This window comes from Reichenbachiella sp. MALMAid0571, from assembly GCF_040151475.1.
In the GTDB taxonomy this organism is placed as follows: Bacteria; Bacteroidota; Bacteroidia; order Cytophagales; family Cyclobacteriaceae; genus CAXBNB01.
The window spans coordinates 1-57,671 of the sequence record NZ_JBDKWG010000146.1; the positions used below are offsets into that span (position 1 = coordinate 1).

Below are 57,671 nucleotides of genomic sequence, written 5' to 3' on the forward strand. Positions count from 1 at the left end.
CCCGGCATTTACCTCGTATTTTCCTGTTTTATTAAAATGAAATTTCAAATTGTTGATGACCATGTTGCTCCCATCTACCTCAAAAGGCCCAACGTTAAAAAATTTCCTTAGTGCTTCTACTTTCCCAAAAGGATGGTTGTGTTCCAGCGTATGTACTTTCCCCCATTTCCAATTGTCTATGTCATTTCCAAGTTGATTTTCGAGTTCTACCATGCCTTCATTGATAGCAGCGATAAAGATATCCGTTCTGGATTCTTGCACCTCTTTCGTGGTTTTATTATCCCACCAGGCAGTGCTGTCATTGGCAAACAAAGGCTGAAAACTGCGCTGAATCATATGAGTGCTAAACAGTTCGTTAAAATCCTTTTCCCCCAATTCATCTTCCATTGCTGCTGCCAGTATTTTATAAATCCATTTATTATAAATTACGGGCGCATTGTCTATGGCATAGAAGCTGCCACCCCAGCCGTTCAATATTTTTAAAGCCTTTTTAGAAAAATCAGAAAGCCTTTTATCCTCTCCTATTCCATCCATAATGGAAGCAACTACTTCAGGCACATTTTCAGATGTCACGTCAAGTGCCATTTGTTTCATTTCTCCGGCATCAAATTTTTCTTTCTTCTCCAACAAAGACACGATTCTTCTGGCCCGGTTTTCCGGAGCATAATGTCCCGGATACAATTGACCGGAGGTCAGCCTGGTTTGATTGTTGGCACTATATACATAGTTCCAGGGTGGGTTTTCGGTTTGTGGGTTTTCAGAAAAATCATAAAACCCCATAGGGTCGTATTTTCCGGAAGCCCCATTGTTGAACAGAGCACTATGGGCACTATCGGCTCTGTGAATTATTTTGGCAGAAGCCCACCAACCAATATTCCCCTCTGCATCGCCATACATTACATTGAGGCCGGGTGCGTGAATAGTACTGGCAACTTCTCTTGCCTGGTCAATATTTTTTAAGTGATTTGTTTTGTATAAAATTTCCAAAATAGTGCCTGCAGTTTGGGTAAATGTCCAATACATGCTGACCGGATCATGCTTTAAGTCCAGCACATCATTGACAATCGGTCCGTGCACGGTGCTCCTCACAGTCATGGTGACATCAGAGCTGTCTTTTACCATAATGGTCTCCTCTCTGGTTTCAATATTTTTGAGTTCCCCTTTGTGTTCATATTGATCAGGATTGTTTGGTGAGATTTTTTCCTGAAAAAAATCTATGTCGTCATTGGTAAACATGGTAAGACCGATTGCATATTGGCGAGAATGCCCAAATACCCCAAAGGGCACTCCTGCGATATGATAACCGTAGAATGAAAACCCGGGTGCTTCTAAATGTGCCTCATACCAAACAGCAGGTTGTGAAAAACCTACATGAGGATCATTTTCAAGAATTACTTTACCTGATTTTGTTTTTTCCGGACCAAGTACCCAGCTGTTGCTTCCCATCCATATTGCAGCCGGAAGATTATTCATTACCTCACTGGCATACTCAGACAATGCTGTTTCAGCATTTATTTTCGGATAGTTTTTTATGGGCAATGTCTTTTCACTCAACCCCAAATCAAGGGCATTTAAATAATCTACTCCCAGTTCCTGCTGGATTTTAGTAAGGATGGGTTCTACCCGTTGGGCAGAAGCAAAACTGAAACCCATGTAGCCAATGGCATTGTTGATGTCGATCAAAGTAAAAGGCGCTTTTTCTATGCCAAGTATGGTAAACTCAATTGGAGTTTGTCCTGAGGTCACAAAATGATTAACCCCTTTCAGGTAAGCATTAGCTGTCCTTTTTATTTTTTCATCAGCTTCAGCATTAAACTTTTCTACAGACTCTTTGGAGTATTCATTGATCCCTAATGTCCTGAAAAACTTATCGGTTTTCACCATGTCTTTTCCAAATATCTCAGACAGTCTGCCAGGAGCTATTCTCCTGACTATTTCCATTTGAAACAGCCTGTCCTGAGCATGCACATAACCCAAAGCCATATAAGCATCTTCCTCCGATTGGGCATAGATGTGCGGAATGCCATAGTCATCAAAAAATATTTCCACTTCACCGGACAGGCCTTTGAGTGTTAACTCTCCTGAATAAGTTGGCTTGAGTTGTTGAATGTACAAGTAACCACCTGCTGCAACCAGCAACAGAATAACCAGTAAGGTCACTATTATTTTTTTGAGCATTTGTATGTTGTTTTTGGGAATGAAAAGTTAACGACAACAAACTGCTATGGCAAATAAAGAGGTTGATTTTGGGGTTTTTACCATGAGGAAGGGCAGTCAATACTCTTTATCAAGTTTTGATTTGTTCATTGGATATGTGGCACTTGGTAATATATATGGCTTAAGGGGTTGGTTTTTTCTGAGTTGCGTTCACAAATCTTACAAATTGTTCGAGAGTTAGTATGTCACCACGATGTTCCGCTGAAAAACTGGTCAAATAAGCTCTGGGAACTACTAGTTGAACTCCATATTCGTTCATCTCTTGAAGCTGATTCTTCGAAATTCCTTGTTGCAGTGTGAACAGATGCTTTGTTCTGATTCGATCTGCTTCGTTAAGAATTTGCCTCCATCTATCCTTGCATGTTGTTTTTGAAGCGAGGAGAATTAGTTTGTTTTCATCAAATTCTGGGTTGTTATAAAGTTCTATGTTGGGAAATAGAAAATCTGGTTTTTTGTTGTTTTCAGTTGTTACTTGAGTTTGGAATATCAGTTCGAAAACTCTGAAAACTTCCTCTAAATGATGTTCAAGAGATTTTCCTGCTCTACTTTTCCTTCTGTTTAGTATTGTGTTTGCGGTTTTAACCAAGTCTTCAACTGTTTGAAAAGGAGTTTGGATGATTTCCGAATATCTATCATTTTCAATGGTTTTGAAAAGATCATATTCGGCTTCTAACCAGTTCAAAAGTTCTTTATCAGGATGAGTCTTGATTTGGTTTGGTGTTACATTGTATGATGAGATGTAACAGGTTCTGGCGTTGGTTGCTAAATCAATAGTTGGAGGAAAGTCAATATCTAACGTGTGGACGTAGGCAATAAAACATTGAAGGAGCCGATCTTCCGAGGTTTGTTCTTGCTGCTTCGGAATTATGGCATTTGTTTCCGTCGATGAGATATTTAGAGCGGCGAAGAAATCCTCAATATCCTCATCGCTACTTAAAACATAGCCTTCGAAAAAATCAGCAGACTTTTTTACCAAGACGAGTAGATCACCTACGTTATCGTCCGTCAAAAAAGGAAATCCTTTGCCAAATCTCGTTGACGATATTCATCTCTAGCGCCTACACCTCCCTACGAGTCGGTCTATCCACTATATTTTGTGCCGCTTCTATCCCTCTCGCAAAGCAATCTAGAAAATTTTGTGCGCTAATTACCTCTGTTGGCTTTTCATTAGTTAATGAGAATTTTTCGAATTCATACCAATCGTGATCCATTTCAGGATCAAATTCATAATTTTCCAAACGAGGCACTTTTACTTTGTCAGGATAAAAAAACTCACCATCTATTAAGCAAGGCTTGATTTTTTCTGTGGCAACATCTGGTTCTATTAGTGTTGGATTTTTAAATACAGCACTACCAAACTGTTTGTAGTTACCTGCATCACGATACAAATACTCAAACTTTAGGTTATTTTCTAAATCGTTCATTGTTATGATATTTAAGAAATTCCGGATCGGGTAAGAATTTGGAAGGTAGTATTATTTCTTTCTGGTCATATTGTAGAAAGTATTCACCTATTGCTTTGTCTTTACTTTTCTTTAGCTCTTTTGATACTATAATCCTGTAGTCAGGAGAAATCGTGAACAATCCGTTTTCAAAAGCCTTATCATGCAAATTATTCATCGCAAAACCGTTTCTTGGATTCAGTCTGTTTTTTTCATCAAGACTCCATGGTTTGATGTGTCCTGCAACAAGTAATTCTGGTTGATCAATTCCGGTAATACAGCATTTATAGTTATAGGATGCAAGTATTGTCTTTCTGAAAAACGATTGGTTAACTCTTACCTTAATCCGGCTTTCTCTTTCTTTTCCCTCTGTTTGTGATAAGAGTATCTCCGTTTCTAAGTCATCAAAACTCTTTTTTTCAAAGTAAGCCAAAAGCCTTTCACTTTCATATGCAGCTTCATCCCAATTTAAATAAAATTCGTCCCAGATTTCTTTATCGAGCTTACTTGAATTTGAAGCACCTTTGATTCCCCGAACTTGGAGACTCGGATCAAGACTGGCAAAATTTACTAACTTATATGCCACAGAACTTGGGGTTCTTTCAATAAGATTAGATAGATGAATAATCTCAAGATTTCCTTTATGGAGTTTGCCAAAAGGCAGCTTACAATAAAGGTTTATTGCAAGAATTAATTCCTCTCTCGTCCAAAGTCTTTGACCTTTTTGCATATCAACTAAAATCGACATTTTTTTGACTTCACCAGACCAGAACCGCAGAACTTTCCAACCGGATTATTCTAATTTCAGATTAACTGTTTTGCCTCTATTGATATTGGATTCAACCTTATTCCACTAGAATTCACGATTGGTTTTGATTCTGTGTTTTTCTGTTTGCCAGTCCTTTCCATGAAAGTCTTCACTATCTACAAAAATAGCAATTTTGTGTTTCTTGAGGCTGAAATCAGGCTTACCAAACACAAATTTTGAATTACTTCTAAACCTGTAAACTCGTGTCCATAATTCCTTTGCAAGTTTCACCTCCATTTTGGTGTTCTTGCTTTTTATGGCTTTCATGTTTTTCGTTCTCTGTTCAGGTGTTAGAACGTCCATGTACAAATTTAAAAACCGCAAAGGCGAATAGCAAAACTTAAGCCCTTCAGATTTTTTTGAGTTGAATTATTTTGCAAAAAACCAAATGCGCTGAAATGTGCGGTTAGTTTTTCTGCATAATAAACATAGTTTACTAAAGCCACTCCTTAAGGCAACTGCTCCTTGTTCATCATCTCTGCCCAGCCGTCAATCACGATTTTTCCTCTTTCCAATTCGAATACCTGAGTGGAAACCACAGCGGTGTGTTTGCCTTCACGTGTTTCTGTGATCTCGAAACGGGCTTCATATTCTTTGCCTGGAAAAACCGGACGCTTGAATTCCAGCTTCTGACCCAGATAGATCGACCCATGTCCGGGAAATTCCGTGCCCAGCACTTTTGAAAATACGGAAGCTGAAAAGATTCCATGAACAATGGTTTGTTTGAACGGCGTATTGGCAGCAAACTCCTGATCAATATGGATGGGATTGTCGTCACCACTCAATTGGGCAAATGCATTTACCTGCTCCTGAGTAATGGTAAATTTGGATGTGTAAGTATCTCCTAGTTTTAGCATATGCCAAAAATACGGACAGAAAAGCAAAATTAAAACGATGACTTGGTGAAATCACCACTATGTCGAGGGATGAGATAGAGCCATTGGCCTCTTCATATTATGATTTTTTCGAGCGGTTTTTCTTACTATTTCTTAAGTAACCAACGACTAAATACTTATTTTTACTCCATGAGTAAACCAGAGAAAAAACTATTCTTACTAGATGCTATGGCTCTAATTTACAGAGCTCACTTTGCATTTTCAAAAAATCCAAGAATCAATTCCAAAGGAATGAATACCAGTGCAGTGTTTGGTTTCGTCAATTCTTTATTGGAAATATTAAAAAAAGAAAAACCTACGCATATAGCAGTAGCCTTTGATACCAGTGCTCCGACTTTCCGACACATTGAGTTTCCGGCATACAAGGCACAACGGGAAGAAACACCTGAAGACATCAGGATAGCGATTCCCATTATCAAAGATGTGGTTAAAGCGTTCAACATTCCGGTACTCCAACTGGATGGGTTTGAAGCGGATGATATCATTGGAACTTTTGCAAAAATTGCGGCAAAAAAGGATTTTGAGGTTTTTATGATGACTCCCGATAAAGATTATGCCCAGCTAGTGGAGGAGCATATTTATCTGTACAAACCTGCCTTCATGGGCAATGGTGTTGACATACTCGGCATACCGGAAGTACTGGAAAAATTTGAGATTGAAAATGTAGATCAGGTCAGAGACATTCTTGGACTTCAGGGTGATGCAGTGGACAATATTCCGGGGATTCCGGGAGTGGGTGCAAAAACGGCAATCAAATTTTTGCAGGCATATGGCACTGTAGAAGGTCTTCTGGAAAATACCCATGAACTAAAGGGTAAAATGAAAGAAAAGGTAGAGGAGTTTGGTCAACAGGGAATTTTATCTAAACAACTGGCTACAATAAAAATAGATGTTCCTATAGAATTTGAAGAAGAAAAATTAGTGTTGGTTGATCCTGATGAACCAAAAGTCAGGCAAATCTTCGATGAACTGGAATTTAAAACCACACTGAAAAGAGTATTCGGAGATGGAAATGATGAACCTGCTCCTACCGCAAAACCTTCAAAAAAAACGAAGACTCCCGATTCTCAGTTGGGACTTTTCGGATCACCTGAGGAAGCCCCTGCTCCTGTAGTTGTAACAGAAAAAAAGTCAATCCTAAATACTGAACATGACTATTACCTCGTAGATACTGCCGAATCAAGAAAATCCTTAGCTAAGTATTTGTCTTTACAAAAGGAGTTTTGCTTTGATACAGAAACTACCAGCGTAAATCCGGAAGAAGCCGAACTGGTAGGAATTGCATTTTCTTATGTACCGGGAGAAGCCTATTATGTGTCCGTTCCGGAGGATCAGGCTGAGGCACAAAAAATAGCTGACGAATTCAGGGGGGTTTTAGAAAACAAAGACATCATCAAAATCGCACACAACCTGAAGTACGACATTCAGGTGATGAGAAACTATAGTATTGAGGTGCAGGGAAAAATGTTTGACACCATGCTTGCCCATTATATTTTGGATCCTGAGACCAAACACAAAATGGATGCACTGGCTGAAAACATGTTGTATTACACACCAGTACCCATTGAGGATTTAATAGGTAGTGGAAAAAACCAGAAAAACATGCGGGATATAGATGTGCAAACCGTCACAGAATATGCCGCCGAAGATGCTGATATTACGCTCCAGTTGAAACATCTGCTGGCACCACAAATAGAAGAGCAGGGGTTTTCAAAATTACTGCATGACGTGGAAGAACCTTTGTCAGTGGTGCTTGCTGACATGGAGTATAATGGAGTAAAAATCGATACTGCCGTTTTGGAAGTGATGTCCAAAGAACTCAATGAGCTGAGCATAACCGCTCAGAGCAAAGTTTTTGAATTAGCTGGTCAGGAATTCAACTTGAGTTCGCCAAAGCAGTTGGGTGAGATTTTATTCGACAAAATGAAGCTGGTGGACAAACCCAAAAAAACCAAAACAGGCCAATACGCTACCGGAGAAGATATTTTAACAAGACTAGCCAAGGAACACGAGATAGCCGACAGTATTTTGGAATTCAGAGAATATCAAAAACTGAAGTCCACCTATGTTGATGCTCTGCCCAAACTGATCAGCAAAAAGGATGGGTTGATTCACACAGATTACCGTCAGGCGGTAGCTGCTACCGGGCGCTTGAGCTCCAACAATCCCAACCTTCAGAATATTCCTATTAGGACTCCCAAAGGTAGGGAGATTCGAAAAGCATTTATTTCCAGAGGAGATGATTACAAAATATTTTCTGCCGATTATTCTCAAATAGAATTGAGAATAATTGCAGCATTGGCAGGAGATGAAAGCATGATCGATGCTTTTAAAAATGGCAGAGACATCCATGCTACCACAGCGTCAAAAGTTTTCAAAGTACCCATGGAGGAGATGACCCCAGACATAAGGCGTAAAGCCAAAGAAGTTAATTTTGGTTTGATTTATGGGATCTCCGCTTTCGGGCTGTCTCAAAATATAGGTATCTCCAGGACAGAGGCTGCTGAAATTATTGAAGCGTACTTTACTGAATTTCCAGCCATTAAAAAATACATGGATGATTCTATCAACAAAGCCAAGGAATTGGAATATGTAGAAACTATTCTTGGAAGAAGAAGGTATTTGAGAGACATCAATTCAAGGAATGCAACCGTTAGGGGCTATGCCGAAAGAAATGCGATCAATGCACCTATCCAGGGAAGTGCTGCCGATATGATCAAAGTAGCCATGATCAACATTCATCAATGGATGAAAAAAGAAAAGCTGCGGTCTAAAATGATCATGCAAGTACATGATGAATTGGTATTTGATGCTCATGTGGATGAATTGAGTTTGTTGAAATCCAAAGTGGAGGAACTGATGAAAGCCGCAATCCCTTTTGATGTGCCTATGGAAGTGGGCATGGGAGAAGGCAACAACTGGCTGGAAGCCCATTGATAATTGAACTTTTGGAAATGATTGTGACAAACGGTATCCGTAAAATCATCCTATATTTAAACGCCGTGAAATGATCTGGCTTAATTGTTGTTCACAATTTTTTTATAAGAAAAATGGCTAAAAAGAGCGTGTTCTCGTGGACACAAAAATCATTTTCCATTTAGGAATTAGCTAAAAAAACGAATTTCCAAAGCAGAAAGAGTTGAAGGAAAGCGATGGATTTATAAGATTAGTTTACTTTTATGAAAATTAACCAAACCAAACCTTTTATGAATTCAATATTAAATGCTGCCAAAGCGTTAATAACCCTTCTTTTATTCGCTATTATATACGGTTGTACCTCTACCACTCAGAATGCTGATGCAGCAAAAGAAGAATGGATTCAACTGTACAACGGAAAAGACATGGCAGGCTGGACTCCCAAGATTGCGGGATATCCGGTAGGTGAAAATTTCAATAATACTTTTCGGATTCAGGATGGTTATTTGTCTTCCTCTTACGATGATTACACAGAATTTACCAATGAATATGGCCATCTGTTTTATAAGGATAAATTCTCTCATTACCGAATAAAAGCCCGATATCGATTTGTAGGCGAACAGGTAAAAGGAGGAGCAGGGTGGGCTTACCGGAATAATGGATTAATGCTTCATGCACAATCTGTTGAAAGCATGGGACTGAAACAATCCTTTCCTATTTCATTGGAAATGCAATTGCTGGCTGGAAGTGGCGAAGGAGAAAGATCTACCGGAAACTTATGTACCCCAGGAACGAATGTAATATTAGATGGTGAATTTTTCACTCCTCACTGTGTCAACTCAACCTCTAAAACCTATCATGGTGAACAATGGGTAAATGTTGAAGCTATAGTTTTGGGTGATTCTATTGTTCATCATGTAGTAGAAGGTGACACTGTATTAACTTTCACAAACCCTACAATGGGAGGGACACTCGACTTTGCTGATCCGGCAATACTTATCGAAGGAAAATCGATCGGTGAAGGCTATATTACCATTCAGGCAGAAAGCCATCCCACACAATTTGCGAGCATAGAGCTACTTGATCTCTGCGGGTGCAAAGACCCCAAAGCCAAAAACTATAAATCATACTATATCAAAGACGATAGAAGCAAGTGCAAGTATTAATTTTTGATAACTAAATTTTTAAGATGAAACAAATTATTAACCCCCAACGCCTTTATTCACTGGATGCCCTTCGTGGATTTGATATGTTCTGGATCATGGGAGCAGAGGAGATTTTTCACAAGATGGCAGAAATTACTGAAGCTCCTTTTTGGCATGTACTGGCCGTACAATTTATACATCCTGATTGGCATGGGTTTGCCGCCTATGACATAATCTTCCCACTGTTTTTGTTTTTGGCCGGAGTTGCCACACCATATTCTCTTGGCAAACAAATAGAAAAAGGAGAAACTACAAACAGCCTGTTATTCAGGGTAATCAAAAGGGGGTTGATATTGGTACTTCTGGGAGTTGTATATAACAATGGGCTGAAAATCATGCCTATTGAAGAAATCCGATTTGGAAGTGTGCTGGGCCGTATCGGTTTGGGGTATATGTTTGCCAACATTATCTTCTTATACACCAAGCAAAGAGGACAGATTATTTGGTTTTTCTCCATTCTTATTGGCTATTGGTTGTTATTAACCTTGGGTTCTGCTCCGGGATTTCCTATGGGAGATATGACTATGGAAGGAAACATTGTGTCTTATCTGGATAGAATTCTGATGCCAGGTAGGTTATACCTTGGTATTCACGATCCTGAAGGATTGGTTTCTACCATTCCTGCTGTTGCTACCGCACTACTTGGTATATACACAGGGAACCTGTTGAAAAATACTACTGAAGCCGACAAAACAAAAACTGCCTTGCGTTTGGTGATTATAGGAGCCAGCCTGATTGTAGTAGCTCAAATCTGGAACTTGTTTTTCCCTATCAATAAAAACCTTTGGACTAGTTCTTTTGCACTACAGTGTGGAGGAATCAGCATGATCCTGATGGCTACATTTTATTATATCATCGATATATTAGGGTATGTGAAATGGGCATTCTTCTTCAAGATAATTGGGATGAACTCCATACTTATCTATATGGCAGGAGATTTTATCAAATGGTCTTATACTGCATCTGCCATGTTTGGTTGGTTGGGACAACTTGTAGGAGAACCGTACAATGCCGTAGTGATGGTATTTGCTTTCCTTGCCGTACAATGGGGATTTTTGTACATAATGTACAAACAAAAGCTCTTTTTACGGGTTTGATTTATTGACCTGATTTTAGGCTACAAAAAAGAGGCTGTTTCTGATGAAACAGTCTCTTTTTTTGTGGTTGATTATTGTTCAGAAAATAATGCTTACATCTCCAATTTCAAGAATGTTGCAGTAAACCCTTTATCTGTTTTGATCATTTCCTCTGGAGTACCACTAAACACAATGTTTCCACCACCATGACCTCCTTCCAGTCCCAAGTCAACAATATGATCTGCCACCTTTATCACGTCCATGTTGTGCTCTATCACCAAAACAGTATTACCTTTTTCCACCAGCTTGTTGAGTACTACGAGTAAATGTTGGATGTCCTGAAAATGCAGGCCTGTAGTAGGCTCATCTAATACATAGAAGGTTTTACCTGTATCTTTTTTGGATAGTTCCGTTGCTAGTTTTACCCGCTGTGCCTCACCTCCAGAAAGTGTAGTGGCATGTTGCCCAAGGGTAATGTATCCCAGCCCTACGTCATTCAGCGTTTTTATTTTCCGTACAATTTTGGGTTGGTTTTCGAAAAACTCAACAGCTTGCTCTACAGTCATTTCCAGCACATCTGAAATTGATTTGCCTTTGAACCTGATTTCCAACGTTTCCCGATTATATCTTTTACTCTTGCATGTTTCGCAAGGCACATGTACATCTGGTAGAAAATCCATTTCTACGAGTTTCATTCCAGCCCCTTCGCATGTTTCGCACCGACCTCCTTTTACATTGAAAGAGAACCTGCCTGGTTTGTATCCACGGATTTTTGCCTCCGGCAATTGGCAAAACAATGTCCTGATTTCAGAAAACACACCTGTGTAAGTGGCAGGGTTAGACCGTGGTGTTCTTCCAATAGGAGATTGATCTACTTCTATGGTTTTGTCCAAATATTCAATCCCCTTGATTTCATTATAAGGCAGAGGTTCTTTTCTCGACCTGTAAAATTTTCTATTAAGGATTGGCACCAACGTTTCATGAATCAACGATGATTTCCCGCTACCGGAAACCCCCGTGATGCAAATCATTTTTCCCAAAGGAAGCTCTAAGGTTACCTCTTTGAGGTTGTGGCCTGTTGCACCCTTTAGGATTAGAGCATTGCCATTACCTGGCCTTCTTGAGGCTGGTACTTCAATACTTTTGACACCATTCAAATAGGCGGCTGTCATGGTATCTGATTTCACAAAATCCTGAGGGCTGGCTGCAGATACAATTTGTCCACCATGCCTTCCTGCTCCCGGCCCTATATCTATCACAAAATCAGCATTGAGCATCATGTCCTTGTCATGCTCCACCACAATGACAGTATTTCCCAAATCACGCAAATCCTGCAGTGCCTTGATCAATTTCATATTGTCTCGCTGATGAAGCCCGATACTTGGTTCATCCAGGATGTATAAAACGCCTACCAACTGGGTACCAATTTGTGTTGCCAGACGAATACGTTGAGCTTCTCCACCTGAGAGGGTTTTCAATGGCCTGTTCAATTCCAGATAGTTTAACCCGACATCAAGTAAAAAGCCCAAACGCTTTCTTATTTCTTTTAATATCTCTGTAGCAATAATGTTTTGACGTTCGGTCAACCTCTGTTCCAGATTTTCAAACCACTCTGTCAAAGCTTCAATATTTAGAGAAGCAAGTTCCGATATATTCTTATTATCAATCTTAAAATGCAGCGACTCTTTTTTTAATCTTTGGCCATTACATTCAGGACAAGTGGTAACATTAGTGAAATCCTTGATCCATTTTTGTATTTTTTCTGATCCGGTATCTTTTTGTTTTTCAAGGAACAAGACAATGCCCTCAAACTTGGTTTGCCAATCCGTACCCGGATATTTTACAGATTTTACCGCTACAGGCTCACTGTCTCCATAAAGCAAAACCTGCATCACCTCCTCCGGAATGTCCTTGATAGGAGTAGTCAGGTTTACCTTGTGGCGCTTCAGGAGGGCTTCTATTTTCTTAAAAATCCAAATATCCCGAAATTCACCAAGCGGCAGAATGCCTCCACGACTGATACTTATAGATTCATCCGGAATGATAGATTTCCTGCTTATTTCTTCAATCTGCCCCAATCCATTGCATTCCGGACAAGCACCATAAGGTGAGTTAAAAGAAAATGTATTGGGAGCTGGTTCGTCATAGGCCAGACCAGTTTTAGGATCCATCAGGTACTTGGAAAAATGATGCTCCTGATTGTTCTCATCCAGAATCATAATGATTCCTTTACTGTGTTGTAGGGCAGTTTTTAAGGATTGATTGATTCTCGTCTTGTCTTTGTCCCGTACGAGGACTCTATCAACTACTATTTCAATATCATGAGTTTTGTACCGATCAACCTGCATTTTGGGAACCAAATCCATCATTTCTCCATTCACCCGTACTTTGCCAAACCCAAGTTTACTCACCTGAACAAAAAGCTCACGATAATGCCCTTTTCTTCCTTTTACCACTGGAGCTAAAATCGCTATTTTCTTCCCATCAAAATAAGAAAGGATATGCAATAAAATTTGCTCTTCGGTTTGTTTCTGCATTCGCTCTCCCGTAAGATAAGAAAATGCCTCTCCTGCCCGAGCAAATAAAAGTCGCATAAAATCATATACTTCGGTAACAGTACCCACCGTTGATCTGGGATTTCGGCTGGTAGTTTTTTGTTCGATAGAAATAACCGGACTCAATCCATTGATTTTGTCCACATCGGGACGTTCCATATCTCCAATAAAAGACCGGGCATAGGCGGAGAAGCTTTCCATATACCTCCTTTGGCCTTCAGCATACAGTGTGTCAAAAGCAAGAGAAGACTTACCACTACCACTTATTCCTGTAATAACCACCAATTGGTTCCTCTTAAACTTAAGGTCTATATTTTTCAGGTTGTGCTCACGTGCACCATATATTTCAATATACTCTGTGGCTTCATCCTCAACTATTGGGCTGCTTTTTGATGTGATCTCCTCTACTTCCATGTATTATTTATATTGGTTGATCCAATAGTTACTATGATCAATTGTAAAATTAAAAATTTGGTGAAAGCAGGAATTTACTGTAAAATTCGTCTATCACTCCAACTGCATCAGCAGCATTGTCCACTATACTAAAAAGCTTCAAATCCTCTTCACTCACGTTTTTTTCCTTGAGCATGACATCTCTGACCCAATCAAACAACCCACTCCAATATTCTTTCCCTACCAAAACAATAGGAAACTTTCCGATTTTCAAAGTTTGAATCAATGTGATCGCTTCAAATAGTTCATCCAAAGTACCAAAACCTCCGGGCATCACAATAAACCCCTGAGAATACCTTACGAACATTACTTTTCTTACAAAGAAATAATCGAAATTCATCAACTTGTCCTGATCTATGTAAGGATTATTTTTTTGCTCAAAAGGGAGGTCAATATTCAAGCCTACAGACTTGCCGTGTTTGCTATTAGCTCCTTTATTAGCTGCTTCCATTATTCCAGGTCCTCCGCCAGTTATCACACCATAACCATGCTTTACCAGTTCCGCTCCGATCTCCACGGCCATGTGGTAATACTTATGATCAGGCTTGGTACGAGCTGAACCAAAAACCGACACACAAGGGCCAATTTTAGCCAGCTTTTCAAAGCCTTCTACCATTTCGGCCATTACTTTGAATATCACCCACGAATCAGTACTTTTAATCTGATTCCAGTCTTTGTCTTTAAAGGCCTCTATAATTTTGCCCTTTTCTTCGTCGTTTAATTGATGATCTTTCATAAGTATATTTGAATTTAGTGGGTCAACTCAAAAAATTTAGCTGGCAAAGTTATCGAATTAACATCCAACACTCAATTGTCATTTAATATTTGACTTAAGGTTTCATCGAGGTTTTCATTTTGAAAATTAAACCCAGTAGATTTTATTTTTCTATTGGACACTTTATTGCCCCCTGTAACTATCACTGACATTTCGCCTAGCAGCAGTTTCAATACAAATGAAGGGACATTTGGCATAAAGAGGGGCTTACCCAGAGCGTTGGCAATTGAACGGGTCATCTCGCTATTTGTTACCGGATCGGATGACACAGCATTATATACTCCCTCAATATCTTTATTGTAAACTGCATAATTGATCAACTCAACCAAGTCGTTAATGTGAATCCAGCTGATCTGCTGCTTGCCTGTGCCTAACGGTGAACCGATAAAAAACTTAACAGGCAGAGCCATTTTTGGTAATGCACCTCCATTTTTTGCGAGAACTAAACCAATTCGAAGCTTAACAGTACGAATTCCCAATGCTGAAAATTTATCCACACTTTTTTCCCATTCCTCCACTACATCAGATAAGAACCCATCTCCCTTTTCACTTTCTTCCGTCATCAACTCCTCTTTGGTATCAATTCCATAATAACCCACTCCCGAGGCTGAAATAAAAACGGATGGTTTTTTTTTTAATTTTGAAACCGCATCAAAAAGCAATCTGGCTGAGTCCGTTCGGCTTGAGATGATTTTTGCTTTTTGCTTAGCTGACCATTTTTTGTCAGCAACACTCTCACCGGCAAGATGAATAATCGCATCCAAATTTTCAACAGCGGATTGATCCATTTTTCCTTTCTCAATATCCCACTCAAACACTTCAATATTGTCAATCGCTCTTTTGGATCTACTCAGATGTCGTACCTTATGATCTCCATTCAACAGGTTTTGTGTCAAATCAGAGCCAACCAACCCTCTTCCTCCTGTTATCAATATATTCATATTATTAAGACCTCTATGTTAAAAATTTCAAGCTAATTTATTATTAAGTCATTATGCTCAGTTGAAGATATTCATTATTTTACAAATTAATCTAATGGTCACTCTATAAAGTCTGCTATTGAATGGAATTGTTTTCCCCTGATAATAAAGAGTTATTAATATTGGTATTGGGCTTTGTAATTATTACTGTCGCTTCCAGCAGAATAGCTCTACTATTTAAAAAAATCAGGCTTCCATTTATTACAGGTTTTTTATTCACAGGGATCATCTGTGGTGCATATTTTTTGGGTTTAATACCGGAGGCTTCCAGGGTTAAGCTCAATTTTATTAATGAAATGGCTTTGGCATTTATTGCGTTTGCAGCAGGATCTGAATTGTATCTGCGAGAGTTGAGGTCTCGTTTCAACAGTATCAAGTGGAATACCATTGGACAACTTACTTCAACCTTCGTCATTGGTAGTGTAGCTGTTTTTTTTATGTCGGATTATATTCCTTTTATGACAGAAATGAATACAGAATCCAAGGTAGCCATATCTATGCTTTCAGGAATCATTTTTGTAGCCAGATCTCCTGCCTCTGCCATTGCCATTATCAACGAACTTCGGGCGAAAGGTCCTTTTACCCAAACAGTGATGGGCGTTACGGTGCTAAAAGATTTTATAGTAATCGTCTTGTTTGCTGTTTGTCTTTCGCTAGCGAAAACCATGACTGTAGGCGAAGCATTCAACATACTCAGTATTGTATTTTTAATTGGCGAAATATTTATTTCTCTGCTGATAGGAAGACTTCTTGGACATTTCTTAAAACTCGCTTTGTCCTTAAAAATCAAAGTAAGAGTCAAAGCCGGGATCATCATATTATTAGGATATTCAATTTATGAGATGTCCTATTTTGTTCATCATTTTACAGAAACTCATTTTATAAGAGAAATAGCATTGGAACCCCTTCTTATTTGTATTGTTGGGAGTCTGTATGTCACAAATTACACCAAATTCAGACCTGAATTTTTGAGAATATTAAGTGAAACAGGCCCGATGGTATATGCTGCATTTTTCACTTTAACCGGAGCATCATTGTCTATTGAAACATTGCTAGACGTATGGCCGGTTGCACTGGTATTGTTTGCGGTAAGGCTTGTGTCATTGATCGGTGGATCCTACTTTGGAGGCATGATGGCTGGCGATCCAATGCGGTTTTGTCATTTGGGATGGATGCCCTACATCACTCAGGCTGGTGTAGCACTGGGATTGTCCACAGTCATTGCCAATGAATTTCCTGAATGGGGAGGAGACTTTTATACCGTAGTGATCGCTATCATTGTGATCAATCAGGTAGTGGGGCCACCTCTTTTTAAATGGGCATTGGGGAAAGTAGGAGAAGACCGTAGCAGGGGAGATTTTGGAGCAGATGGATCCCGTGATGCCATTATTTATGGATATGAAAGTCAGTCTGTAGCACTGGCCAACCAACTGATGAGCAAAGGATGGAGTGTAATTATAGCTTCCAGGCAGAAAAAAGGTGCTTTTGAAGAGCCTGAAGGATTAGACATCAGATACATCAAAGACCTTTCTTTAGAAAGTTTGAATAGCCTGGATGCCGATAAAGCAGAGGCAATAGTTTGCATGCTTTCTGACAAAAAGAATTATGAAATATGCGAATTGTCTTACCATCACTTTGGCACTCCGGATATGATAGTACGCCTAACCGACCGCTATTATACCGATCGTTTTCTTGCTCTCGGTGTAAAAGTGGTAGATCCATCTATGGCGATTGTCAACTTACTCGATCATTTTGTGCGTTCTCCTCAGGCTACCTCACTTCTATTAGGAATGGAAACAGGTCAGGACACCAGAGATCTTGAATTGCTAAATAAAGACTTGCACGGCATTGCACTAAGGAATTTACGCCTGCCTCCTGATGTCATTATTTTATCAATAAAAAGAGGCGGGCACATGATTATTTCTCATGGATATACTCGTCTCAGATCAGGAGATGTTGTTACTTTTGTAGGTTCTAATGAAAGCCTCGAACAGCTGAGCTCAAAGTTTAGCAATTAATTATATGCATAAATGATCAAATATTTTTTATCCTCTCTTACCTTTTTATTCCTTTCCTTAATAATCAAAACATCAACAACCGCTCAGGTAAATAGTGTTGATGAATTAGAATCAGGGTTTTTAAACTGGTACAATCAAGACCCTGAACTTGATCGTGTACCCGGAATCAGTACCGAAAGGGCTTATAGTGAATTGATCAAAAATTCTAAAGCTAAAAAAACTATTGTTGTTGCCATTATAGATAGCGGAGTGGACATCAATCATGAAGATTTGCAAGGGAAAATATGGGAAAATGAGGGTGAGATAGCGGACAATAACATCGACGATGATGGAAACGGTTATATAGATGACATCCATGGCTGGAATTTCATTGGAAACAAACATGGAGAGAACATCGACCTGGAGAATTTTGAATACACCCGCATGTACAAAAAATTCAATTCAAAATTTGAAAATGTCTCATCCCTTTCGGATGTCTCTAAAAGTGAAGAAAGAGATTTTGTAGTCTATAAAAAAAGCAAGGCACTTTATGAAGAGAACCTCTCAAAGTACCAAAAGGAAAAAGAGGGAATATCCATGTTTGAAGAAATCTTTGAAACAGCCAAAGAGATCATTAAAAACGAAACGGGTGTTAGTCCCAACTCTTTAAAGGAATTAAAATCTATTCGCACCAAATCAAAACGAACTTCAAAAGCCATCTCATTTTTGATTGACAAATACAAAATGGGGCTGACAGAAGACAAATTGAATGAGTACAAAAGCCACAATGAAGAGTGTCTGAATATGCACTTGAATGTGGACTTCAACCCAAGAGACATCATTGGTGACAACCCAACTGATATAGAAGATGTCAACTATGGCAACAACGATGTGAAAGGTCAAAGATCGGATCATGGTACTTCAGTTGCTGGTGTGATTGCTGCCAACAGGAATAATGGCCTGGGCATAAATGGGATCGCCGAAAATGTAAAGCTGATGGTGTTGAGAACCATTCCTCAAGGAGATGAATATGACAAAGATGTGGCTTTGGCCATCAGGTATGCTGCTGACAATGGAGCAAACATTATCAATATGAGCTTTGGTAAAGAAATGTCTCCCAACAAGGAATTTGTAGATGCTGCCATCAAATATGCTGAAAGTAAGAATATATTGATGGTGCATGCATCCGGTAATAGCGGTATCAACGTGGATGTTGAGCCTCGTTTTCCAAATGCTACCTGTCTGGATGGAACGACCGTACGGTCGTGGTTAGATGTAGGAGCTTCCACAAAATACAAAACTTCTTCTATTGCTGCAGAGTTTTCCAACTATGGCAAGAAGGGTGTTGATGTATTTGCTCCCGGAAAGGATATAATATCTCTTGAGCCTGAAGACCTCTACAACATGAGTGATGGTACCAGCCTTGCCAGCCCGATTGTGACAGGAGTGGCAGCCTTGGTATGGTCTCACCATCCACAATTGAGTGCACTTCAACTCAAAGAAGTATTGACTGAATCCTCTTTTAAGATTAAAAAAGGAAAAGTGCAGATTCCTGATCTGGAGTCTGAAAAAAGGCCTAAAGGAAAGTTCAATCAGCTTTCCAGTAGCGGAGGAATTGTTAATGCTTATACGGCAATGAAATTGGCTGAAGAAATGTCAAAATAAATATTGAAACAGGGAATTCTATATCAAAGTAAGCTTTTTCATAAGTTTTCCATCTATCAGCTAGTTCTAGTTTCACCCATTCTACTTTTTGATTTATACCTTATATTCTTACTGATAGAACCGTATTTGGACATTCCATATTCAGGGATGAAGTTTCATTGGGAAAATTTGCGGTCTCCTGTTGCAGTTATTAGTCTTGTCCTAGCGTTCATCTTTGCAACCATTTTATTTCCATTGATGATACTCAATACTCCTATTGAAGTGACCATCTCCAAAAGGGAAATTATCGTCAAAAGACCTTTTGTGTTTCAGACAAGAAAATATCCACTTAGAGGGATAAGGGGATATTCTTTTGGTTCCACTACAATGTATAAAAAGTTAGCGGGTATTGTTAAAATTTATCACGAAAATGAAAATTTCATGCTGCGTTCTGTTCAAGTGGATAACCTGAAAAATATTGTTGAGCAACTGGATTATTTAGGAATCAAATTTTTGGGACATGAAGAGCGAGTCTTCAATTGGAATTTGAAAGGGTGGGGTCAATACAAATATTTATATGACACTCAAGGATATTTATATAAGCAAAATGACGAGGACTCAATTAATACCCTCGTTTTAAACAAGCCCTCAACACCCTATTTTCTTTTTACTGTAATTGCAATTACTACTTACATGCTTTTTCTTGCCTTTCCTGTTTTTGATTTGAGGGAGAGGTATATCAATTATCATTTTGATCAGTTTCCTTCAGAAACAGTTGGTAGTTTTTACAGATGTATTCCAGTAAAAAATAAAAAAGGAGGAATTACAGAAAAAAGAAAAGCCTATTATAAATTCTTTGTAGATGGTGAACGATATACTGATACCAGAACTTTTAAAAAAGGCTGCCCCCCGAAGGGTAGTAAAGCTGTGATCCTGTATTCTTACAAGAACCCGTCAATTAGTAAATTCATCAAACCTATTGGAAATAAGAGCACAAAAAAACCTTCTCAATAATGAGAAGGTTCTAATCATAATATTTTCACGCTCTTAATCAGGCATCCTCTAAATAAGGATAATCACTCTGAGCATATACATCTTTGTAGGCTTCAGATGGATCAGGGAATGCTGATTCTTCAGCGAATTTCACAGACTCTTCCACTTTTTCTTTGATCTGATTGTCGATAGCTTCCAAATCTTTTTCTGTAGCTATTTTCCCATCAAGGATTAAATGTCTTACCTGCTCTATCGGATCTCTCGACTTATAAGCTTCCACTTCTTCTTTTGTTCTATACTTGGCAGGATCTGACATAGAGTGTCCCTTGTACCTGTATGTTCTGAATTCCAATAGGGTTGGCCCATCTCCTTTTCGTGCCCTGTCAGCTGCTTCTGCTACCGCATGGTGCACATCCACCACAGACATTCCGTCAACAGACTTGGAAGGCATTTCGTAAGCATTTGCCAGGTCTGCTAGACTGGTTACGTTAGAAGTTCTTTTTACGGAAGTACCCATTGCATATCCGTTGTTTTCTATGCAGAAGATCACCGGGATTTTCATGGTCATCGCAATGTTCATAGCCTCATGAAATGCACCCTGTCTCACAGCACCGTCACCCATGTAAGTCATACACAAGTTGTCTGTTCCTTTATATTTTTCTGCAAAAGCAATACCTGTACCCAAAGGAACCTGGCCTCCTACAATTCCATGACCACCAAAAAAGCCATGCTCTTTGTCAAACATGTGCATCGATCCACCTTTACCTTTAGAGATACCTGTTTCTTTTCCGTACAATTCGGCCATAATTTTATTCGGATCAGAGCCCAAAGCAATTGGGTGTGCGTGATCTCTATAGGCAGTAATGTATTTGTCTCCTTCTTTCAATGCTGAGATGGCTCCTGCAACACATGCTTCTTGTCCAATGTATAAGTGACAAAAACCTCTGATTTTTTGCTGTCCATAAAGCTGCCCCGCTTTTTCCTCAAATTTCCTCATCATCATCATGTTTTCATACCAAAACATAAATGTTGCTTTTGGAAACTCATTTTTGGAAGTCGCCTTCTTTGTTTTTTTATCTTTTACAGTTGCCATTCTATAAGTTTTAAATTTTATCGCCCGACAAGACATTTCTATTCTACGCCGGAAACGAAGAGCGAAATTAACTAATTTCGCATATTCGGCAAAATATATGATACTCCAAAGAATCACCCTTTTCAATTTCAAAAATTATGAAAATTCGGACATTACTTTTTGCTCCGGACTCAATTGCCTGACCGGACTCAATGGAAGCGGAAAAACCAATTTGCTGGATGCCATATACTATTTGTCTTTGACTAAAAGTGCCTTCAATTCTGTTGACAGCCAAAACATCAAACACGAAAGTAATTTCTTTTCGATTCGAGCTGAATTTGAAATGAAAGAAAAACAACACAAACTACAGTGCAGCCTCAAACAAGGAGAGAAAAAAAATTTTAAAGTGAACGATTCTCCCTATGAAAAACTGAGCGAACACATCGGTAAGTTTCCGGTGGTACTGATAGCTCCCAATGATGACGACCTGATCAGGGAGAGTAGTGAAGTAAGGAGGAAGTTTTTTGATAGCATTGTTTCGCAAACCAACAAAAGCTATTTAGAACAACTGATCCGCTACAATCATTTTCTGAAACAAAGAAATTCACTCCTGAAAAGGATAAACGAAACTGGCAAAAGAGATCTTGACTTGTTGCGTCAATACGATGATGAAATCATTAACCTTAGCATTATTTTGTCTAAACACCGGAAAGAATTTGTAGAATCACTACTGCCAATATTTCTTTCGCACTACCAAAATATATCCGGAGGAAAAGAAATTGCAGACATACAATATGCGACCAAAGTTGATGAAAAGGACTTTAAGAAAAATTTTGCTAAAAGCATAGAAAGAGACATCATCTTACAAAGAACCACCATGGGAATTCATAGAGATGATTACTCTTTTACCATCAATGACAACCCATTAAAAAAGTTTGGGTCTCAGGGTCAGCAAAAATCATTTCTGATCAGCCTGAAGCTTTCGCAGTTTGAATATGTAAAAAAAGAAAAAGGCATTACACCAATATTACTGCTAGACGACATTTTTGACAAACTAGATGATGAACGCATCCGGAAGTTGATTGAAATGATCACCCAAAATAAGTTCAAGCAAATTTTTCTTACAGATGCCAGAAAAGAAAGAACTAAAAATATCCTTTCAAGCCTGGAAACTGAAATAAAAATATTTAATATAGAAAATAATAGCATTAGCGACCAAATTGATCCCAGTTAATAGGTTTGCGACTACTCTGGTGCAACCTCGTCCTACGCAGGAGTAATGAAAGTAGCCAACAAACACATCATACCTATGAAAAAGTGCCATCTCTTATGAGAAAAGTAGTTGAATGTGATTTACTATATTTAATATTATCTTAGTTGGTAAAATTTAAACAATAGCCTAATGGGTTTTATCCACATCAAAACGCTACTAATTACAATCTTAGCAGTATTAGCCATATCTTCTCATGTATTTTCGCTTGCAAAACTTGACAGCCTTTTTAATGAATTGAGCACCTCAAATGCTTCTGGTAGAGCTGCAATATTGGCAGAAATAGCAAATGCTTATTATTATAGTGATATAGAAAAGGTCAAAATATACCTTGACTCGGCAATTGTGGAAGTAGATACTGAAAACGATAAAATAGTACTAGCCAAGATTTATCATTACTATGGTGACTATTATGATCGAATAGCCAATCAGGATTCTGCCATTTTTTTCTATAACAAAAGTGTAAACCTCAACAGATTGATTGGTGAACAGGTGGGAATCGCAAAAGGAGTTTCCCGAATTGGCTTGATGTATTACAAATCGGGAAATTATGATTTGGCATCAAAGCATTTTTTTGATGCAGTACAAATAGCCGAAAAAACTGATGATAGTAGAACTATAGCAGTTTGTTATGGGTATCTGGGTCATTTGTTTTATAGTCAAAAAAACTTTGAAGATGCACTGAGGTACCAAAAACTCACCAGAAAGTTGCACATCGAAGACAATGACATGAGAGATGCTGCAACCGCTTCTGTCAACATTGGTAATGCCTTTCACCAATTAAAACAGTATGATTCTGCGCTGTATTATCTCAACAGTGCTCTGGATCAATTTATACTGGAAAAAGACACTTTGGCTCAAAGCTACCCATACAACAACATGGCTCTGGTATATAACGACCGAAAGCAACATCATAAGAGTATAGAATATTTACAAAAAGGATTGGATATCCGAATCAAATACAAGGAACCAAGGGGAGTCTGTTTCGGATATAATTTTATCGGCCTCAACTATCAGGAATTGGGAGATTATAAAAAAGCCATTGAGAATTATAAAAAATCAGTGGAAAATGCGATTCCCATTAATTATGTACTCCTATTAAAAAGTAGCTATGAAGGACTCTCTGCCTGTTATGATTCTCTAAAACAGTTCAAAGAGGCGTATGAATACCAGAAACTAACGACTGTACTTGCTGACACCTTGTTCACCAGAGAAAAAACGCAAGAACTGGCAGAAGCTCAGACAAAATTTGAAACAGAAAAAAAAGAACAACAAATTATAGCCCAAGACTTAATTATAGCTGAGGAAAAAGCGGTTAATCAAAGAAATCTGGCTATTATATTCGGTTTGATCTTGTGTTTGGTATTGATAGTGGTTTTGGTTCTTTTCCAAAGGAATAGAATGAGAAAAAAACAGCAACTTGCCTTACAGCAAAAGGATTTGGAATATCAGGAGCAACAATTGAATGCCATCATCGATAGCCAGGAAAAGGAGAGAAGCCGTTTCGCTTCCGATTTACACGATGGATTTGGCCAGCTCATTTCTATTTTAAAATTGAATGTAGAAAGTATAGCCAGTCAAAAAGACATGGAAAAAAGAAGCTCTATTTACGATAAATCTATCTCTATTTTGAATGAGATGTATGGAGAGTTAAAAAATATATGTTTCAATCTGATGCCTCAAAGTCTGTTGAAATTAGGATTGGAAGCATCGCTCAAAGAATTTGCTGATAAAATCAACGCTTCCGAAAAATTGATGGTAGATGTAATGGTTTTCGATTTGAATGAACGGTTAACCGGTTTACAGGAAATATCCATTTACCGGATAGTACAAGAATGGGTCAACAATATAATAAAGTACAGTGATGCCCAAAAAGTAACCATCCAACTGACCAAAGATGAGGGGGAAATTACACTCACCATAGAAGATGATGGAATGGGATTTGAGATCTCGAAGCTGACCGAAAGCAAAGGAAACGGCTGGAAAAACATAAGATCAAGGACCAACCTGATTCATGGGGATTTAGAAGTAGATACTACAGTCAATCAAAGAGGAACTCTTTTCTCCATCAATATTCCGGTAGTTATAGAAACGGAAAGTGTACCTTCTCCTGCGTAATTTTTTTTTTACCAGATGACAACTATCTGATCCCACTACAGAGTAGTGTCGTCAGCTTTTCCAACCATACCTGATCGGTTTTATCGAAATAATTAAGCTGCTCATTGTCTATATCCAATACCAGAAATACTTTTCCGCTTTTAAAAGCCGGTACGACAATCTCTGATCTCGATTTAAAGTTGCATGCAATATGTCCGGGAAACTCATCGACATCTTCCACAATGACAGTTTCTCCTCTTTGCCATGCAGTGCCACATACTCCTTTTCCCCGTTGAATTCTGGTGCAAGCTATTGGCCCCTGAAACGGCCCAAGTACCAATTCGTCATTCTTTACCAAATAGAAACCAACCCAGAAAAAATCAAAGGTTTGCTTCAGGGCAGCAGAAACATTGGCAAGATTAGCAACCAAGTCAGGTTCGCCCGCAATCAATGCTTCGATCTGGGGAATTAAAGACTCATATCTTGAGACTTTATCTGAGGACTGGGAAATAATAAGGTTTTCTGACATAGCTATTTAATTGTGGCAAAGATAAGAAAGTTGCTTTTCAAAAAACCATTGTTCTGGTTGTGATTCTTTCTGACGAAGGAAGAATTTTGCTGGGTTTCTGGGGGATTTCTCGTGCCTCATTGACAGGGAAGATTATTCTAACTGGAACTAAGTGATTAGGTGTTTTCCAAAATAGTCCCCAAACCACTTGATATTTCATAGGCCTGTGCTATATTTGTAACGCATAACGTTACACGTGTTACGCTGGGATTCTTCAGAATCCAAAATAAATTTTTTAACTTTTAAAATGATAATTTCATTTAAACATAAAGGACTAAAAAAGTTCTTTATTGAGGGAGATATATCTAAACTAAATCCAAGCCATATTAACAAATTGAGGCGAATCTTATTCAGACTCAATAATGCCAAAGAGCTAAGAGATTTAAACGTGCCAGGTTGGCGGCTTCACAAGTTGAAGGGAAATTTGAAAGGTTGTTTTGCAATTGATGTTAGTGGAAATTTTAGAGTGATATTCAGTTTTGAAAAAGGCGATTCGTATGATGTAGATTATGATGACTACCATTAAAAATTAACTGGCAATGATAATGTTTAACCCACCACATCCGGGAGAAATCTTGAAAGAGGATTATTTGATTCCATTGGAATTAACCATTACACAATTGGCAAAATCTCTGGGAGTTTCTCGCAAAAATCTTTCTGAGATAATTAACGAAAAAACCGGGATCAGTGCAGAAATGGCCATTAGATTGTCTAAAGCATTCAATACCACTCCTGAATTGTGGATTGGCATGCAAAAAGAATATGAGCTAGCCAAAGCTTTGACAAAGGGCAGTGAGATAATAGTGGAGCAATTAGTTAGATAGAGCCACCATTTTCATTCAATAATCTGGGAAAAAACCTATGGGGTGTAAGTTAACCACTTCAATTATCACCTGAAGATCATTATTGTTACAAAACCATGAACCTTCTATATGATTTTGGAAGCAAAGTTTCAATTTGAACGAACACTTCTCCTGTTGTCATTCTGACGAAGGAAGAATCTTGCTTGCTTATTGCGAGATTTCTCGTACCTCGAAATGACAAGGAGGCATTGGTAGAATATCTAAAGGAATTTTGTTTCCTTGAAAAAAGAGGTTAATTTGAATGTTAATATTTTAAACTCTTGAAAAGAGAGTTAGAGATAAGAATACCAATGAATAGCGTAATTCTTAAAATATCTTCCCTTGTAGCAATTTTCTTTCTTGCTTCAGTAATTTATTTAGCTACATATTGGGGTGGCTACCAAATTGAAATATTCCAGTATTTAGCTTTAAATCAAGTAATCATTTCTGGACTTAGTCCGTTAGTGGATGGTACTATGATGATCCTTTTCTTCTGGATAGTTTCCTTTATGTTACTCAATAAAGTATACCCATATGGTGGGTATCAGAAGTTATCTGATCAAGAAAAAAATACTAAATATCGCAAAATAATCAGAAGAATAATAACAATTATAGCTTTCATATTACAGCCGACCTTTTTGCTTATACTTTTCTTTTTTGACAAAGAAATGTATTACCTTCTACTAGCTTCAGCTATTTCAATTTATTCAGTGTTTATTACAAACTTCTTAATAAGAAAGGAAGTTATTCACGTTGATGGAATAGATGTTATGCTTACGCCATTAATTGTGTTTATCTTAATAAGCGCATTCTCGATTGCAAAAAGAAATTCACTTGAAATAAATGAAAACAAAAGATTTGATTACGTCTTGTTGGGAAAAGAATACTCTAAATACTTAGGCAAAGCAGGTGATTATTTTATCTTCACAAACTTCAGTAATGCGTCAACCCATGTTATCAATAAGGATGAACTAAAGAAAATCGAAATATTCTCATTTAACAAAACACCAAAAACTTCAACTGATTCAGTTATTGTAAAACTAATCAACCAATGAAGAAAAATTTAATCAATTCCTCCCCTCCAACACTTTCACCACATCTTTTAAAGTAAATCCTTTGGCTTGAAGTAAAATCAGGTAATGATAAAGCAAGTCTGCAGACTCATCAAGGAACAATTCGTCATTGTCGTCTTTTGCTTCAATGACCACTTCCACAGCCTCTTCGCCCACTTTTTGAGCTACTTTGTTGATGCCCTTTTTGAACAACGAAGAAGTATAAGACTCATCCGATGGATTGTTTTTACGGTCGGTGATTACTGACTCCAGTTTTGACAGAAAGCCAAATGACTGCTCATTGTCCTCAGCCCAGCAAGTGTCGGTTCCTTTGTGGCAAGTTGGTCCAATTGGATTGGCCTGTACAAGTAGCGTATCATTATCACAGTCGTTTTTGATTCCGACCAATTCCAAGAAGTTTCCACTTTCCTCTCCCTTTGTCCAGAGACGATTTTTAGTGCGGCTATAGAAAGTTACTTTGCCCGATTCAACGGTTTTATCATACGCATCCTGATTCATATAACCCAACATCAATACCTTCTGTGTCACTGCATCTTGTACAATTGCCGGTACCAGCCCGTTTCCTTTATCGAAATTTATTGTCATAATACTTTAGTCTATAGTCCATGGTCAATTGTCCATGGTATTCTTCTTGTCTAATTTATTCTTTATTCTTCGACTATGGCCTATCGACCATTGACTCTTTCAAACCCTCATCGGGATTCCCTGACCCGCCAAATTATTTTTTAAATCCCTGATATCAATTTCTTTGAAATGGAAAACGCTGGCCGCCAAAGCAGCATCTGATTTTCCCTCCTTAAAAGTATCAGCAAAATGTTGCATGTTTCCCGCTCCGCCTGAAGCGATAATCGGAATATTGAGCATGTCCGACATTTTAGCAAGGGCTTCATTGGCAAATCCATTTTTCGTGCCGTCATGATCCATGGAAGTAAACAGGATTTCGCCAACACCCCTTTCTTCTGCTTCTGCCACCCAATCAAAAAGCTCAATTTCAGTAGGCACTTTTCCCCCTACCAAATGCACGATCCATTTTCCATCTATTTGCTTAGCATCCACTGCCAGCACTATGCATTGCGCTCCAAATTCATTGGAAAGCTGATTGAGCAGCTTCGGATTGCGCACCGCAGCAGAATTGACCGAAACCTTGTCAGCTCCGGAATGAAGCAAAATATTGACATCTTCTTTACTTGATATTCCTCCTCCTACAGTAAAAGGGATACTGATTTTTCTGGCTACATTTTGTACCATGTTGGCCAAAGTTTTGCGTTTTTCCCCCGTGGCGGTAATGTCCAAAAAGACCAGTTCGTCAGCACCGTTTTCCGAGTAAATAGCGGCAAGTTCTACCGGATCACCTGCGTCAATCAGATTGACGAAGTTGACACCTTTCACTGTTCTGCCATCCTTTACATCCAGACAAGGTATGATCCTTTTAGTTAGCATATTTTCTCAGGTCTTTTAAAGTAATTCTATTTTCATAAATGGCTTTACCAATGATGACACCATCTGCTCCTATTTCCACCAATGGATCAATTTCAGACAGTTCCGTAATGCCTCCACTGGCTACTACTTTCATTTCAGGATATTTCTCCAATATATTTTTGTATAGGTCAAGCGAAGCTCCCTGCAACATACCATCTTTATCGATATCGGTACTCACTAGGTATTGCAAGCCTACATTCTGAAAGCTGCCAATAAAATCATAAATATCCGTTTCGGTGGCATCCTGCCAGCCGCCTATTGCAATTTTTTCATTCTTTGCATCTGCACTCAGGATCACTTTATCCGATCCATATTTTAACAACCACTTGATAAAAAGAGGTCTGTTTTTAATGGCAGTACTTCCCACATTGATTTGAGCTGCACCATTTTCGAACGCAATATTGATGTCTTCATCCGTTTTGATCCCACCACCAAAATCAATAGTAAGAGAAGTGTTTGAGGCTATTTTTTCCAGTACCTTCCAGTTTACTATACCTGCGGATTTAGCACCATCCAAATCTACCAAATGCAGGTATTTGATTCCATTTTCTTCAAATTCTTTGGCTACTTCAAGCGGATCCTCGTTGTAGATTTTCTTTTGGTTGTAGTCACCTTTGGTTAGTCTAACACACTTACCATCTATAATGTCTATGGCCGGGATTATTCTGATCATGTTTGTAGTATTTTAAAATCTCAAAATAGTAATTTTCCAGACATACTCCAGAATCTTCCACTTTGGTCAGCATTTTATCTTTTTCCAAAAAATATCCGAATAGGTCTGGCAATACGCTGATGGTTTTGAGATTTAGTCCTCATTTATAATTCTAAAAAGTTTTTTAATATCCTTTGTCCAGCGTCACTACTCTTCTCGGGGTGAAACTGGCAACCGAAAAAATTGTCTTTTTGTATGGCCGAAGCATACGGAATTCCATAGTCGGTGGTGGCTATAGAATAGGTTGACTCAGGCACAAAGTACCCATGTACAAAATACATGTATTCTCCCTCTTTCAACCCATCAAAAAGAGGGCTTTTCAAATTGGTGATTTGATTCCATCCCATGTGGGGCACCTTGATGTCTCCGGTCATTTTTTCCACGGTCAGTGGAAAAATGCCAATTCCGTCAGTATTTCTTTCAACAGAATGCGCACATAGCAATTGCATTCCAAGGCAAACGCCCAAAACCGGTTGTTTCAATGTCGGAATCAGGTCTTGTAATCCATTAGAGTTTATGGCTTTCATCGCACTCCTGGCTTCCCCGACTCCCGGAAATATGATTTTATCGGCTGAGGCTATTACCTCATGGTCTTTTGACAGCACAGGAGCAATACCCAATCTTTCCAATGCAAACTTGACAGATTGCACATTGCCAGCCCCATAATCTATTATTACTACTTTGCTCATTTTTATTGGTTCATGGTCAACTGGGTATTGTTCTACAACATCCCTTTTGTTGACGGTAAAATCATTTTTTCCACATCCCGTTTTACTGACATTTTTATCGCTTTTGCCCAGGCTTTAAATATCGCTTCAATTTTGTGGTGTTCATTGACGCCTTCAGCCTTGATATTCAAATTGGATTTTGAGGCATCAGAGAATGATTTAAAAAAGTGAAAAAACATTTCAGTTGGCATTTTGCCTACCATTTCACGTTTAAATTCCGCATCCCACTCGATCCAATTGCGACCACCAAAGTCTATACCTACCTGCGCCAGACAATCATCCATTGGCAGACAGAAACCATAGCGCTCCATGCCCATTTTATTTCCTACAGCTTGCGTAAATGCTTCACCTAAAGCAATGGCTGTGTCCTCTATCGTATGGTGCTCATCTACTTCCAGATCACCGATCACTTTAATATCCAAATCGATCAGGCCATGTTTTCCCAATTGGTCGAGCATGTGGTCGAAAAACTTGATTCCGGTATCAATATTAGTTTTACCAGTACCATCCAGGTTCACAGATATTTCTATGTCCGTCTCGTGGGTTTTCCTTTTTATCGTTCCCGTCCTTTTTCCACCTTTTAGAAATTCATAAATTTTTTGCCAGCTCTGAGTTTGCAATACCTGCACCTCTTTGTCAAATGACGGTTCAGTATCCGAGGCTATAAAAATCCCCTTTGCTCCTAAATTTTTGGCCAATTGAATGTCTGTCAGTCGATCTCCAATGACAAAAGAATTGGCAAGATCATATTCATCGGTCATGTATTTTCCCATTAGCCCTACTCCCGGCTTTCTGGTTGGTAGGTTTTCTTCAGGAAAACTCTTGTCAATCAAAATGTCAGAAAAAACTACTCCTTCGTTTTCAAATGCTTTAAGCACTTTATTGTGGGCTGGCCAGAAAGTGTCTTCTGGAAATGAGTCCGTACCCAAACCATCCTGATTGGTAACCATCACCAACTCATAGTCCAATTCAGAAGCAATCCTGGATAGGTATTGAAACACGCCCGGATAAAATTCCAGCTTTTCCAGACTATCCAATTGATAATCTTCCGGTGGCTCAATGACAATAGTGCCATCCCGATCTATAAAAAGTGCTTTTTTCATATCTTTCTAAGTGCTTCAATCAATTTTTTATTTTCCTCCGGTGATCCAACCGTTATCCTCAAACAACCCTCACAATGCAACTCTTTGGAACGGTCTCTGACCACAATACCCTGATTCATTAAAGTATCAAATACCAATTTAGGGTTTTCAAATTGTGCAAGAAAAAAATTAGAATCCGATGGAATAATCTTTATTACCAACGGCAGTTCGATCATCGATGCTTCCAGATTTTTCTTCTCAAACAAAATTACCTTGAGGTTGTTAGAAAATTGAATTTCATCTTCTAAAACTTCCAATGCTTTGTTTTGTGTCAGCTGATTGATATTATATGGAGGCTTTATTTTATTCAAAATACCAATGATGTATTCTGAAGCGAAACAGATTCCCAACCTGATTCCAGCCAATCCCCATGCCTTTGACAAAGTCTGACAAACGATAAGGTTTGGAAATTCATTCAAACGAGTTGCCCAGCTTTTTTTATTCGTAAAATCAATATATGCTTCATCAATCACGACAATGCAATTCAACTCATTCAGCATTTTCTCGATGATCGCATCATCCAAGCTATTGCCTGACGGATTGTTGGGTGAACACACAAATATCAGTTTTGTTTGGGCATCTACTTTTGACTTGATGCCTTCAAAATCGAGACTGAAATCCTTATTTAGTGGAGCAATCCTATTTTCAACATTGTTGATACCGGCCAACACTTTGTACATACCGTAAGTCGGTGGAGACGTAATGATATTGTCTTGCAACGGTTCACAAAAAGCCCTGTAAATCAAATCCAATACTTCGTCACTGCCATTGCCAAGAAGGATATTCTTTTCAGAAACTCCCTTGAGCTGTGACAGCTTGGATTTCACCTTATTTTGGTAAGGATCTGGATACCTGTTCACTCCATTCTCGAATGGATTTTCATTGGCGTCCAAGTACACATCGGCGACACTGCTGAATTCATCTCGTGCAGAGGAATAAGGCAACAATGCCTTTACATTTTCCCGTATAAGTTTTGAAACATCCATTATCTCTTCAATTCAGCTAATCTCAATGTGACCGCATTTTTGTGCGCTTGCAGTCCTTCAGCTTCTGCCATCAGTTCTATAGCAGGCCCAATAGACTGAATGCCTTCCCTAGTGATTTTCTGAAAAGTAATTTTCTTCGTAAACGAATCCAGGTTTACCCCACTGTAGGCTTTTGCATATCCATTGGTCGGCAATGTATGGTTGGTGCCTGAAGCATAGTCGCCAGCGCTTTCGGGGGTATAACTGCCCACAAAAACGGATCCTGCACTAATCAGGTTTTCCATATAAAAATCTTCGTTTTCAGCAATCAAAATAAAATGCTCCGGACCATAGGCATTGATAAAGTCAATGATGTCCTGATCAGAATCAAAGCTAATCAGCTTTGAATTTTCAATTGCTTTGGTGGCTATGTCTTTTCTTGGAAGCAATTCAATTTGTTTGGAAACTTCCTCCTCTACTGCCTGAAGCATAGTTACTTCATTGGTTACAAAAATCACCTGACTGTCGCCACCATGCTCTGCCTGAGAAAGGAGGTCAGAAGCAATGAATGCTGGATTTCCTGTCTTATCCGACATCACCAATAATTCCGATGGGCCTGCAGGCATATCAATCGCCAAACCATATTGGGTGGCCAGTTGTTTGGCAGCCGTTACATATTGGTTGCCAGGTCCAAAAATTTTATCCACCTTAGGAATAGATTCCGTACCGAACGTAAGAGCCGCAATGGCCTGAATTCCTCCTACTTTGAAGATTTTATCAACTCCGGTGAGCTGAGCCGCATACAATATCTCATCTGCTACTTTTCCTTCCTGATTGGGAGGCGTACACAATACGATTTCTTTACATCCTGCTATTTTGGATGGTATTGCCAACATCAGCACAGTGGAAAACAATGGGGCGGTACCACCCGGTATGTAAATACCTACTTTTTCAATAGGCCTTGCTTCCTGCCAGCATTTTACACCTGGGGTAGTTTCCACTTCATTTATTTTCAATGCCTGTGAAGCATGAAACTTTTCAATGTTGTTTTTAGCCAATTCGATTGCAGACTTCAATTCTGATGAAACTCTTGAAACTGCCAACTCAATTTCTTGAATCGAGGCTTCTGCCAAAGAGAGCTCTACTTTGTCGAATTGCTTCGTATATTTTTTAACCGCACTGTCTCCTGCTGCTTTTACTTCCGTAAAAACACCTTCGACGGTTTCTCTTAAGTTGCTGTTATCAACTTCCGGCCTTTTGGTTATTTCTGACCAACTCGACCGTCCCGGATTTATAAGTTTTTCCATTTGATTTTGTTTTGACATCATTGCGAAGAACCAGGCAATCTATAAAATGGAGAGATAGCTCTACTATATCCGCAATAACGATTATAACACCATTTTTTCAATCGGGATAATAAGAATTCCTTCTGCACCTGCTTCTTTGAGTTTGTCTATGACTTCCCAAAATTTTTTCTCATCTATCACAGAGTGCAAAGAACTCCATCCTTCAATTGCCAACGGCATTACAGTCGGGCTTTTTAGTACCGGAAGCAAATCACTCACTTCTTGTATTTTGTCATTTGGCACATTCATCAAAACATATTTTGATGATTTGGCCCGCATCACAGACCGCAACCTGAACAAGAGTATATCCAACAGTTCTTGCTTTTCAGGACTTAGAAGGACACTTTTTACTAAGCAAGCATCTGAACTCAGGATTTCTTCTACTTCTTTTAGTCCGTTTTTAAAAAGGGTGCTTCCAGAGCTTACCAAATCGCAGATAACATCTGCCAGACCGATATTTGGTGCTATTTCTACAGATCCAGAAATGACATGGATTTCAGCTTCCACATTGTTTTTTTTGAGGTATTGGGTCAATGTGTTGGGATAGGAAGTTGCAATTTTTTTTCCTTGCAAAAACTGTGGCCCAGTATATTCTACCTCTTTTGGCACTGCCAATGAAAGACGGCATTTCGAAAAACCAAGGTGCTCAACAATTTCAACATTTTTATCTTTTTCAATCAACAGGTTTTCACCTACAATGGCGATATCCACCACGCCATCTTCCAGGTACTGAGGAATATCAGAATTTCTCAGGTAGAGTACATCAATGGGAAAATTGGTGGCGCTGGCTTTCAACTGGTCTATGCCATTGTCAATATAAATCCCACAGCTTTTGAGAATCCCAATAGAATCTTCATTGAGTCTTCCCGATTTTTGAATTGCAATCTTTAGTTTGTTCATTGTTTATAGTGTTGTACCTGAGTAATCCTTTGGAACAAAAAATCCCGCCTGATTGACTCAGACGGGATTAATAATATTTTTTTATAGATAAAACATCACCTCCACGGCTGAGCGCTACATGAAAAATGATGATGATGTTTTTGGATTCTTTTCATTGTCTTATTTTATGCTGGCAAATATAGAATCATAATTCTAATTATAAAATTTTAGGGTATTGAAAAATCTAAGATTAATCTATTGAAGCCAGTCTTATGTGATTACAAGGTCTTCAGGATTTTGTCGGCTATCCCAAATGGTATGAATTATGATGCTATCCTGGTTTACTTCATAATAGAAGACATAATTTTTGATTATCAATCCTCTATGTTTTTATTCCTAACTCAGGATAATCGATTAGCTTTTTGACTTCCTCATCGAAATTATGGTAAAGTTTAGTGGAATATGTATTGCTTTTGTTTCTTTTAGAATAGAATTCCAGAATGCTATAGAGTTTTATTTTAGCTCTGTGAGACCAAATTATTCTTCGCTTAGCCATTTTTCTATTTCTCCAGAAAGCTGATCATTTTCAATAAACAACCCTTTTTTCACTTCCTCTTGAGAAGCTACAATTTCATTTCTTGTTTCCAGAGAAAGTTTCAGAATTTGCTTTTTTTCAGATTTTGAATCAAGTATGATTTTTATGGCTTGAAGAAATGACGGATCTTCAATTTGAGAAATCTGGCCAATTAAAATATTTTGCAATTCTTTGGTATTCATTTCTTGGTGCTTTTGTCAAATTTACATGGAATCCATGATATAATCACAGACTAAACAGCTATTAAAAGCATCAATTGCAACTATTATGGTTTGATTCTGTACTCAATAGATCAGAATCAAACATACATCTCAGCCAAAACAGCTACTGCTGCCCCGCCAATGCTTACCAGTAATCTTTTGAAATTCCAATTGTGTTCAGGACTGGATTCTATAAAGATGGTTGTTGAGATATGAAGGAAATTTCCTCCAACAAATGCAAACAGGAAGAGCAAGCCAGCGTCTTCCATAAAACCTATCGTTTTAATGTAACTCCCGGCAATTAGCCCAAATGGTGATGCCAATGAAAACAACACCAAAAGAAATATTTGGAATTTTTTGTTGTCGAACTGGCAAGTAAGGACAGACATCAATGCCAATGCAGCCGGAATTTTGTGCAACACCACACCAATCAAGAGCGATCCCGATTTGCTCCCATGATCATGGAATATATTGGGGTATGCCAAAAATGTGCCTTCCAAAAATGCATGAAGACAAAGTGCTATCATAAGGGAATAACCTGCTACAGAAGTATGAGAGTGTTTGTGTGCATGCATGTGGCCATGCTCCACGCCTGAAGTAAAGTATTCCAGAAAGTTTTGAAAAAAGAAACCCAACAACACAAAAAGCCCTATGGACATGCCAGAAGCCTCGGACTGATACAACTCAGGGAGAATATGGATAATGGTAATGGAAAACAGGTAAGACCCACCAAAAATTAAAATCAGTTTTATATTGATGCCTTCTTTCTTGTCAAGCCCATAAACTAAGAGGCCACCGACCATGGCGCAAATAAATAATACGATAGAATTAAATATCATGATTGCTTTTCTACTAACATTATCAATCTCAACGATTTGTCCATTTGGTATGGGTTTAAGCTATAATCACCAAAAACATCCACAACCTTTAAATTAGTTCGCTCAAAGTACTCTAAAAATTCCACTCTGCGAATTGCTTTTACTTTTTCAAAAAAATGATACTGCTGTCCATGGTCTTCAATGTCAATCTTTTTGATCAAATACTCATCCTCAGTGTATTCCCGGGTGATCGTAAACTTTACATTATCAATTATTATTTCTTCTGCTTCCACCAAATGATTGATGACCACATAAGGATTCATAAAATCAATCAAGAGCTTTCCTCCGGTTTTCAAAGATTCAGCAGTAGTTTTGATCACGTTTAAATTGGCCTCTTTGGTATCCAAATAGCCAAAACTGGTAAATAAATTGAATATATACTGAAATGTATCCGGTTTATATACCTCCCGCATGTCGTGTTCTTCGAAATGCAAGGTAGCATTTTCACTTCTTTTTGCCAGTTCAATATTTTGAGAAGAAAGATCCACACCAGTCACATCAAACCCTTTTTTATTGAGGTAAATGGAATGTCTGCCTTTGCCACATGCCAAATCAAGGATTTTATCTCCCTGATGAATGTCCAGGTATTCAATAAGTCGATCTATGAAAATAGCAGCCTCTTCGTTATCACGATGCTGATAAAGAATGTGATAGTAGATAGAATCAAACCATTCGTCAAACCATTCTTTCTTTTGCATTAAGTTAATATATGTAAGTTGTTGAGAGTGTAAGTAAAGGACAATGTCAATTGATAAGTTCAACATAAGACTCGATCCCGGGAGAAGCGTAAGTCTTATAATTTCCTTCTTCATCTGTGTAAATAAAGAAGCCTTCCAGTCCATCTATTTTATTCACTAATTCCTTCGATTTTTCAAATCCGATAACCATACAGGCCGTAGCATAAGCATCCGCCAAAGTACAATTTTCTGCAAAAACAGATGCGCTCAGTAAATTGTGAAACGTTGTATATCCGGTGAAAGGACTTATGGTATGAGCTATCATTTTTCCATTTTCAATGTAGTAATTCCGGTAGTTGCCCGATGTGGCTATTGCCATATCTTTTATCGAAATCTTAGCCATCAATTCTACAGACCCTCTATCCAGTGTCGGCCTTTGTACACCGATCATCCAGGGTTTGTTGGCATCCGAGTTTCCCTTGCAGACTACTTCTCCGCCAATTTCTACCATATAATTCTCTACACCTTTCGTACCTAACAGATCAGCTACTACGTCTATGCCATTTCCCTTGGCAATAGCACTAAAATCCAGATACATTCCATTTTCTTTAGTTGCTTTTCTGCTGTCAAATATTACTTTGTCAAAACCAATTATTCTTAGAAGAGAATCCACCTTGGTACTATCCATGCCGGATTTTTTGTTTGGACCAAACCCCCAGGCATTGACCAAAGGACCAATGGTAGGGTCAAAGGCTCCTCCGGTATTTTCAAATACTTCCTTACTTGCTAAAAGCACCGGGTAAAAAAATGGAGATTCGAATGTTATCGAATTTTCCTGATTGAATCTGGAGATCTCTGAAGAGGGAATGTATGTAGATAAAGAATTGTTGAATGCGTCAAGTAGCGAGTCTATCTCGGGTTGGAAGTTTTTGCCCTCTGTGTCGAGGTATTTGATGGAATAGGGAATCGGCCCCATTGTTGTACCGGTAATATGAACCATCTGTAATGAATCATCTTCATTGGAAACAACTAATCTCCAAATCGCAAAAATTGCAACCAGAACCAATATTTTAATAATCCTTTTTTTGTCCATATTCCTTTATTTCGCCGCAATTTAGTCTTAAAAATCAAAAGAACGTATTTGGTATTTTAGAAATACAAATTGCCAGACCTTGATTTTGAAGGAAAACGCTATTTTTGAGGGCAATTCCAAAACAAATTTACATTGCATGAGAGAAGACTACCTCAATCCCGATGATGATGAAATGATCCCTGAAGAAAAAGAGTTTGAAAAAGCCCTTCGTCCTCTTAGTTTTGATGATTTCACGGGCCAGGCTAAGGTAGTTGACAACATAAAAGTTTTTGTACAAGCTGCCAAACAAAGAGAAGAACCTCTGGATCATGTGTTGCTTCATGGCCCTCCCGGATTGGGTAAAACGACCCTTTCTTTTATCATTGCCAATGAGCTTGGATCCAGCATCAAGGTCTCATCAGGTCCGGTACTGGATAAACCCGGTGATCTTGCCGGGCTTCTTACCAACCTGGAACCAAATGATGTGCTTTTTATTGACGAGATACATCGGTTAAATTCGGTTGTAGAAGAATATTTGTATTCTGCAATGGAGGATTACAAAATTGATATCATGCTCGATTCAGGACCAAATGCGAGATCGGTACAAATTGCGCTTAATCCTTTTACTTTAATTGGAGCAACTACACGTTCAGGATTGTTGACCTCTCCGCTTAGAGCCAGATTTGGTATCAATGCCCGTTTGGAATATTATGATGCACAATTGCTGTCTAAAATAATAAATCGTTCTTCTGCCATATTAAATACTCCAATAGAAAAGGACGCTTCCAGCGAAATAGCGCGTAGGAGCAGGGGAACTCCTAGGATAGCCAACAACCTGCTGAGAAGGACAAGAGACTTTGCCCAAATAAAAGGCAATGGTACGATCACCAGAGAAATATCCAAAATGACTCTTCAAGCTCTGGATGTAGATGAAAATGGTTTGGATCAAATGGATAACCGCATTTTGTCAACCATAATTTCAAAATTCAAAGGTGGGCCAGTAGGCCTATCTACTATCGCCACTGCTTGTGGAGAAGAAGCCGATACCATTGAGGAAGTTTATGAACCTTTCCTAATTATGGAGGGATACATCAAACGAACAAGTCGTGGCAGAGAAGCAACCGAACTTGCCTACAAGCATTTGAATGTAGTGCCACCTTCAAGAACAGGAACTTTATTTGATTGATATCAGAGCTAAGTCATGAAAATTATCAATCTCATATTCGGAGTTTCATTGCTGATAGTTTTCCTGATTACAGGATGGTATATGAAAGAAGTTTTAAAATCTGAGCATTTATTGGACTCTACTGTCCGAATGGAACTCCGAGCAAATCATATTTATATATTATTCATTTCATTACTCAACATGCTGTCTTTCAAAGTGAATTTGTCAGAAAGTACTATTTCTAAATACTGCAATCTCATTTTCCGTTTTCTACTGGTATTTGCCGGACTACTGGCTATAGCGGCATTTATTTATGACCATTCTGGCATATTAGAAGAAAGGATAAATACATTTTACCAAATACTCTTTTCACTTGTTGCTATTGGAGCTGTTGCTGTCAATGAGTTGTCATTACTAATAAAGGAAAAATGAGCAACGTATATCTTGAGAGACTAGAGCTAGCTCCGGGAGCAACAAAAAGTGAAATAAAATCTGCCTATAGACGACTTTCCAAAAAGTATCATCCTGACATCAACAAAAGCCCTGATGCACAAGAGCAATTTATAGCCATTAATGAGGCCTATAATTTTTTGACTGAGGTAGGCCCAACACCGCATCAGGAAGCAGTACCCTATGATTATGACCCCTACAAAAAGGAATATGAAGAAAGGCGCAAAAGAGCAAGAGCTTATGCCAATAAAAAGGCAGAAGAAGCACAAAGAAGGCAGGAAGAATCCATAAAATACGCCCTCGGAATATTTGATTCTATGGCTTACATCATATTGGCTTTCAATTTTTTGCTTTCAGCAGATTACTTTCTACCTGTAAGTCAAAATCAAGAAAAAATTATTTCTATTCTTGGCGTAAAGGAAGCTCTAAGAAGTGGCGTATCCAAATACCGATACGACGATATTGTATTTGAAAAAACAAAAATGAGGGTTGATATGGGGCAGCTGGTTGGGGACGTTTCTCCCATAGCTACAGTCTATACTACTCCCATATTTGGCACAGGCAGATTTGCTAATGTGGAGGTCAACAAGCAAAAGATTCAGGTACACCAGAGTTATGGTATTTATGTGGTTTTTGGATATTTCATACCAGCCATATTTTTTATTGCTCTGCTGTACCGTTTTATTTTAAAAACCTTAGACCACAAATTCACTCTGGCTATAGTGATGACAGGATTATTCGTATTTCAGCTCTATATGTTTTTCAAGTTTTAAAAGGATAAAAAACCAATTTTTAAAACACTTCTTCCCATTTGGTATTATTTTTAACTGTTCAAATAAAAAACGAAAATGAAATACTATCTCCTCACTTGTTTGGTTGTTTTAGCCACTTCTTTAAAAGCCCAAACGACCTATTTCTATGTGGGATCTGCCACTGAAGAAACACCAACACCTATATCTCTTTGTTCATTAGATCTGTCAAACGGAAAGCTGACCAAAATAAAATCTTTTGAAGGCACAAAATCATCCAGCTACTTATATGTTTCACCCAAGGAAGATTATTTGTATGCGGTAAATAGTGAAAATTTAGAAGGCAATTCGAAAAGTCATTCTGTTGCTTCATTCAAAATTGACAAAAAGACCAAAGGGCTCACTTTAATCAACAAACAATCGGTACAAGGAAGAGGAGCTTGTCATTTGTCTGTTACTTCTGACAACAAATTTTTGATGGTTGCCAATTATAGCAGTGGAAATATTGCGGTTTTACCAATAAATGAAGACGGTAGCCTGGAACCTGTTTCGTCTAACATCCAACATGCCGGAAGTGGGCCAGACAAAGAAAGGCAAGAAGGGCCTCATGCCCACTATATACAGTCTTCTGCGGATAACAAATACGTTTTTGCTGTGGACTTGGGTCTGGACAAAGTGATGAATTACCAACTCGATCCTTCCACTGGAAAACTTTCAGAAAATCCAAATCAGGCTTTTTTACAAGTTGATCCGGGAGTAGGGCCAAGGCACATGGTTTTTCACCCAAATGGAAAATTTGCTTACATTTTGAATGAATTGATGTCATCTGTATCCGCCTGTACCTATGATGCCAAAACAGGTGCATTTAAGGTGATAGAAACTCACCCGATGTTACCGAAAGACTTCACAGAATTCTCTAAAGCGGCAGCTATCAGAATTCATCCTTCTGGAAAATATCTTTATGGATCAAACCGTGGACACGATAGTATCGCAGTTTTTGAAATATTGAAAGATGGCAATATCAAACTGATCCAATCCTATCAGGAAGGAATAGAGTGGCCCAGAGATTTCAACATAGAATCCAAAGGGAAATACATGGTTTTGGGTAACAGAAATAAAAACGAAATCAGAACTTTTCTAATTGGAAAAGATGGCAAACTCACTACCACCGAAAATACACTAGAAATCGCTCAACCAACCAGCGTGCAGTTTTTGAAGTAATATGAAGAAAAAAGAATGCCCTTCCTGCGCTATGGAAGTGGATGCTAAAAGTATTGACTGTCCAATCTGTGGGTATGAGTTTCCAAGGAAAAACCGTTTGTTTCAGTTGATTGCCTTGCTGTTGGTTATTATGATTGTGCTGTTTTTGATATTCTAACTTTACCGGAGGTTGTTATTTCAGTTTTACGTCTTTCGGAGCGTTCATCACCTCTACAACCATGTACTTACCCTGACTTAAATAGGTAATATTACTGTACACCATGGGAATGGTAAACCTTCCCTGTTCATTCATTACCCCGAACATTCCCCTGCGTTTCACCACAACCTGGCCTTTGGCTACTTCGAGTACCTCGTTGTAGTCCGGAGATGTAATTTTTTTTACTGAAGAGTCGTACAAACCATACTTACCGTCAAGGGTTATATGAAATGAACCAAAGTCATTCCTGCTTATATGATCATATTTTGAATCCAAAAGGTACTTTCCGTCTTTATCAATCACTCCATATTTACCGTTTTCAATCACAATCGCAGTACCGTTGATGTAGTCAAACGATGATTCATAAACTGGTTGTACTCGTAGATTCTCTTCCTTATCAATGTAGCCCCAATTTCCACGAAGATAAAATGCCGCCATACCATCAGAAAATAACCTTATCGAATCATAACGATTGGCTACCCTGAGCCTGCCTTGCAAGTCAACAAATCCATATTTTCCATCGAGCCTGATGCCAACAAATTCTTCACTGATTCCCAGCACTTCTTCAAACCTTCCCGACAAGGAATAAAACCGATCACCATCTTTTGTAGCCAGACTTAGATAGTCTTGTTCTCTCGCTATCAATATGCTATCCTGAGAGGTAAAAGAAATTTCGTCAAAGATTGGTTGCTTCACGATCCTACCATCTCTCATCACAAACCCTGTTTTACCTTCTTCTGTTGTTTCTATAAAGCCACCATCATAAGGTTTTAATGTATTATAAGTTTGAAATATTACATTTCCATCATGATTGACCAGATCAATTCTGGATTTTAAGCGAGCCTCGGTTATGCCTTCTTTATGAATTATTATCTCATCGTAAACCGGTTCACAAATCCATTCTCCAAACTGATTGATGGTACCAAATCCGTCCAAAAAACTAACTTTTGAGGTCAGGTATTTGAAAGAAGTTACGCTATCAAATTTGTTGGCAATTACTTCATCTCCCTGAAAATCAATAAAACCCCAGAAACCCCTTCTTTTCACAGCAATCAGGCTCTCTGATTCAGGTTTTATATCATCGTATTTGTACTTTGTAATATTTCTCCCAAACTGGTTGGCAACAGACCACTTTCCATTTTCCATGAGATAAAAATAGCCATCGTCCGCAGAAATAGAATCGTACTCTAAAGCAATGAAATACTCCCCTTTTTCATTCAATACTCCAAAATTCTTACCCTTTGAAAAAACAACCTTATCATCTATACATTGCCTTATGACAATGTCATTACCTGATATCAGTTTATTGAAATTTCTATCTGCAATTGTCAGGTACTTGTTGAGATAAATGGCATAAAATGAATCGGAAATATTCACCAAAGAATCACAGTTGAACTGACGGTCTTTGGTATTCAACTTATCTACAATTGTATGTTCATTAAATTCTAAAACCTGTGCCCGGTCTCCATCAACTGAAATATTCTTAAAGCTTGGTTTCAATAGAAGGTTACCACTTTCATCTATCAGCCCGGCTTTCCCCGATTCAAAAATTTGTGCTTTTCCGTCTCTTATATAGCCTATACTGTCTAATGAAACCGGAACAACAATCTGTCCATTCTTATTGATAATGCCAGCTCTAAAATCATAGTCGTAAAAGACATACAAGTCATTCGCAAAATGACTGATTTTGCTATATTCTGTTTTTAGCAAAAATTGGTTTTTTTCATTCAAAAGGCCATAATTGGTTTTACCATCTTTTATCTCAGTAACAATTAAAGTATTTGCTATTTTATCAATAGATGAATATTTAAAATCTACTACGGCATTGCCTTTTGAATTAAGAGCTCCGTAGTATAAGTGATTGGAATATGCTCCTTTTTTCGATGCTATGATAAGATCCTTATGAACAGGCCTGAGTTCGTAATAATCAGGAGAAGTAATCACTTTATTTTTTGCAGTAATGATGCCCCAGTTGTTGTCATAGTACCCGATCACATTGTCCACGAACATATCGAGACTATCACTCCAACCTAGCTGTTCATATTCCGCAGGAACAAGAACCTCTCCGTTAGAATCTTTCACTCCGGAAAGATTGTTCTCCTTAAATACTTTAGGATCAGTCTGAGCCTTTAGTTCCAATGAGCAGAAAAATGCACAAAAAAAGAAAAGTAAAATAAAATTTCTCAGGTATTCAGTAAAACGATTCAATTGGTATGGAGATAATATTTTGAAAAATGCCAGAGCGCAATTTTTGTGCCGTATTGCCACACCAACCGTTTATTTCTTAACCTTGTCTGGTTGAGCCTCCAGATTAAACAGGTCATTGAGCACGTCAATAAGAGATTCAGCTTCTCCTCTTTTACATGCTGCCTTCAATTGTAGAATAGGAAGTTTGATTATTTTTTGCATCATACTTTTTGTCACCTTTTCAAGCATTTCGGATTCTTTATCATTCAATCCTTTTATGTGTCGGGCCACTTCACTTTGCCTGATCTCTTCCAGCGCATTGCTTAGTTTATTGATTACAGGAGACACTTCCATTTCTTTCGACCACTCGTTAAAATCGTCGATGGCCAGATTTATAATGGCTTTTACATCTGGTATGGCAGCTAGTCTTTTTTCCAACGCAACCGACGCTTTACTTTGGATGTTGTCTATATTGTATAAAAGCACACCTGGAATATCTTCAACATTTTGTTCAATACTCCTTGGTACTGACAAATCAAACAAATACTTGTGGCTAAGTACCTCATTGTTTTTAAACAATGATTTGGTAATGATAGGGTCATTCGCTGCTATAGACGATATGATAACATCAAATTCAGTTGCTTTTTCTTTGAATTCCGAAAACGCTATAGTACCATATCCACATTCGTCAGCCAAAGCTTTAGCTGTTTCAAATGTTCTGTTGCACACAAGTACGTTCTTATTCTTAATGTTTTCGAGATTACGACAAACATCTTCACCTATTTCTCCAAGCCCTAATACCAAAATATTGGGACATTCCAGATTAACGGTTAATTCGTTGACCAAATCTACTGTGACATAAGATACTGAAGCAGCACCATCTCTGAATGCCGTCTCCTGAACCACCCTTTTATTTGTATAAAAAATGGTGTGCATCAGCCTGTGCAAAAAAGGCCCTGCCATATTTTCATCAGCAGACCATTGATAGGCATTTTTTACCTGATTGATGATTTGCAAATCTCCTACCACCTGAGCTTCCAGGCCAATAGACACGTAAAATAAGTGCTCAACTGCTTCTGAATAGTCGTTGTATTCTATAAAGTAATCGCTAAAATCAGCAATATTCTTTATGTTTCTTTCCAGCCCAATGAGCTTAATTATGTCTTCAGAAAGGTTGTTGGGAGAAGTATAATATATTTCTGTTCTGTTGCAGGTAGAAACTACAAGTGCCTCCGAAATATCAGTGAACTCGTCAAAATAGCGCAAAATTCTTTTACATGCCTGCTCGTCAAATGCCACCAATTCCCGTACTCCCAAAGGAGCATTCTTAAAAGAAAGGCTTATGGCTTTGAAATTTTTGTGCATAGTAAAAAGTAATCCGGTTTGCAAAACTAAGTCAAAAACAGAAATATCATACCCAGAGCACTAATTTATCTAAAATATTTTTAGAACAGAGACTCCTCAGGAGGTTAAAATTAGACGTGATATGGTCTTTTTTGTTTCTGATTGATAAAAAGAATTATCGCAGCATTGTTTAAAGCCCTTCCAACTCCGAACTCTTAACAGCTCCCCCTACCCCGGAAAAGATGTATGCTATACCTTTAATCCTACCTAAAGACTTCTGATACTTCTGCTCCAGAAGTAAAGAATCTTCATAGAAAACAGAAACATTCCTATTTTGGTTGTTAATTGTCACTTTTTGGAAGTCTAAAAAGTCCTTTCCAAAAGCAGATAAATCCTGATCGGCTCCATTTAAAGAGACTTCACTAAACTGTAAGTCCACCCACTTGGAACAACCCTCACGAAGAAAATACAGTCTGATTTCTCCATATTCCCCAATAATATTAATCTTAACATGATTACATCTTGCAGATATTATTTCATGATCATTGAGAAGTTCTGATACTAACTGGAAATTATCGCCATCTATTTCAGATCTCTGAAAATTAGCATATTGCACCCAATACATTTTCGTTGTGTCAATACCTTTGTTTCCGGGCATGTTGTCTTCAATACTCATAACTCCAGAGGTTGAATCCTGAAAATCATAAACCGGAAGGTATTCCGTATGACCATCCCGCCAGAAAAAAGTATATGCCTCCCATCCATCAGTAGTCAAATAAACAGCTGTATCATAAACCGATTCTTTATCAATCATCATATTAACATGGTAATACCCCGGCCCTCTGTAATAATGCGATATGGTATTCTTTTTTTTGTCAAGCCTTTGGCGAGGTGTTTCATCACCAAAATCCAGGAAAACACTATCTGTCCGAATTTGAGATATATCATAGTCGAAGATGGCAGTATGGTAAGCATTGCCAGTCAGGTATTTGCCTTTTATAGAAAAAACATGTGGGTCTTTGTGCTTGCTCTCCGGCCAAAAAACAAAGACCAATAAAACCAGTACTATTGGTATTATGATTTTAACTACAGTAAACTTTCTTTGTTGAATGGGAATAATATGAACTGGCTTGTTTTCTATTACTACCAGCTCATTAGAAGGCAATGGATTTTCATATTTATAATGAGACCAACTCGTATAACCCAGAAAAACGGCCAACGCATCTTTTGTAGCCAATTGAGGACTGTACTGCTCCGCCGTTTTCACTTTTCCAAAAACCCTCTTCAGGGTATCGGCACTTATTCGCACATTAGAAGACCTCTTTATCTCATTGCTAAGATCAATAAAATTGCTGTTTTTCCAGTCAACAGGATTTCCCCAGCATAGCTTATCTTCAACCTCTAAAGCTATGTTTGTCAGGTATTTCAGCTCATTGGAGTGGCTCATTTGCTAGCTGTAATGTCGAAATATAAATGATATAACTATCAAATAATCAAATATATAACTTAAGCATATCTTTTGCTCCATCTATGCTTAAGTTTATCTTTTGAATCTCCGGAAAAGAACCCTAAACTAGCATTATAATTCTAAACAAAAAGTACAAATTCACTTATCATGAAACAACTATTTCAAACCATCATTCTTTTCTCATTGACATGGACGCTTCAAGCTCAAAACCAACTGCTGGTAGAAGCGGAATCTTTCATAGACAAAGGAGGTTGGGTTACCGATCCCCAATTTGTAGAGCAAATGGGTTCTCCTTATTTGATGGCGCATGGAATGGGCGAAAAAGTGGCGAATGCTACAACCAAGGTCAAGTTTAAGGATACGGGTGAATACCACGTATGGGTAAGAACCAAAAACTGGGTACCGGGAAAATGGGCCGCACCAGGTCAGTTTCAATTGATGGTAGAAGGGGTAGCACTAAAAACTACATTTGGCATAACTCCCGGATGGACATGGGAATATGGCGGAACAGTTGATATCAAGTCTAAAAAAGCAGAAATACAGCTGGTAGATTTGACTGGGTTTAATGGCAGATGTGATGCGATCTATTTCAGTCAAACCAAAGAGCAACCTCCCGCTTCAGGAGAAGTTCTTTCTATGTGGCGAAAAGGAAAATTAAGTGAAACACCTGCACCAGAAACTGAAAAAACTTATGATCTCGTAATCACAGGTGGTGGTTTGGCAGGGTGTGCGGCAGCAATAGCTGCCGCAGAGCAAGGCCTTAATGTCGCATTGATTCATGACAGGCCTCTGTTAGGTGGGAATGCAAGCAGTGAAATACGTGTACATACTTTAGGGATTTACGGAAAATTTGAACGGATTCTAAAATTGATCGATACCAAACATTATCCCAATGGTTCTTCTGAAGCCAAGCTTGATCAGGAGAAAAGGGATAGGAATATGAAAAACATCAAAAACGTCACTTTGTTTTTAAACTGGAGGGCTTATGATGCCAAAGCAACCAACGACAGAATAGAATATGTGGATGCCAGAAACACTACCACGGGAGAAAGAATGCGTTTTAGAGCTCCCCGTTTTGTGGACTCAACCGGGGACGGTTGGATAGGATTCTGGGCTGGTGCTGAGTTTTCTTATGGTAGAGAAAGTGTAGATACTTATGGTGAAGAATGGGAAAAATGGGGCGAATTGTGGAGTCCAGAAGAGGCGGACAACTTTGTAATGGGATCGTCAGTATTGTGGCAAACAGAGAAGAAGGATACACCTCAATCATTTCCCGTTTTGCCTTGGGCAAAAGATGTATCGAATGACCATGTTGCTATTGCTGGAGAATGGTATTGGGAGTTTTCAAGAAATGACTTGCACCAGATTCATGATGCAGAGGAAATCAGGGATCACATGCTAAGGGCAATATATGGATCTTTTTCCAACGCCAAAAGGTTAAGTGAAAATGAGAAGTACAAACTGGAATGGGTGTCCTATCTTGTCGGGAAACGTGAATCAAGGCGTCTGGTAGGTGACCATGTGTTTACATTCAATGATGTGACCAACTATACAAAATTTCCTGATTCGGTGGTGATGGAAAAAAGAGAAGTAGATGTGCATTTTCAGCAAAACCTACAGGATGCTTCTAAACCGGACTTTCTTTCCAAAGCCCTTTTTTATCATACAGACAAGTACTATATTCCTTACAGAAGCTTGTACTCTAAAAACATTTCCAACCTATTTATGGCTGGGCGTAATTTTAGCTGTTCCCATGTTGGGCTTGGTGGACCAAGGGTAATGTTAACAACCGGACAAATGGGAGCTGCCGTTGGATTTGCAGCCTATTTATGTAAAAAATACAATGTCGAGCCTCGTGAGATTTATACCAAATACCTCAAAGAATACATGGAATTAATAGAAAATCAGCAGTGGACTCAGGGTTAAAGCTATTTATATTAATATCTACTTTATGGGGTTTTCAGACATCAGAAAAAACCGAATATAATCCCATGTTTTTTCTGATGTCTGAGGAGTTCAAAGAAATCACTCAGGAAAAACAAATTTTCACCTTCACCTACGCAGACACTTCATTTGTCCACAAGATGAGCTTGTTGTCCAATGAAAAAAGCGAGCCCAGGTTGTTTTTTTCCGACCTGGAAACATCCGTATGTGCAGACGGAGAATGCAGACTAGCAAACATCCAAGTCTATTGGAATCTACTTGGCAACTATGTGGGTTATGGTACACACCCAAAATTTCCCCTCACCAAATTCGAACATGACCCTTTTGACGAAGATGATTTTGCCAAACTCAATCAATTGCTTTCCGACAGCCATTCCATTCTGGAAAGAAAAGAAATATCCGACCTGACAGAGAAAGTACCTGCCAAATCGTCCAAAAACACTCATGGTGATGTTGATGGGGTTTCTAGCGCCACAAAAAAAGAGATAAAAGAATCGGTTGTTGCTGGGGGTTTGTATTCCTGCTATACCTTTTGGCATTTGGTGCATGGTGATGTCAGGAAAAAAATGACCGCTTTCCTCGACTCCATTTATTCAGATTCTCTCAACAATTATTTTTTGTATTCGCCATACAGAGACTATCAAAACCACGCTTTAAAGCAACTTGATTCCTTGGGTTTTACCACCCATATCACCCAAATTGCTAAAATATACAAAGAGACTCAACCCATGACCAGGGCATATATTCTTAAAAAAATGCCTGATAGGTTATTGAAAGAACAAAATGTAACCCAACAATTTTACGGTGCTTTCTCTATGGTTGACATCAATACCAGAACCCAGTTAATCAAAAAAGTAGCTGCCGCCTATCCGGAAGCCGTTGAATTATTGTCAAAACACCTTTCAGAAATGACCAAAAACCAACTTAGGTTTTATCTTGATTTTCTGAATGATCACTCAGAAAATATAAACCAAACGGTCAAAGACAATTTGCATAGTACCAGTCTTTCACAGGAATATACTTATGGCTATTTAATCAGGGAATTTTTGGATAGTAAATAACCATAAAGGCCAGCTCAAAACATGAATTCAATCTTATGCACTATTGATTCCGGTGTGATATTATTCATGCAGGCAAAATCATCTCGAAAACAAGGTTTGTTTCCAAAAACAGAGCAGGGTCGGCAAGACAATTCCGTTTCAGGGATTTGAATAAAATGATCATCCTGATTTTGACCAAACCCTGCAAATCCGGCATAAGGATGAGTCGCTCCCCAAATGGAAATGACCTTAGTCTTTGTCAAAGCAGCCATGTGCATGTTGGCTGAGTCCATGCTCAACACTGCATCCATTTCATTGAGCAAACCCAGTTCTTCGATCAGAGAATATTGTCCGATTAGGTTTGTTATACTCTCATTGTTTTTGCAAAGGCTATCTGCCAAAATTTTCTCCTGATCTCCTCCTCCGAAAACAAAAATCCGAAATCCTTTTTCGCTCAACAAATTGATGACGGATTGCATCTTTTCTATCGGATACATCTTTTGCTGGTGCTGGGCAAATGGCGCAATACCAATCCATGGTTTGGTTTTATCACCCAAAGTATTAGCTAAGTCTTTAGGAATTGAAAACCTGTCTTTTTTCACATCAGCTATTGAAAGATCTACTTCAAACCCAGCCGACCTAAAAACATCTGCATACCTTTCTGTGGTATGTTTCAGTTGCTTAAACTCCTTTTCTACTTTTGAAGTCAACGCCTTCTTTTCCTTTCTTCCTTTTTCAATATGGAATGTAGGGATGCCGAAAAGTTTAAAAAATGTTCTCAGGATTTTTGACCTCAACACGTCATGCAAATCAAGAACTGCATCCCATGTTGTAATGGAGTTGATTTCTTTAAATAGACGGTAAAGACCTCTAATTCCTTTGTGCTCTCCATACAAATCAGGCGTAACAAATTCCACTTCCAATCCATTAAACAATGGTATAAATGCCTTTCTGGTAACCACAGTGATTTTCACAGATGGGTTTTGCCGGAGTACTGCTGCTACCACAGGGACAGTCATAGCCACATCGCCCATGGCAGAAAGCCGGATTACAAGTATGTTTTTGTGTATGTTGATAACTGTTAAAGTTTATGTATCACTAATTCAAATATTTTATACCAGTAGAAAAATGCTTCGGGGTTGGACTTTTTTAATCGGTTTAGCCTTGGCCAAAAAGGTTCTCCAATTGTCCAATCTTTCATGATAACAGGGTTTTTAAATTTTTCAATCTCTGCTTTCCCAGCTTTGATCAACGCAGCTATATAAGCTGCTTTTGATGCGAAGGTGATTGCCCTGTCGATATGAAATGACTCAGAGAAAATAAATCTGGAAACACGTTGAATACCATTTTGAAGATGATCAAAATCACCTTTTCCTTCGACACCTCTGCTTACCAAACAAAGTGAAGTTTGCTGGATATCTTCTAGTACATTACTGACTGTTAATTTTGATTGATTTCTGTATTCAAGTTCAGTAGATGCAAAGTTTTCGAATGTTTTTCTGACAAGGGCTCCATCTTTAGCAATGTCTAGGAGATTTCCTATATCATAGAGTTGTTTCATGATTTCCATACTCATACTGGTTTCACCTTTGAAATAAGGAATTCCTGTGGAGTTAGGAGCATAAGCTGTTAATTTATCACCGAGAATGTCTTCTATAGAAGGTACGTTAACTTGAATCGAATCACCCTCGGTAATGACAAATTTGGAGATTATTGGAATCTGATTGACTTTCGAGTAACCCACTTTTTCGAATAAAATATCCAGCAAAATACTTTCTTCACCAACTTGTGTTTTATGTATAGGCTGGTAAAAAAACTTGTAGTGAGCCTTATGAATATTAGTTGAAGTTTTGCGTTCCTGAAGTTCAAACCGGCTAAAATCTTGCTCTTCCAGCAATGCCATAAAAGTATTTTCTAGATTTTTCGGCTTATTTTCAATAATGATATCAATGTCTATTGAAAGCCTTTTAGAAGAATCAAGAATGAGCATTAAAGCTGTACCTCCTTTAAATACAAAATCTAAATTTTGCTTAACCAATCCTTCCAAGAGCATAAGTGCTCTAATAACCTTTTCTACAAGAATCTTATCAGCCTTTCTATTAGCTGAAGATACTTTGGTGATCCAATCGATATGTAATGAATCTTTACTTATCATTTCAAATTAGTGGCAGCAATCTGGTAGTGCTGCCGATATTTAGAGACCTCATTTAAATAATTATCCAGTTCCTTTTTTTTCCTTCTTCTGCTCGCATAGCGTAACATCTTACTCTCACTGATTGTATATTTTTCAAATGCCCCATGAAATATCTGATTCATTTCAGAACCCTGCTGTGCGTTAAATATCACTGGATCACAAAATATATCGACAAGTAACTTTTCTATTGTAACTGTTGGAACACCATTTACTTTTTGAATTGGAGCTTCAGACACAAGTGATTTCACAATCCATGATTCCTTTTCATCAATCATATATCTTCTTATCAACTCCTCAGAAGGCTCCATATAAACAGAATAGTTTCGATCCTTCAAGTAATAGAAAATGCTTTCCACGGCATCTTTATCAACCTCAAGTAATTGATAATACTTTCCAGGTTGATGGAGCATGAATTCGTTAATCACTGATGTGTTCCAAAGACATACAGCTAAAAAAGGAAAGTCTGACTTAATCTTTTTATATACAGAAACCAACTTGCTCGATAATTCGGGGATATAGGCATCCCCTTTACCAAGTGTAAATTTCCCCCTACCAATTCTATTTAAAATACCTTCTTGGACAAGATTATAGATTCGCCAATTGACCGTGGTTTTAGTGACTTCATGATCAATAGTTCGATAGAATTCTATCAAATCAGTATTTGAAAATGTCTGAATTGACCTGAACCGATCCTTAATACTGTCAATATGGAGTTTGTTTTCTGCGATAATAGCTCATTTATTTCATCAAAAATACAAAACTATATTTTGGCATCAAAGTATTATTGCTGCCGATACTTAGATTGTAAGTGTCCAAGGGTAAATTTTAACTTTTTTTGGTTTTTTACCGTGGCTTTGAGCGTGGTTAAAACCGCTATATTCTATATTCCGTTTTGGGAGTCGCTCTATTCTTTTCCATAAATTTTAAATATGAATTGATTACAAAATCTATTAGAATCAAAACGATTAAAACAAGCATCGCTTGAGTAACTAAGAAGATATCCTTTCCGAATGTTTCAGTAACAATTGTTCTTATTTCGTAGATAAAAATGCCACTTAAGATACCTGCTAAAGTGGCAATTAGGGCAAAAACAAGAGAGATTAAATAGTTAGCTCTGATTGATTTTTTACTGACATGGTTCTTGATTTCACGCATTACATCATTTTCAAAATGCACTGATGGGCTTTGCAAGATGTTTTTTTTCATTAAATCATGAAATATGCTGTCCTCTTGAAATCGTTTCATATCTGATTATTATTTAAAACGTTATTAAAAGCTTTATACATATTTTTCCGTGCTCTAAACAGAGTCACTTTTACTTTGGATCTTGACCATCCAGTGATATTAATTACTTCATTAATATTTTCTTCTTCAAGATAAAACAACCTTAGCACTAGGCTTTCGTCTGAAGTTAGCATTTCAAGAGCTTTGTTAATGACAAATTGTTGTTCTTTCTGATGTAGTGAAGATAGAATACTCTCATCTTCTAAATCATCCTGAAGGTTTTCATCGAGCGTGAGAATTTCTACTTTGGTTTTCTTTAATTTTTTCAAAGCTTCATTATAAGCAATCTTGTAAATCCACGTACTAAATTTGGAATTCCTATTAAAATTTTTCAAAGCTTTGAAAGCATTAACGAATACATCTTGAGTTACTTCCTCGGCAATTAAATGGTCTTTAACAATGGATAGTGTGATGGAATACACCAAGTTTTTGTACTTATTAACAAAATACCGGAAGGCATCTGAGTTTCCAGCTAGTATTTTACCTATGTAAAGATCATCCATTCGTGTATCCTATCTTTTAACCCTATTTATAAGATGGACGATTAACAAAGAAATACCTCCACATAAAAATAGAACAGCCAAATAGGGTGGTTCATCTTCAACTTCAAATCGAAGCATCAGTGCCTGGATGGCAAAAGCAACCGCAAGACCTATAACGATAATAGCGAACTTTAAGAAGATATTTGAAGGCTTATCATTTAGCAGAAACTTTTCAATATCTATCCCTTTGTCAATGAGCAATAATCTCTCTTTTGTCTTGGCTTTATGGCTGAAATACCATGTCAAAAAAATGAAAACAAAAAGAAGAACTAGAAGAACTGTAACGAAGAGTAATGGATCGATTGTATTCATAATAATTTTGATTTGTTACTGATTAGATACTACAAACTATCAAAAGGTTACAAAAGATAGAATTACTTCCAACATTTACGCAAACTCACAGTACGTTATATCTCTCCTATGTTTTAAAAAAAACAGAATTGAAATGGTAATTGAATGATGGAAGTAAAATTATCTTATAATAAAATCCTTCACCATATTTCACAACTGTAAAACAAATAGGAATTATTACTTATTTTTGCCAAGTATTTTTTATTCAAATGGTCAGACCAAATCATATATCCATCAATTTGAAAGCTCAGGTTAGTGCCTGGTTGCTGATGGCTATGGTATTAGCGACTGTGGTACCCTTCAATCTTTTTCATAGTCATGCAGAAAAAGAGCCTGTCGCACAACTTGAAGGCACTAATGAAATAGAAAATCACCATGCATGCGATCATCAGGTGCACCTTGCAGAGGAGCAAGAAATATGTTTTTTATGCCATTTTTCTTTTGTCCCTGTATATAAAACCAGCTCTCTGGCTGTTCTAGAAGAATTATCGACATCTCCATCTCTCAAACAAAATACTCTTTATAGCAATTGCTATAGTTTTATATCCATTTATTCTGTTCTGAATAAGGGATCCCCAATAGCCTGATGCTACAATGTTGTTTTAGCCAACATTCCGTCACAAGGAGTGAACCACAGTAGCTTTCTGTTATGCTACTGTTTTACGCTCATTTCTTGTGGTGACATTCTAGGCTAAAAATGATATTGACCTGAAACTATCCAACATACTATTATTTTATTGACATTTCTGTGAACAATGATTTCACAGAACTCCTTTAAATCAAAGCATGGCTAGAGTATATTGTTATATGCTGACTCTGGTGTTTATTCAGTCTGTTTCGGTTTTGAGTATTATGGCTCAAACCAAAGATTGCAGCTATACCTTGTCAGGTCAGATTACTGATGAACATGACCAATCTCCATTGGAATATTCCAGTATTTACATCAAAGAATTAGAACGAGGTGTAACTGCGGATGAAAGGGGAAACTATATGCTCAGCAATTTGTGCGCAGGTACTTATAGTGTTTTGATCAGGCATGTTGGGTGTAAACCCAAAGAAGAATTCATTACCATAAAGAAAAACACAGTAAAAGAATTTTCTCTGGAACATCACCCCACAGAACTGAACGAAGTGATCGTGGAAGGCGAGCTGGAAGAAGCAGATGTGTCTCTGACTACAAGCGAGTTGTCCGAAATACAGCTGGATCAGTCCAGAGGAAAAACTCTGGGAGAATCGCTGAAATCGCTGAGCGGGGTAAATTCCCTGCAAAGCGGACCTACCATTTCTAAACCTGTAATCAACGGATTACACAGCAACCGAATCCTGATTATGAACAACGGAATCCGGCAAGAAGGGCAACAATGGGGACAGGAACACGCCCCCGAGATAGACCCTTTTTCGGCTACTGGTTTCAAAGTAATCAAAGGAGCTGCCACAGTGAGGTATGGAGCGGATGCCATTGGGGGCATAGTGTTGGTAGAGCCTCCATCGCTTTTGAGCAACAGGGAATTTAAAGGAAGTATCAGTATGATTGGTCAGTCCAACAACCGTCAGGGTGTGGTTTCTGCTATGATGGAAAAAGGATACGATAATGGTATCGGCTGGAGGGTGCAAGGATCAGCCAAAAAGGGCGGTGACGCCAAAGCATCAAACTATAACCTTTCCAATACCGGAGTGCAGGAAATCAATTTTTCAGGAGCCTTTGGGTTAACCAAAGAACATTATGGTTTTGAGGGTTATTTGAGTCATTTTGATTCTGATATAGCCATACTCAGAAGCGCACACATAGGAAATCTCACTGACCTTACAAATGCCATCAACAGCGATGTGCCTTTGTATGTTGAGGATTTTACCTACACCATAGACAACCCAAGGCAGGAAGTCAGGCATGACCTGATGAAATTGAATGGCTTTTTGAAATTGGCGGATTTAGGAACAGTTCGTTTGCAATATGGCTTTCAATCCAATCATCGCAATGAATATGACAGGAGGCGAGGTGCTAATTTCAACAGGCCATCCATTTCACTGGATATTTTCACCCACACGTTGGATTTGGTCTTTGAACAACATGCCCTTGGAAAGTTGAAAGGCGAGTTTGGTGCCAGCAGTATATATCAAAGAAACAAAAACAATACAGGTACCAATGCTAATTTTCTAATTCCCGATTACAAAAATTATGGATTGGGAGCATTTGCCATTGAAAAGTATGTGCAGCAAAAATGGGAGCTGGAAGCGGGAATTCGTTATGATTTCCGGCAACTCAATCCGTTTGTTTTTGATTCTTCCAATAAACTGTTGAGTCCGAAATACACCTTCAATAATGTGACGGCTTCTGTTGGTGGTGATTTCAGTTTGAATGAAAAGCTGACACTCAAAGCCAACATTGCTAGTGCATGGAGGCCTCCGCAGGTCAGCGAGTTGTTTAGCAATGGACTGCATCATGGAGCGGCTGCTATTGAGCAGGGGTTGTTGTACCCCGGAGGATTTCTTTCGGAGAACCTATTGGATGCGGACATACAATCGGAGCAGGCAATTAAGGCCATAGCGACGATGGAGTACAAGAGTAACAATTTGTTGGTGGAAGGTAGCATTTATCATAATACGATCAACAATTACATTTACCTTCGTCCAGATGGTATCAGGTTGTCCATTCGAGGTGCCTTCCCAGTGTTTCAATACATGCGTACTAATGCCCGATTTGTGGGCATGGATGCTGTGGTAAAGTATAAGCTGTCGAACCAATGGTCTTATAATGCCAAGGTGTCATTACTAAGGGCAAAGGACGTATCTGCCGACGATGTGCTGATCAACATACCTGCAAATAGTTTTGAAAATGGGATTACTTATCAAATGATTAATATACCTGATGTCAACAAGGTTTATTTTACATTAGATGTCTTAACTGTAATGCATCAGGGTCGGGCTCCTCAGGCATTTTTGGATTTTGAAAATTCTGAGCCTCCATCCAGTATCTATGATTTCAAAACTGCTCCTGACGGTTATACACTGTTGAATTTTCATTCCGGAGTGGAGTTCGACAAACTTAAATTAGGATTCTCTGTTGAGAATTTATTAAACATTTCTTATCGGGATTACATGAACCGATTCCGATACTTTACCGATGATATCGGTATTAATTATTCACTTAGACTTTTTTATAATTTTTAAAAATAAAGACAATGAACATTTTAAATAAAGCATTAAAAAACATCTTCTTCCCTTTTTTCGGTCTCATTATATTATCCAATTGCGGAGATGATGATCCCATAACTCCACCTAATGAAGAGGAGTTGATTACCACAGTCAATATAGTGTTTACTCCCACTTCTGGTACTGTTGTTACCATGAAGTATTATGATGAAGATGGTGGAAACGGAGCTGCTACTCCTGTGGTAACCGGAGGTAGTTTGGTTTCCAATACGGCATATACCGTAACATTGGAACTCCTCAATGAATCTGAAAATCCCACAGAAGATATTACGGAAGAAATAGAGGAAGAAGGTGAAGACCATCAATTCTTCTTTGAAGTTTCAAGTAGCCTGAATCTGACACACACATCTTATAACGATCAGGATGGAAACGAAAACCCAATAGGATTGAAAAACACCTTCACAACAGGTGCTGCAAGTAGTGGAACATTGAAAGTGATTTTACGCCATGAGCCGGACAAATCAGCTGCTGGAGTTTCAGACGGAGACATCACAAATGCTGCCGGAGAAACCGACATAGAGACTCTACCGGCAATTGACATTACTATTATAGATTAAACAAATGAGGCTGTTTCAAAAGGTAAGTAATTCCCAGATTCATTCTGGGATCTGTACGAGAAACAACTATTGATGTGTTTTCAAAGGGGTGCCGGATTCCTGACTGCACTTTAGGCAGTCAGGAATCTGGGAATTTTGTACCCCTTTGAAACAACTTAATATTCCCCATTCATCAATTCGCCACTGAGCTGAAGCAAAGCAAGCTCAGCATTTTTGG

The 57,671-nt window shown here is 38.3% G+C and carries 53 protein-coding genes (1 of these 53 running past the window's edge); 20 read left to right on the forward strand and 33 right to left on the reverse strand.

Annotated elements, in window-relative coordinates; genetic code table 11:
* The 6 genes from AAOP42_RS18210 to AAOP42_RS18235 form a co-directional block, all read right to left on the reverse strand.
* The coding region (locus AAOP42_RS18210; RefSeq protein ID WP_349530001.1) for a penicillin acylase family protein at positions 1-2,178 on the reverse strand (2,178 nt) is incomplete at its 3' end.
* A 160-nt stretch (positions 2,179-2,338) separates the two neighbouring features.
* Entirely contained in the window at positions 2,339-3,226 is an 888-nt protein-coding gene (locus AAOP42_RS18215) for a type II restriction endonuclease (RefSeq protein ID WP_349530002.1), read from the reverse strand.
* Positions 3,227-3,275: 49 nt separating this feature from the next.
* Positions 3,276-3,641 carry a hypothetical protein gene (locus AAOP42_RS18220; protein WP_349530003.1) on the reverse strand — a complete coding sequence of 122 codons (366 nt, stop codon included), beginning with the start codon at positions 3,639-3,641 and terminating at the stop codon, positions 3,276-3,278.
* Complete coding sequence (locus AAOP42_RS18225; RefSeq protein WP_349530004.1) at positions 3,622-4,407, reverse strand: HNH endonuclease; 786 nt, start codon at positions 4,405-4,407, stop codon at positions 3,622-3,624. The genes AAOP42_RS18220 and AAOP42_RS18225 overlap by 20 nt, the downstream gene beginning before the upstream one ends.
* 105 nt (positions 4,408-4,512) lie before the next feature.
* Positions 4,513-4,770, reverse strand: coding sequence for a hypothetical protein (locus AAOP42_RS18230; protein WP_349530005.1), 258 nt, complete (start codon positions 4,768-4,770; stop codon positions 4,513-4,515).
* A gap of 146 nt (positions 4,771-4,916) precedes the next feature.
* Positions 4,917-5,324, reverse strand: coding sequence for a MaoC family dehydratase (locus AAOP42_RS18235; protein WP_349530006.1), 408 nt, complete (start codon positions 5,322-5,324; stop codon positions 4,917-4,919).
* A gap of 168 nt (positions 5,325-5,492) precedes the next feature.
* Here AAOP42_RS18235 and polA point away from each other — a divergent pair, with 168 nt between their 5' ends.
* The 3 genes from polA (at position 5,493) to AAOP42_RS18250 (ending at position 10,581) form a co-directional block, all read left to right on the forward strand.
* Positions 5,493-8,300, forward strand: a complete 2,808-nt coding sequence (gene polA / locus AAOP42_RS18240; RefSeq protein ID WP_349530007.1) for a DNA polymerase I — start codon at positions 5,493-5,495, stop codon at positions 8,298-8,300.
* A 269-nt stretch (positions 8,301-8,569) separates the two neighbouring features.
* Positions 8,570-9,445, forward strand: a complete 876-nt coding sequence (locus AAOP42_RS18245) for a 3-keto-disaccharide hydrolase (protein ID WP_349530008.1) — start codon at positions 8,570-8,572, stop codon at positions 9,443-9,445.
* 23 nt (positions 9,446-9,468) lie between these two features.
* Positions 9,469-10,581, forward strand: a complete 1,113-nt coding sequence (locus tag AAOP42_RS18250; protein ID WP_349530009.1) for an acyltransferase family protein — start codon at positions 9,469-9,471, stop codon at positions 10,579-10,581.
* A 92-nt stretch (positions 10,582-10,673) separates the two neighbouring features.
* Here the strand turns inward: AAOP42_RS18250 and uvrA are convergent, their stop codons facing one another.
* The 3 genes from uvrA to AAOP42_RS18265 all read right to left on the reverse strand — a co-directional run bounded on the left by uvrA (position 10,674) and on the right by AAOP42_RS18265 (position 15,284).
* The gene (gene uvrA / locus AAOP42_RS18255; RefSeq protein ID WP_349530010.1) at positions 10,674-13,529 is read right to left on the reverse strand and encodes an excinuclease ABC subunit UvrA; all 2,856 of its coding nucleotides are present in this window, start codon (positions 13,527-13,529) and stop codon (positions 10,674-10,676) included.
* Between the two features lie 49 nt (positions 13,530-13,578).
* Positions 13,579-14,304 (reverse strand): LOG family protein, encoded by a 726-nt coding sequence (locus AAOP42_RS18260; RefSeq protein ID WP_349530011.1) that lies wholly within the window; start codon positions 14,302-14,304, stop codon positions 13,579-13,581.
* A 71-nt stretch (positions 14,305-14,375) separates the two neighbouring features.
* Complete coding sequence (locus tag AAOP42_RS18265) at positions 14,376-15,284, reverse strand: TIGR01777 family oxidoreductase (protein ID WP_349530012.1); 909 nt, start codon at positions 15,282-15,284, stop codon at positions 14,376-14,378.
* 122 nt (positions 15,285-15,406) lie between these two features.
* Here AAOP42_RS18265 and AAOP42_RS18270 point away from each other — a divergent pair, with 122 nt between their 5' ends.
* From AAOP42_RS18270 to AAOP42_RS18280, 3 genes are all read left to right on the forward strand, one after another.
* A complete protein-coding gene (locus AAOP42_RS18270; protein ID WP_349530013.1) occupies positions 15,407-17,341 on the forward strand; it encodes a cation:proton antiporter domain-containing protein in 1,935 nt (644 codons plus the stop codon).
* Between the two features lie 12 nt (positions 17,342-17,353).
* Positions 17,354-18,985 carry a S8 family peptidase gene (locus tag AAOP42_RS18275; RefSeq protein WP_349530014.1) on the forward strand — a complete coding sequence of 544 codons (1,632 nt, stop codon included), beginning with the start codon at positions 17,354-17,356 and terminating at the stop codon, positions 18,983-18,985.
* A gap of 237 nt (positions 18,986-19,222) precedes the next feature.
* Complete coding sequence (locus AAOP42_RS18280; protein ID WP_349530015.1) at positions 19,223-19,978, forward strand: hypothetical protein; 756 nt, start codon at positions 19,223-19,225, stop codon at positions 19,976-19,978.
* A gap of 37 nt (positions 19,979-20,015) precedes the next feature.
* Here the strand turns inward: AAOP42_RS18280 and pdhA are convergent, their stop codons facing one another.
* Positions 20,016-21,050 (reverse strand): pyruvate dehydrogenase (acetyl-transferring) E1 component subunit alpha, encoded by a 1,035-nt coding sequence (gene pdhA, locus AAOP42_RS18285; RefSeq protein WP_349530016.1) that lies wholly within the window; start codon positions 21,048-21,050, stop codon positions 20,016-20,018.
* Between the two features lie 97 nt (positions 21,051-21,147).
* Between pdhA and recF the strand changes: the two genes are divergently transcribed.
* Positions 21,148-22,263: a DNA replication/repair protein RecF gene (gene recF / locus AAOP42_RS18290; protein WP_349530017.1), complete on the forward strand. Its 1,116-nt coding sequence runs from the start codon at positions 21,148-21,150 to the stop codon at positions 22,261-22,263.
* A 168-nt stretch (positions 22,264-22,431) separates the two neighbouring features.
* A complete protein-coding gene (locus tag AAOP42_RS18295) occupies positions 22,432-24,417 on the forward strand; it encodes an ATP-binding protein (RefSeq protein WP_349530018.1) in 1,986 nt (661 codons plus the stop codon).
* Positions 24,418-24,439: 22 nt separating this feature from the next.
* Here the strand turns inward: AAOP42_RS18295 and msrC are convergent, their stop codons facing one another.
* Positions 24,440-24,925, reverse strand: coding sequence for a free L-methionine (R)-S-oxide reductase MsrC (msrC, locus tag AAOP42_RS18300; protein WP_349530019.1), 486 nt, complete (start codon positions 24,923-24,925; stop codon positions 24,440-24,442).
* 286 nt (positions 24,926-25,211) lie between these two features.
* Here msrC and AAOP42_RS18305 point away from each other — a divergent pair, with 286 nt between their 5' ends.
* The 3 genes from AAOP42_RS18305 (at position 25,212) to AAOP42_RS18315 (ending at position 26,861) form a co-directional block, all read left to right on the forward strand.
* A complete protein-coding gene (locus tag AAOP42_RS18305) occupies positions 25,212-25,490 on the forward strand; it encodes a type II toxin-antitoxin system RelE/ParE family toxin (protein ID WP_349530020.1) in 279 nt (92 codons plus the stop codon).
* Between the two features lie 13 nt (positions 25,491-25,503).
* A complete protein-coding gene (locus tag AAOP42_RS18310) occupies positions 25,504-25,788 on the forward strand; it encodes a HigA family addiction module antitoxin (protein ID WP_349530021.1) in 285 nt (94 codons plus the stop codon).
* A 299-nt stretch (positions 25,789-26,087) separates the two neighbouring features.
* On the forward strand, positions 26,088-26,861 hold the full coding sequence (locus tag AAOP42_RS18315; RefSeq protein ID WP_349530022.1) for a hypothetical protein: 774 nt from the start codon (positions 26,088-26,090) through the stop codon (positions 26,859-26,861).
* 12 nt (positions 26,862-26,873) lie between these two features.
* Here AAOP42_RS18315 and hisIE read toward each other — a convergent pair whose 3' ends face one another.
* The 12 genes from hisIE to AAOP42_RS18375 all read right to left on the reverse strand — a co-directional run bounded on the left by hisIE (position 26,874) and on the right by AAOP42_RS18375 (position 37,573).
* Entirely contained in the window at positions 26,874-27,464 is a 591-nt protein-coding gene (gene hisIE / locus AAOP42_RS18320) for a bifunctional phosphoribosyl-AMP cyclohydrolase/phosphoribosyl-ATP diphosphatase HisIE (protein WP_349530023.1), read from the reverse strand.
* Between the two features lie 99 nt (positions 27,465-27,563).
* Entirely contained in the window at positions 27,564-28,319 is a 756-nt protein-coding gene (gene hisF, locus AAOP42_RS18325; protein ID WP_349530024.1) for an imidazole glycerol phosphate synthase subunit HisF, read from the reverse strand.
* On the reverse strand, positions 28,309-29,031 hold the full coding sequence (hisA, locus tag AAOP42_RS18330; RefSeq protein ID WP_349530025.1) for a 1-(5-phosphoribosyl)-5-[(5-phosphoribosylamino)methylideneamino]imidazole-4-carboxamide isomerase: 723 nt from the start codon (positions 29,029-29,031) through the stop codon (positions 28,309-28,311). The genes hisF and hisA overlap by 11 nt, the downstream gene beginning before the upstream one ends.
* A 143-nt stretch (positions 29,032-29,174) precedes the next feature.
* Positions 29,175-29,759 (reverse strand): imidazole glycerol phosphate synthase subunit HisH, encoded by a 585-nt coding sequence (gene hisH / locus AAOP42_RS18335; RefSeq protein WP_349530026.1) that lies wholly within the window; start codon positions 29,757-29,759, stop codon positions 29,175-29,177.
* 32 nt (positions 29,760-29,791) lie between these two features.
* Positions 29,792-30,901 carry a bifunctional histidinol-phosphatase/imidazoleglycerol-phosphate dehydratase HisB gene (hisB, locus tag AAOP42_RS18340; RefSeq protein WP_349530027.1) on the reverse strand — a complete coding sequence of 370 codons (1,110 nt, stop codon included), beginning with the start codon at positions 30,899-30,901 and terminating at the stop codon, positions 29,792-29,794.
* Complete coding sequence (gene hisC, locus AAOP42_RS18345; RefSeq protein WP_349530028.1) at positions 30,898-31,926, reverse strand: histidinol-phosphate transaminase; 1,029 nt, start codon at positions 31,924-31,926, stop codon at positions 30,898-30,900. The genes hisB and hisC overlap by 4 nt, the downstream gene beginning before the upstream one ends.
* Complete coding sequence (gene hisD, locus AAOP42_RS18350) at positions 31,926-33,212, reverse strand: histidinol dehydrogenase (RefSeq protein WP_349530029.1); 1,287 nt, start codon at positions 33,210-33,212, stop codon at positions 31,926-31,928. The genes hisC and hisD overlap by 1 nt, the downstream gene beginning before the upstream one ends.
* Positions 33,213-33,293: 81 nt before the next feature.
* On the reverse strand, positions 33,294-34,151 hold the full coding sequence (gene hisG / locus AAOP42_RS18355; RefSeq protein ID WP_349530030.1) for an ATP phosphoribosyltransferase: 858 nt from the start codon (positions 34,149-34,151) through the stop codon (positions 33,294-33,296).
* Between the two features lie 516 nt (positions 34,152-34,667).
* Positions 34,668-34,907 (reverse strand): hypothetical protein, encoded by a 240-nt coding sequence (locus AAOP42_RS18360; protein ID WP_349530031.1) that lies wholly within the window; start codon positions 34,905-34,907, stop codon positions 34,668-34,670.
* Positions 34,908-35,023: 116 nt separating this feature from the next.
* Complete coding sequence (locus AAOP42_RS18365; protein WP_349530032.1) at positions 35,024-35,764, reverse strand: ZIP family metal transporter; 741 nt, start codon at positions 35,762-35,764, stop codon at positions 35,024-35,026.
* Complete coding sequence (locus AAOP42_RS18370; RefSeq protein WP_349530033.1) at positions 35,761-36,501, reverse strand: class I SAM-dependent methyltransferase; 741 nt, start codon at positions 36,499-36,501, stop codon at positions 35,761-35,763. Before AAOP42_RS18370 ends, AAOP42_RS18365 begins: the two co-directional genes overlap by 4 nt.
* Positions 36,502-36,547: 46 nt before the next feature.
* On the reverse strand, positions 36,548-37,573 hold the full coding sequence (locus AAOP42_RS18375) for an FAD:protein FMN transferase (RefSeq protein ID WP_349530034.1): 1,026 nt from the start codon (positions 37,571-37,573) through the stop codon (positions 36,548-36,550).
* A gap of 136 nt (positions 37,574-37,709) precedes the next feature.
* Here AAOP42_RS18375 and ruvB point away from each other — a divergent pair, with 136 nt between their 5' ends.
* From ruvB to AAOP42_RS18395, 4 genes are all read left to right on the forward strand, one after another.
* Positions 37,710-38,738, forward strand: coding sequence for a Holliday junction branch migration DNA helicase RuvB (ruvB, locus tag AAOP42_RS18380; protein WP_349530035.1), 1,029 nt, complete (start codon positions 37,710-37,712; stop codon positions 38,736-38,738).
* 15 nt (positions 38,739-38,753) lie between these two features.
* On the forward strand, positions 38,754-39,149 hold the full coding sequence (locus tag AAOP42_RS18385) for a hypothetical protein (RefSeq protein WP_349530036.1): 396 nt from the start codon (positions 38,754-38,756) through the stop codon (positions 39,147-39,149).
* On the forward strand, positions 39,146-39,940 hold the full coding sequence (locus AAOP42_RS18390) for a DnaJ domain-containing protein (protein ID WP_349530037.1): 795 nt from the start codon (positions 39,146-39,148) through the stop codon (positions 39,938-39,940). The genes AAOP42_RS18385 and AAOP42_RS18390 overlap by 4 nt, the downstream gene beginning before the upstream one ends.
* A gap of 75 nt (positions 39,941-40,015) precedes the next feature.
* Positions 40,016-41,137 carry a lactonase family protein gene (locus AAOP42_RS18395; RefSeq protein ID WP_349530038.1) on the forward strand — a complete coding sequence of 374 codons (1,122 nt, stop codon included), beginning with the start codon at positions 40,016-40,018 and terminating at the stop codon, positions 41,135-41,137.
* Positions 41,138-41,309: 172 nt separating this feature from the next.
* Here AAOP42_RS18395 and AAOP42_RS18400 read toward each other — a convergent pair whose 3' ends face one another.
* The 3 genes from AAOP42_RS18400 to AAOP42_RS18410 all read right to left on the reverse strand — a co-directional run bounded on the left by AAOP42_RS18400 (position 41,310) and on the right by AAOP42_RS18410 (position 46,311).
* Entirely contained in the window at positions 41,310-43,541 is a 2,232-nt protein-coding gene (locus AAOP42_RS18400) for a WG repeat-containing protein (protein WP_349530040.1), read from the reverse strand.
* Positions 43,542-43,610: 69 nt separating this feature from the next.
* The gene (gene hemA / locus AAOP42_RS18405) at positions 43,611-44,885 is read right to left on the reverse strand and encodes a glutamyl-tRNA reductase (protein ID WP_349530041.1); all 1,275 of its coding nucleotides are present in this window, start codon (positions 44,883-44,885) and stop codon (positions 43,611-43,613) included.
* A gap of 169 nt (positions 44,886-45,054) precedes the next feature.
* Entirely contained in the window at positions 45,055-46,311 is a 1,257-nt protein-coding gene (locus tag AAOP42_RS18410) for a hypothetical protein (protein WP_349530042.1), read from the reverse strand.
* Positions 46,312-46,479: 168 nt separating this feature from the next.
* Between AAOP42_RS18410 and AAOP42_RS18415 the strand changes: the two genes are divergently transcribed.
* A complete protein-coding gene (locus AAOP42_RS18415; protein ID WP_349530043.1) occupies positions 46,480-48,258 on the forward strand; it encodes an FAD-dependent oxidoreductase in 1,779 nt (592 codons plus the stop codon).
* 65 nt (positions 48,259-48,323) lie between these two features.
* On the forward strand, positions 48,324-49,337 hold the full coding sequence (locus AAOP42_RS18420; RefSeq protein WP_349530044.1) for a hypothetical protein: 1,014 nt from the start codon (positions 48,324-48,326) through the stop codon (positions 49,335-49,337).
* A 14-nt stretch (positions 49,338-49,351) separates the two neighbouring features.
* Here the strand turns inward: AAOP42_RS18420 and AAOP42_RS18425 are convergent, their stop codons facing one another.
* The 6 genes from AAOP42_RS18425 to AAOP42_RS18450 all read right to left on the reverse strand — a co-directional run bounded on the left by AAOP42_RS18425 (position 49,352) and on the right by AAOP42_RS18450 (position 53,648).
* A complete protein-coding gene (locus AAOP42_RS18425) occupies positions 49,352-50,350 on the reverse strand; it encodes a glycosyltransferase family 9 protein (RefSeq protein WP_349530045.1) in 999 nt (332 codons plus the stop codon).
* Between the two features lie 47 nt (positions 50,351-50,397).
* Positions 50,398-51,471, reverse strand: coding sequence for a nucleotidyl transferase AbiEii/AbiGii toxin family protein (locus AAOP42_RS18430; protein ID WP_349530046.1), 1,074 nt, complete (start codon positions 51,469-51,471; stop codon positions 50,398-50,400).
* A complete protein-coding gene (locus AAOP42_RS18435) occupies positions 51,468-52,163 on the reverse strand; it encodes a DUF6577 family protein (protein ID WP_349530047.1) in 696 nt (231 codons plus the stop codon). Before AAOP42_RS18435 ends, AAOP42_RS18430 begins: the two co-directional genes overlap by 4 nt.
* 220 nt (positions 52,164-52,383) lie before the next feature.
* Entirely contained in the window at positions 52,384-52,755 is a 372-nt protein-coding gene (locus AAOP42_RS18440; protein ID WP_349530048.1) for a hypothetical protein, read from the reverse strand.
* Entirely contained in the window at positions 52,752-53,297 is a 546-nt protein-coding gene (locus AAOP42_RS18445; RefSeq protein ID WP_349530049.1) for an RNA polymerase sigma factor, read from the reverse strand. Before AAOP42_RS18445 ends, AAOP42_RS18440 begins: the two co-directional genes overlap by 4 nt.
* A 9-nt stretch (positions 53,298-53,306) precedes the next feature.
* Entirely contained in the window at positions 53,307-53,648 is a 342-nt protein-coding gene (locus tag AAOP42_RS18450; RefSeq protein ID WP_349530050.1) for a DUF6249 domain-containing protein, read from the reverse strand.
* A 248-nt stretch (positions 53,649-53,896) separates the two neighbouring features.
* Here AAOP42_RS18450 and AAOP42_RS18455 point away from each other — a divergent pair, with 248 nt between their 5' ends.
* From AAOP42_RS18455 to AAOP42_RS18465, 3 genes are all read left to right on the forward strand, one after another.
* Entirely contained in the window at positions 53,897-54,274 is a 378-nt protein-coding gene (locus tag AAOP42_RS18455) for a hypothetical protein (protein WP_349530052.1), read from the forward strand.
* Positions 54,275-54,473: 199 nt separating this feature from the next.
* On the forward strand, positions 54,474-56,855 hold the full coding sequence (locus AAOP42_RS18460) for a TonB-dependent receptor (protein WP_349530053.1): 2,382 nt from the start codon (positions 54,474-54,476) through the stop codon (positions 56,853-56,855).
* Between the two features lie 11 nt (positions 56,856-56,866).
* Positions 56,867-57,454: a hypothetical protein gene (locus AAOP42_RS18465; protein ID WP_349530054.1), complete on the forward strand. Its 588-nt coding sequence runs from the start codon at positions 56,867-56,869 to the stop codon at positions 57,452-57,454.
* Between the two features lie 155 nt (positions 57,455-57,609).
* Here AAOP42_RS18465 and AAOP42_RS18470 read toward each other — a convergent pair whose 3' ends face one another.
* Positions 57,610-57,671 carry the final stretch of a TolC family protein gene (locus AAOP42_RS18470; RefSeq protein ID WP_349530055.1) on the reverse strand. The gene runs 1,255 nt beyond the window's last position, so only the last 62 of its 1,317 coding nucleotides appear in the window; its start codon lies beyond the right edge, outside the window — the gene reads right to left on this strand; it ends in the stop codon at positions 57,610-57,612.

Bases quoted from the DNA above. Each gene is read 5' to 3' on its own strand.
- AAOP42_RS18220 (WP_349530003.1), bottom strand. From the start codon at position 3,641: ATGAACGATTTAGAAAATAACCTAAAGTTTGAGTATTTGTATCGTGAT.
- AAOP42_RS18225 (WP_349530004.1), bottom strand. From the start codon at position 4,407: ATGTCGATTTTAGTTGATATGCAAAAAGGTCAAAGACTTTGGACGAGA.
- AAOP42_RS18230 (WP_349530005.1), bottom strand. From the start codon at position 4,770: ATGGACGTTCTAACACCTGAACAGAGAACGAAAAACATGAAAGCCATA.
- AAOP42_RS18235 (WP_349530006.1), bottom strand. From the start codon at position 5,324: ATGCTAAAACTAGGAGATACTTACACATCCAAATTTACCATTACTCAG.
- polA (WP_349530007.1), top strand. From the start codon at position 5,493: ATGAGTAAACCAGAGAAAAAACTATTCTTACTAGATGCTATGGCTCTA.
- AAOP42_RS18245 (WP_349530008.1), top strand. From the start codon at position 8,570: ATGAATTCAATATTAAATGCTGCCAAAGCGTTAATAACCCTTCTTTTA.
- AAOP42_RS18250 (WP_349530009.1), top strand. From the start codon at position 9,469: ATGAAACAAATTATTAACCCCCAACGCCTTTATTCACTGGATGCCCTT.
- uvrA (WP_349530010.1), bottom strand. From the start codon at position 13,529: ATGGAAGTAGAGGAGATCACATCAAAAAGCAGCCCAATAGTTGAGGAT.
- AAOP42_RS18260 (WP_349530011.1), bottom strand. From the start codon at position 14,304: ATGAAAGATCATCAATTAAACGACGAAGAAAAGGGCAAAATTATAGAG.
- AAOP42_RS18265 (WP_349530012.1), bottom strand. From the start codon at position 15,284: ATGAATATATTGATAACAGGAGGAAGAGGGTTGGTTGGCTCTGATTTG.
- AAOP42_RS18270 (WP_349530013.1), top strand. From the start codon at position 15,407: ATGGAATTGTTTTCCCCTGATAATAAAGAGTTATTAATATTGGTATTG.
- AAOP42_RS18275 (WP_349530014.1), top strand. From the start codon at position 17,354: ATGATCAAATATTTTTTATCCTCTCTTACCTTTTTATTCCTTTCCTTA.
- AAOP42_RS18280 (WP_349530015.1), top strand. From the start codon at position 19,223: ATGATACTCAATACTCCTATTGAAGTGACCATCTCCAAAAGGGAAATT.
- pdhA (WP_349530016.1), bottom strand. From the start codon at position 21,050: ATGGCAACTGTAAAAGATAAAAAAACAAAGAAGGCGACTTCCAAAAAT.
- recF (WP_349530017.1), top strand. From the start codon at position 21,148: ATGATACTCCAAAGAATCACCCTTTTCAATTTCAAAAATTATGAAAAT.
- AAOP42_RS18295 (WP_349530018.1), top strand. From the start codon at position 22,432: ATGGGTTTTATCCACATCAAAACGCTACTAATTACAATCTTAGCAGTA.
- msrC (WP_349530019.1), bottom strand. From the start codon at position 24,925: ATGTCAGAAAACCTTATTATTTCCCAGTCCTCAGATAAAGTCTCAAGA.
- AAOP42_RS18305 (WP_349530020.1), top strand. From the start codon at position 25,212: ATGATAATTTCATTTAAACATAAAGGACTAAAAAAGTTCTTTATTGAG.
- AAOP42_RS18310 (WP_349530021.1), top strand. From the start codon at position 25,504: ATGATAATGTTTAACCCACCACATCCGGGAGAAATCTTGAAAGAGGAT.
- hisIE (WP_349530023.1), bottom strand. From the start codon at position 27,464: ATGACAATAAATTTCGATAAAGGAAACGGGCTGGTACCGGCAATTGTA.
- hisF (WP_349530024.1), bottom strand. From the start codon at position 28,319: ATGCTAACTAAAAGGATCATACCTTGTCTGGATGTAAAGGATGGCAGA.
- hisA (WP_349530025.1), bottom strand. From the start codon at position 29,031: ATGATCAGAATAATCCCGGCCATAGACATTATAGATGGTAAGTGTGTT.
- hisH (WP_349530026.1), bottom strand. From the start codon at position 29,759: ATGAGCAAAGTAGTAATAATAGATTATGGGGCTGGCAATGTGCAATCT.
- hisB (WP_349530027.1), bottom strand. From the start codon at position 30,901: ATGAAAAAAGCACTTTTTATAGATCGGGATGGCACTATTGTCATTGAG.
- hisC (WP_349530028.1), bottom strand. From the start codon at position 31,926: ATGGATGTTTCAAAACTTATACGGGAAAATGTAAAGGCATTGTTGCCT.
- hisD (WP_349530029.1), bottom strand. From the start codon at position 33,212: ATGGAAAAACTTATAAATCCGGGACGGTCGAGTTGGTCAGAAATAACC.
- hisG (WP_349530030.1), bottom strand. From the start codon at position 34,151: ATGAACAAACTAAAGATTGCAATTCAAAAATCGGGAAGACTCAATGAA.
- AAOP42_RS18360 (WP_349530031.1), bottom strand. From the start codon at position 34,907: ATGAATACCAAAGAATTGCAAAATATTTTAATTGGCCAGATTTCTCAA.
- AAOP42_RS18365 (WP_349530032.1), bottom strand. From the start codon at position 35,764: ATGATATTTAATTCTATCGTATTATTTATTTGCGCCATGGTCGGTGGC.
- AAOP42_RS18370 (WP_349530033.1), bottom strand. From the start codon at position 36,501: ATGCAAAAGAAAGAATGGTTTGACGAATGGTTTGATTCTATCTACTAT.
- AAOP42_RS18375 (WP_349530034.1), bottom strand. From the start codon at position 37,573: ATGGACAAAAAAAGGATTATTAAAATATTGGTTCTGGTTGCAATTTTT.
- ruvB (WP_349530035.1), top strand. From the start codon at position 37,710: ATGAGAGAAGACTACCTCAATCCCGATGATGATGAAATGATCCCTGAA.
- AAOP42_RS18385 (WP_349530036.1), top strand. From the start codon at position 38,754: ATGAAAATTATCAATCTCATATTCGGAGTTTCATTGCTGATAGTTTTC.
- AAOP42_RS18390 (WP_349530037.1), top strand. From the start codon at position 39,146: ATGAGCAACGTATATCTTGAGAGACTAGAGCTAGCTCCGGGAGCAACA.
- AAOP42_RS18395 (WP_349530038.1), top strand. From the start codon at position 40,016: ATGAAATACTATCTCCTCACTTGTTTGGTTGTTTTAGCCACTTCTTTA.
- hemA (WP_349530041.1), bottom strand. From the start codon at position 44,885: ATGCACAAAAATTTCAAAGCCATAAGCCTTTCTTTTAAGAATGCTCCT.
- AAOP42_RS18410 (WP_349530042.1), bottom strand. From the start codon at position 46,311: ATGAGCCACTCCAATGAGCTGAAATACCTGACAAACATAGCTTTAGAG.
- AAOP42_RS18415 (WP_349530043.1), top strand. From the start codon at position 46,480: ATGAAACAACTATTTCAAACCATCATTCTTTTCTCATTGACATGGACG.
- AAOP42_RS18420 (WP_349530044.1), top strand. From the start codon at position 48,324: ATGTTTTTTCTGATGTCTGAGGAGTTCAAAGAAATCACTCAGGAAAAA.
- AAOP42_RS18425 (WP_349530045.1), bottom strand. From the start codon at position 50,350: ATGGGCGATGTGGCTATGACTGTCCCTGTGGTAGCAGCAGTACTCCGG.
- AAOP42_RS18430 (WP_349530046.1), bottom strand. From the start codon at position 51,471: ATGATAAGTAAAGATTCATTACATATCGATTGGATCACCAAAGTATCT.
- AAOP42_RS18440 (WP_349530048.1), bottom strand. From the start codon at position 52,755: ATGAAACGATTTCAAGAGGACAGCATATTTCATGATTTAATGAAAAAA.
- AAOP42_RS18445 (WP_349530049.1), bottom strand. From the start codon at position 53,297: ATGGATGATCTTTACATAGGTAAAATACTAGCTGGAAACTCAGATGCC.
- AAOP42_RS18450 (WP_349530050.1), bottom strand. From the start codon at position 53,648: ATGAATACAATCGATCCATTACTCTTCGTTACAGTTCTTCTAGTTCTT.
- AAOP42_RS18455 (WP_349530052.1), top strand. From the start codon at position 53,897: ATGGTCAGACCAAATCATATATCCATCAATTTGAAAGCTCAGGTTAGT.
- AAOP42_RS18460 (WP_349530053.1), top strand. From the start codon at position 54,474: ATGGCTAGAGTATATTGTTATATGCTGACTCTGGTGTTTATTCAGTCT.
- AAOP42_RS18465 (WP_349530054.1), top strand. From the start codon at position 56,867: ATGAACATTTTAAATAAAGCATTAAAAAACATCTTCTTCCCTTTTTTC.